Source organism: Cryobacterium psychrophilum, from assembly GCF_004365915.1.
GTDB classification, from domain to species: Bacteria; Actinomycetota; Actinomycetes; order Actinomycetales; family Microbacteriaceae; genus Cryobacterium; species Cryobacterium psychrophilum.
Genome location: NZ_SODI01000002.1, coordinates 57330 through 111858, shown reverse-complemented (window position 1 = coordinate 111858; position 54529 = coordinate 57330). Strand labels below are relative to the sequence as shown.

General features: G+C 63.5%; 47 protein-coding genes, 3 pseudogenes and 2 riboswitches. Of the genes and pseudogenes, 24 read left to right on the top strand and 26 right to left on the bottom strand.

All coding sequences use genetic code 11. The features are described 5' to 3' along the window. Nucleotides 1-32: 32 nt before the first annotated feature. The 8 genes from EDD25_RS17320 to EDD25_RS17285 all read right to left on the bottom strand — a co-directional run bounded on the left by EDD25_RS17320 (nucleotide 33) and on the right by EDD25_RS17285 (nucleotide 8139). Nucleotides 33-1406, bottom strand: a complete 1374-nt coding sequence (locus EDD25_RS17320; protein WP_134175824.1) for a type I glutamate--ammonia ligase — start codon at nucleotides 1404-1406, stop codon at nucleotides 33-35. 428 nt (nucleotides 1407-1834) lie between these two features. Continuing rightward, nucleotides 1835-3592 carry a hypothetical protein gene (locus EDD25_RS17315; protein ID WP_241986607.1) on the bottom strand — a complete coding sequence of 586 codons (1758 nt, stop codon included), beginning with the start codon at nucleotides 3590-3592 and terminating at the stop codon, nucleotides 1835-1837. Between the two features lie 370 nt (nucleotides 3593-3962). Further along, a complete protein-coding gene (locus tag EDD25_RS17310) occupies nucleotides 3963-4205 on the bottom strand; it encodes a hypothetical protein (protein WP_134175820.1) in 243 nt (80 codons plus the stop codon). 30 nt (nucleotides 4206-4235) lie between these two features. Next, on the bottom strand, nucleotides 4236-4859 hold the full coding sequence (locus EDD25_RS17305) for a helix-turn-helix domain-containing protein (protein WP_134175818.1): 624 nt from the start codon (nucleotides 4857-4859) through the stop codon (nucleotides 4236-4238). 67 nt (nucleotides 4860-4926) lie between these two features. Further along, nucleotides 4927-6048 carry a M23 family metallopeptidase gene (locus EDD25_RS17300; protein WP_134175816.1) on the bottom strand — a complete coding sequence of 374 codons (1122 nt, stop codon included), beginning with the start codon at nucleotides 6046-6048 and terminating at the stop codon, nucleotides 4927-4929. 2 nt (nucleotides 6049-6050) lie between these two features. Then, a complete protein-coding gene (locus tag EDD25_RS17295; RefSeq protein WP_134175814.1) occupies nucleotides 6051-6566 on the bottom strand; it encodes a hypothetical protein in 516 nt (171 codons plus the stop codon). Next, complete coding sequence (locus EDD25_RS17290) at nucleotides 6563-7852, bottom strand: MinD/ParA family ATP-binding protein (RefSeq protein ID WP_134175812.1); 1290 nt, start codon at nucleotides 7850-7852, stop codon at nucleotides 6563-6565. The genes EDD25_RS17295 and EDD25_RS17290 overlap by 4 nt, the downstream gene beginning before the upstream one ends. Then, nucleotides 7852-8139 (bottom strand): helix-turn-helix domain-containing protein, encoded by a 288-nt coding sequence (locus EDD25_RS17285; RefSeq protein WP_134175810.1) that lies wholly within the window; start codon nucleotides 8137-8139, stop codon nucleotides 7852-7854. Before EDD25_RS17285 ends, EDD25_RS17290 begins: the two co-directional genes overlap by 1 nt. A 177-nt stretch (nucleotides 8140-8316) precedes the next feature. Here EDD25_RS17285 and EDD25_RS17280 point away from each other — a divergent pair, with 177 nt between their 5' ends. The 8 genes from EDD25_RS17280 to EDD25_RS17245 are packed head-to-tail and all read left to right on the top strand — an operon-like array spanning nucleotide 8317 to nucleotide 16993. After that, the gene (locus tag EDD25_RS17280; RefSeq protein ID WP_134175808.1) at nucleotides 8317-8940 is read left to right on the top strand and encodes a DUF6668 family protein; all 624 of its coding nucleotides are present in this window, start codon (nucleotides 8317-8319) and stop codon (nucleotides 8938-8940) included. A 9-nt stretch (nucleotides 8941-8949) separates the two neighbouring features. Further along, nucleotides 8950-9252 carry a hypothetical protein gene (locus EDD25_RS17275; RefSeq protein WP_134175806.1) on the top strand — a complete coding sequence of 101 codons (303 nt, stop codon included), beginning with the start codon at nucleotides 8950-8952 and terminating at the stop codon, nucleotides 9250-9252. A 34-nt stretch (nucleotides 9253-9286) separates the two neighbouring features. Continuing rightward, on the top strand, nucleotides 9287-10003 hold the full coding sequence (locus EDD25_RS17270; RefSeq protein WP_134175804.1) for a DUF8175 domain-containg protein: 717 nt from the start codon (nucleotides 9287-9289) through the stop codon (nucleotides 10001-10003). Nucleotides 10004-10007: 4 nt separating this feature from the next. Continuing rightward, entirely contained in the window at nucleotides 10008-11615 is a 1608-nt protein-coding gene (locus EDD25_RS17265; protein WP_243834565.1) for a TrbL/VirB6 family protein, read from the top strand. A gap of 14 nt (nucleotides 11616-11629) precedes the next feature. Continuing rightward, on the top strand, nucleotides 11630-13135 hold the full coding sequence (locus EDD25_RS17260) for an SCO6880 family protein (protein ID WP_175183026.1): 1506 nt from the start codon (nucleotides 11630-11632) through the stop codon (nucleotides 13133-13135). Beyond that, nucleotides 13135-14763 (top strand): P-loop NTPase family protein, encoded by a 1629-nt coding sequence (locus EDD25_RS17255; RefSeq protein WP_134175802.1) that lies wholly within the window; start codon nucleotides 13135-13137, stop codon nucleotides 14761-14763. The genes EDD25_RS17260 and EDD25_RS17255 overlap by 1 nt, the downstream gene beginning before the upstream one ends. Continuing rightward, nucleotides 14760-16586: a type IV secretory system conjugative DNA transfer family protein gene (locus tag EDD25_RS17250; RefSeq protein WP_134175800.1), complete on the top strand. Its 1827-nt coding sequence runs from the start codon at nucleotides 14760-14762 to the stop codon at nucleotides 16584-16586. Before EDD25_RS17255 ends, EDD25_RS17250 begins: the two co-directional genes overlap by 4 nt. Then, entirely contained in the window at nucleotides 16583-16993 is a 411-nt protein-coding gene (locus EDD25_RS17245) for a DUF4913 domain-containing protein (protein WP_198418908.1), read from the top strand. Before EDD25_RS17250 ends, EDD25_RS17245 begins: the two co-directional genes overlap by 4 nt. Nucleotides 16994-17148: 155 nt before the next feature. Here EDD25_RS17245 and EDD25_RS17240 read toward each other — a convergent pair whose 3' ends face one another. Next, on the bottom strand, nucleotides 17149-17808 hold the full coding sequence (locus EDD25_RS17240; RefSeq protein ID WP_198418907.1) for an NAD(P)H-dependent oxidoreductase: 660 nt from the start codon (nucleotides 17806-17808) through the stop codon (nucleotides 17149-17151). Between EDD25_RS17240 and EDD25_RS17235 the strand changes: the two genes are divergently transcribed. Continuing rightward, complete coding sequence (locus EDD25_RS17235) at nucleotides 17802-18170, top strand: ArsR/SmtB family transcription factor (protein WP_134175798.1); 369 nt, start codon at nucleotides 17802-17804, stop codon at nucleotides 18168-18170. The two genes, EDD25_RS17240 and EDD25_RS17235, sit on opposite strands and share 7 nt — an antisense overlap. A gap of 12 nt (nucleotides 18171-18182) precedes the next feature. On the opposite strand, the gene EDD25_RS17230 is transcribed toward EDD25_RS17235, so the two are convergent. Continuing rightward, nucleotides 18183-19412, bottom strand: coding sequence for an MFS transporter (locus EDD25_RS17230; RefSeq protein ID WP_134175796.1), 1230 nt, complete (start codon nucleotides 19410-19412; stop codon nucleotides 18183-18185). Nucleotides 19413-19742: 330 nt separating this feature from the next. On the opposite strand from EDD25_RS17230, the gene EDD25_RS17225 reads away from it, so the two are divergent. Both EDD25_RS17225 and EDD25_RS17220 read left to right on the top strand, forming a co-directional pair. Further along, nucleotides 19743-22757: a Tn3 family transposase gene (locus tag EDD25_RS17225; protein ID WP_134175794.1), complete on the top strand. Its 3015-nt coding sequence runs from the start codon at nucleotides 19743-19745 to the stop codon at nucleotides 22755-22757. A 63-nt stretch (nucleotides 22758-22820) separates the two neighbouring features. Beyond that, entirely contained in the window at nucleotides 22821-23642 is an 822-nt protein-coding gene (locus tag EDD25_RS17220) for a transposase (RefSeq protein WP_134175792.1), read from the top strand. Between the two features lie 224 nt (nucleotides 23643-23866). Here the strand turns inward: EDD25_RS17220 and EDD25_RS17215 are convergent, their stop codons facing one another. Continuing rightward, on the bottom strand, nucleotides 23867-25153 hold the full coding sequence (locus EDD25_RS17215; protein WP_134175782.1) for an IS256 family transposase: 1287 nt from the start codon (nucleotides 25151-25153) through the stop codon (nucleotides 23867-23869). Nucleotides 25154-25353: 200 nt separating this feature from the next. Between EDD25_RS17215 and EDD25_RS17210 the strand changes: the two genes are divergently transcribed. Then, a complete protein-coding gene (locus EDD25_RS17210) occupies nucleotides 25354-26964 on the top strand; it encodes a hypothetical protein (protein ID WP_241986259.1) in 1611 nt (536 codons plus the stop codon). Between the two features lie 440 nt (nucleotides 26965-27404). On the opposite strand, the gene EDD25_RS17205 is transcribed toward EDD25_RS17210, so the two are convergent. The 4 genes and pseudogenes from EDD25_RS17205 to EDD25_RS17190 all read right to left on the bottom strand — a co-directional run bounded on the left by EDD25_RS17205 (nucleotide 27405) and on the right by EDD25_RS17190 (nucleotide 33266). Next, a complete protein-coding gene (locus tag EDD25_RS17205) occupies nucleotides 27405-28175 on the bottom strand; it encodes an ATP-binding protein (protein ID WP_134172691.1) in 771 nt (256 codons plus the stop codon). Further along, nucleotides 28172-29761 carry an IS21 family transposase gene (gene istA / locus EDD25_RS17200; protein ID WP_134172690.1) on the bottom strand — a complete coding sequence of 530 codons (1590 nt, stop codon included), beginning with the start codon at nucleotides 29759-29761 and terminating at the stop codon, nucleotides 28172-28174. The genes EDD25_RS17205 and istA overlap by 4 nt, the downstream gene beginning before the upstream one ends. A gap of 423 nt (nucleotides 29762-30184) precedes the next feature. After that, nucleotides 30185-30445, bottom strand: a pseudogene (locus tag EDD25_RS17195) (transposase); the annotation flags it as partial. A gap of 136 nt (nucleotides 30446-30581) precedes the next feature. Further along, a complete protein-coding gene (locus tag EDD25_RS17190) occupies nucleotides 30582-33266 on the bottom strand; it encodes a cation-translocating P-type ATPase (RefSeq protein WP_134175788.1) in 2685 nt (894 codons plus the stop codon). 482 nt (nucleotides 33267-33748) lie between these two features. Here EDD25_RS17190 and EDD25_RS17185 point away from each other — a divergent pair, with 482 nt between their 5' ends. Both EDD25_RS17185 and EDD25_RS17180 read left to right on the top strand, forming a co-directional pair. After that, complete coding sequence (locus tag EDD25_RS17185) at nucleotides 33749-34732, top strand: type IV toxin-antitoxin system AbiEi family antitoxin domain-containing protein (RefSeq protein WP_134175786.1); 984 nt, start codon at nucleotides 33749-33751, stop codon at nucleotides 34730-34732. Continuing rightward, the gene (locus EDD25_RS17180) at nucleotides 34729-35652 is read left to right on the top strand and encodes a nucleotidyl transferase AbiEii/AbiGii toxin family protein (protein WP_134175784.1); all 924 of its coding nucleotides are present in this window, start codon (nucleotides 34729-34731) and stop codon (nucleotides 35650-35652) included. The genes EDD25_RS17185 and EDD25_RS17180 overlap by 4 nt, the downstream gene beginning before the upstream one ends. Nucleotides 35653-35713: 61 nt before the next feature. On the opposite strand, the gene EDD25_RS17175 is transcribed toward EDD25_RS17180, so the two are convergent. Further along, nucleotides 35714-37000 carry an IS256 family transposase gene (locus EDD25_RS17175; RefSeq protein ID WP_134175782.1) on the bottom strand — a complete coding sequence of 429 codons (1287 nt, stop codon included), beginning with the start codon at nucleotides 36998-37000 and terminating at the stop codon, nucleotides 35714-35716. A gap of 335 nt (nucleotides 37001-37335) precedes the next feature. Then, nucleotides 37336-37438: riboswitch (TPP riboswitch) on the top strand. A gap of 56 nt (nucleotides 37439-37494) precedes the next feature. Here EDD25_RS17175 and EDD25_RS17170 point away from each other — a divergent pair. Together EDD25_RS17170 and EDD25_RS17165 are read left to right on the top strand one after the other, a co-directional pair. Next, the gene (locus EDD25_RS17170) at nucleotides 37495-38259 is read left to right on the top strand and encodes a 3-oxoacyl-ACP reductase (RefSeq protein WP_134175780.1); all 765 of its coding nucleotides are present in this window, start codon (nucleotides 37495-37497) and stop codon (nucleotides 38257-38259) included. Between the two features lie 11 nt (nucleotides 38260-38270). Beyond that, nucleotides 38271-39587, top strand: coding sequence for an LLM class flavin-dependent oxidoreductase (locus tag EDD25_RS17165; RefSeq protein WP_134175778.1), 1317 nt, complete (start codon nucleotides 38271-38273; stop codon nucleotides 39585-39587). Nucleotides 39588-39589: 2 nt separating this feature from the next. Here EDD25_RS17165 and EDD25_RS17160 read toward each other — a convergent pair whose 3' ends face one another. From EDD25_RS17160 to thiE, 6 genes are all read right to left on the bottom strand, one after another. Continuing rightward, nucleotides 39590-40384: an ABC transporter ATP-binding protein gene (locus EDD25_RS17160; protein WP_134175776.1), complete on the bottom strand. Its 795-nt coding sequence runs from the start codon at nucleotides 40382-40384 to the stop codon at nucleotides 39590-39592. Beyond that, nucleotides 40377-41186 (bottom strand): ABC transporter permease, encoded by an 810-nt coding sequence (locus EDD25_RS17155; protein ID WP_134175774.1) that lies wholly within the window; start codon nucleotides 41184-41186, stop codon nucleotides 40377-40379. The genes EDD25_RS17160 and EDD25_RS17155 overlap by 8 nt, the downstream gene beginning before the upstream one ends. A gap of 69 nt (nucleotides 41187-41255) precedes the next feature. Then, complete coding sequence (locus EDD25_RS17150) at nucleotides 41256-42275, bottom strand: ABC transporter substrate-binding protein (protein WP_134175772.1); 1020 nt, start codon at nucleotides 42273-42275, stop codon at nucleotides 41256-41258. A gap of 95 nt (nucleotides 42276-42370) precedes the next feature. Then, a riboswitch (TPP riboswitch) is annotated at nucleotides 42371-42480 on the bottom strand. A 64-nt stretch (nucleotides 42481-42544) separates the two neighbouring features. Further along, nucleotides 42545-43384 carry a bifunctional hydroxymethylpyrimidine kinase/phosphomethylpyrimidine kinase gene (thiD, locus tag EDD25_RS17145; protein ID WP_134175770.1) on the bottom strand — a complete coding sequence of 280 codons (840 nt, stop codon included), beginning with the start codon at nucleotides 43382-43384 and terminating at the stop codon, nucleotides 42545-42547. Nucleotides 43385-43397: 13 nt separating this feature from the next. Further along, the gene (locus EDD25_RS17140; RefSeq protein ID WP_134175768.1) at nucleotides 43398-43652 is read right to left on the bottom strand and encodes an EamA family transporter; all 255 of its coding nucleotides are present in this window, start codon (nucleotides 43650-43652) and stop codon (nucleotides 43398-43400) included. Nucleotides 43653-43852: 200 nt separating this feature from the next. Beyond that, on the bottom strand, nucleotides 43853-44497 hold the full coding sequence (gene thiE / locus EDD25_RS17135) for a thiamine phosphate synthase (protein WP_134175766.1): 645 nt from the start codon (nucleotides 44495-44497) through the stop codon (nucleotides 43853-43855). 149 nt (nucleotides 44498-44646) lie between these two features. Between thiE and thiO the strand changes: the two genes are divergently transcribed. The 4 genes from thiO to moeB are packed head-to-tail and all read left to right on the top strand — an operon-like array spanning nucleotide 44647 to nucleotide 48222. Further along, nucleotides 44647-45963 carry a glycine oxidase ThiO gene (gene thiO / locus EDD25_RS17130; RefSeq protein WP_134175764.1) on the top strand — a complete coding sequence of 439 codons (1317 nt, stop codon included), beginning with the start codon at nucleotides 44647-44649 and terminating at the stop codon, nucleotides 45961-45963. Next, nucleotides 45956-46228, top strand: coding sequence for a sulfur carrier protein ThiS (gene thiS, locus EDD25_RS17125; protein WP_134175762.1), 273 nt, complete (start codon nucleotides 45956-45958; stop codon nucleotides 46226-46228). The genes thiO and thiS overlap by 8 nt, the downstream gene beginning before the upstream one ends. A gap of 3 nt (nucleotides 46229-46231) precedes the next feature. Next, on the top strand, nucleotides 46232-47053 hold the full coding sequence (locus tag EDD25_RS17120; protein WP_134175760.1) for a thiazole synthase: 822 nt from the start codon (nucleotides 46232-46234) through the stop codon (nucleotides 47051-47053). Then, complete coding sequence (moeB, locus tag EDD25_RS17115; RefSeq protein WP_198418912.1) at nucleotides 47050-48222, top strand: molybdopterin-synthase adenylyltransferase MoeB; 1173 nt, start codon at nucleotides 47050-47052, stop codon at nucleotides 48220-48222. Before EDD25_RS17120 ends, moeB begins: the two co-directional genes overlap by 4 nt. A 268-nt stretch (nucleotides 48223-48490) precedes the next feature. Here moeB and EDD25_RS18405 read toward each other — a convergent pair. Together EDD25_RS18405 and EDD25_RS17105 are read right to left on the bottom strand one after the other, a co-directional pair. Beyond that, nucleotides 48491-49048, bottom strand: a pseudogene (locus EDD25_RS18405) (RES domain-containing protein); the annotation flags it as partial. A gap of 6 nt (nucleotides 49049-49054) precedes the next feature. Further along, nucleotides 49055-49444, bottom strand: a complete 390-nt coding sequence (locus tag EDD25_RS17105; RefSeq protein ID WP_134175756.1) for a hypothetical protein — start codon at nucleotides 49442-49444, stop codon at nucleotides 49055-49057. A 427-nt stretch (nucleotides 49445-49871) separates the two neighbouring features. Here EDD25_RS17105 and EDD25_RS17100 point away from each other — a divergent pair, with 427 nt between their 5' ends. The 3 genes and pseudogenes from EDD25_RS17100 to EDD25_RS17090 form a co-directional block, all read left to right on the top strand. After that, nucleotides 49872-51902, top strand: a complete 2031-nt coding sequence (locus tag EDD25_RS17100) for a fructose-specific PTS transporter subunit EIIC (protein WP_134175754.1) — start codon at nucleotides 49872-49874, stop codon at nucleotides 51900-51902. A gap of 241 nt (nucleotides 51903-52143) precedes the next feature. Further along, nucleotides 52144-52509, top strand: a complete 366-nt coding sequence (locus EDD25_RS17095) for a transposase (protein WP_134175752.1) — start codon at nucleotides 52144-52146, stop codon at nucleotides 52507-52509. A gap of 60 nt (nucleotides 52510-52569) precedes the next feature. After that, a pseudogene (locus tag EDD25_RS17090) lies at nucleotides 52570-52779 on the top strand (IS3 family transposase); the annotation flags it as partial. Nucleotides 52780-53038: 259 nt separating this feature from the next. Here EDD25_RS17090 and ligD read toward each other — a convergent pair. Further along, nucleotides 53039-53233: a non-homologous end-joining DNA ligase LigD gene (gene ligD / locus EDD25_RS18275; RefSeq protein WP_338419650.1), complete on the bottom strand. Its 195-nt coding sequence runs from the start codon at nucleotides 53231-53233 to the stop codon at nucleotides 53039-53041. Nucleotides 53234-53321: 88 nt separating this feature from the next. Next, complete coding sequence (locus EDD25_RS17085; RefSeq protein ID WP_166671356.1) at nucleotides 53322-53825, bottom strand: GNAT family N-acetyltransferase; 504 nt, start codon at nucleotides 53823-53825, stop codon at nucleotides 53322-53324. 207 nt (nucleotides 53826-54032) lie between these two features. Between EDD25_RS17085 and EDD25_RS17080 the strand changes: the two genes are divergently transcribed. Beyond that, a complete protein-coding gene (locus EDD25_RS17080) occupies nucleotides 54033-54281 on the top strand; it encodes a glycosyltransferase (protein ID WP_134175747.1) in 249 nt (82 codons plus the stop codon). Nucleotides 54282-54529 lie beyond the last annotated feature (248 nt).

The following is a 54529-nucleotide window of genomic DNA, read 5'->3' as shown; positions in this document are numbered from 1 at the left end:
CACAGAAGCCGAACCCTCCACCCCTTGTTTGATTAGATCGACCAGGCGAACCGGAACTTCTCTGGCAGTTGGTCGGCGTCGGACGACCCGTAATGATCGAGTTCCCAGCGTCGAACTGCGAGCACAACCTGGATGATCTGCGGTCCGAGAATGTGCGTAGCGAGTTCGGAAGCGGCGAGAGCGTCAAGCGTTGCCCCCAGATCGGAGGGAAGCAGCACCGTCGCCGAAGCGAGTTGCTGCTCTTCGGTCTGGTCGGCCGGATTCGTGGTGACCTCCGCGGGAAGCACCATCGATGACCGGATGCCCTCGAGCGCGGCGCCGAGGATGACTGCGGTCGTCAGGTACGGGTTCGACGACGGATCGACAATCTTGACTTCAACGTTGGCGCCTTTCGGATTGCCCCGGGTGGCTTCAAGGAAACGAACCGCCGCCCCGCGATTCTCCCTACCCCAGCAGATATACGCGCCCGAAAAGAGTCGAGGCCGCAACCGCGCCCCCGAGAGGATCGATCCGCCCAGAACACCCTGGATGCCGGGGAGCGCGGCGATCACCCCGGCGATAGAAGACGCTCCATCGGCAGTCATACCGTAGGGTCCGTCGCCACCCGAGAAAAGAGATTCCCCATCGCGGCTGAACGAGTAATGAACATGCGCCGCATTCCCGCCGCCCCCGCTGATCGGAAAGGGCGAGAAAGATACCCGCAAGTCATGTTTGCGCGCCACCCTCCCAGTGATCAGACGGGCCAAAACTACCCCGTCGGCCGCCTGAAGCGGTGTGGCCGGTGGCAGCGAGAACTCAACAGTGGAGGCAAAGAACTTAGCGTGTAGTTGCTCGAGCGGGATTCCGGCGGCGGCAGTGGCGGAGAGCAATTCGGCCAGGAAGGCCTCATGGTCCAGTACCGGACCAAGACCATACGGGGTCCAGCCCGCACGCGGGAGCGGGGTTCCATCCGAGGCAGTGATCGTGAACTCGACCTCATGCCCCACGAGTGCCTCAAGCCCGGCTTCTTCAATGTCGCGTTGGATGCGGCGAAGCCGCCCCCGCGGATCGATGGCCAGCGGTACGCCGTCCTGATCGAAAATCTCCGTAGGAGCCCACGCGAAACCTCCATCGAGGATTCGAAGAGCGTCCAGATCAAGTCTCAGCCTCATATCACCGACGACGCCAACATCGGGTGTGAATGCAATACCGCCGTCAATGCAGAAGACGTTCCACACCGGCGGAGCACCGAGACCAGATGACGCGAACGTCGCCAGTCGATCAACCGGGACGGTCTTGGCCAGGTAAATGCCGGCTGCGTTTGCCAGCGTTCCAGCGATGATGCCCACGCCAGCTTCGGAGAGCCGTTCGGCCACCTCGCCAATCCGGCTGTCACTGAACTCAGGGAGAATAGACTCTGTCACCATACCCACATGCTGGCAGCACTCAGCGGTGTTACGAAATTCACCCAAACACTCGGGCGCGAGTCGTTAACGGTGAGGACGCAGGTTCCTACTAAACCATGTCGAACACGTCCGATTGCGTGCGCGCCCTCGGCCACTAATGCACCTAACCAAGGCTAAAAGCGCTATTCATCTCGGTGCAGGAAACTGGCTCTCCTGACTCTTGCGTGAGATACATCCGGCCGGAGTGGCCGTGACCCCGCAAGGTGGACACCTCAACGAGAGAATGCTCGTCATACGAAGCACGCTCCGGGAATTCACAGCGGACCAGGGGCAAGAGTGACGAAATTTCCCCGCTCACGGAGGTGAAGACCTCTTTCGCGGCGAAGCCGTAGGCGATTCGCTCAGAGGCATAAGCGCTTGCCTCGGTGCACACCCGACAGGGCACACCGTCAGGCGACGCTCGACCACCACAACGAGTCCGGCGCAAGCATCCCATTACCAGCCCAGACGCGTGCTTCCCGGTGATTGGCCCGCCCCACACCGATCCGCGGGTACAACGGCCAACTCCGTTCCCCCGGTGTGCTGTCCGTGATAGCCAGAGTGCGACTGGTGACGTGAAGACGACGCGGTCGTTTACGCGGGACCGTGTGCATCCGGCCCAGCTCCGCCTGCCACCACGCCCACACCTCCCGCTCCAACCGATACCGCTCCGCCCGATCCACCAGGACGCCCGACACGCCCAGCACCCGCGCGGCATGATCCCGCAAATCCCGCTTAGACCGAGCCCACCCCTCAGCGTGCTTGATGATCAACCGGTGATGGCGCAGCCGGCTCAGGACAGTGGTGGTGTGCCGGGTGGTGACCCCCAGGAGGCGAGCAGCCGACACGATAGTGACAGAGGGGTGTGTGCGCAACAGCGCATAGAGGGTCCCCGCGAGGTGGCCGAGGCCGGCCCGCGAGAAGAGGTCATGGCGTTGGTCGACGAGCTGCTCCTCGAGCGCAGCAGCAAGAGCAGCACGCGCGCTAAAGAGTTCAGAGGGGGGGCGGGGGTTATTTAATGGTTGTGACCGGACCGTTCCGTGCCCTGTGGAAAACTCCGTCGTGAGGCGCCATTCGGCGGCATTGCCGTCGGCACTGACCGTCATTCGCCCGATGAGGCCGGCCGTGGCGAGGGCCTTGAGTGCGTCTGCTGCGGTGGTGCGGCCGAGGCCGCCCATCAGGGCCAGGTCACGGATGGACGCGGCCACAGTGCGCTTACCGGTCTGCAGGGTCAAGTACGCCAACGCGGTGAGGATGGTGCGTTGGGACAACGCCGCCTCCGTACGCCCCCACCGACCAGGCGAAGCCTGGAAACGGGTCAGGAGAGCATCGACGGAGCTGACAATGCCGTCCAGCTCGGTCAGGTCGACGGGTTCCCGGGACGCCGGGAGAGGGCGCTGCACGGCCGCGAACTGCTGCGCTTTCGCCCACTGACGCTCCAAGCGCTCCTGCGCCTCACGGGCGTTCCGGAGCCGGCGACCACCACGGCCGGTGTTCTTCGTGCGGTAGTGCTCCATCCCGGGTACGGTCTTCACCGCGTGCTCCACATCACGCAGCTGCCACCCGGCATTCGCCGCAGCCAACAAGCACATGAACCCTGTCCAGCTGGGGTTCGCGCCGCCATCGATGGTGGCCATGTGGGCGGTGCCCGCGGCACTGAGTGGACGATGCGCCTTGTGGCGCACGTCGACCGGGCCGGACGGGGCGGTGTCCTGAGCGCGCAGCGCCGGCGCGTTCTCGTCGAGTAACACGGTCAGGGCCGCGAGGTCGGCCGTGGTTGTGGAGGGCACTGTGAGGGCGTCCACGCTGCCGCGCAGCACAATAGAGCTGCTGCCATCCCGGTGCGGGGACAGCGGCGGCCGCGCGGCGCCCTGAGCGACGTTGAGCATCATGCCATGGTCCAAGGTGCGAAAGTTCGCCCGAGCGGCACGCGCCAGCGTCGCCACGCTTGCCGCTGACGCACCGCCCCGAATGGCCAACCAGATGTGGCGGCCACCGGTGCCGGAGGACTGACAGACCACGTGAGCAATAGCGAGCTGAGCGAGCATGCCGGAGAGCGCGTCACAGTCGTCGACAGCGCGTTCCATCAGGTCGGCGTCGACGCCGTGCTTGTCTTTGCCGTCGAAGTCGAAGCACAGGACACGGAAAACACCCGCGTCATCAGCCAAACGGATACACCACGGCGTCGTCGGCGAGGTCGGACCGACACTGTAAAAACTCGGGTAGCTGTTCTCATCCAGACGCCCATAGGCATCCCGTTTCATCACCCGCACCTGGCCCCGAGGACTCAGCCGGCGCGTCAATTCCCACGAGGTCCACGGATCGGGCGACACGCCGGAAAAAGGTTCCGAAGCAAAAACAGCGTCATAAACGTGCAAATCGGTTACTATGGGGTCACCTCCTCTTGTGAGTGGGTACACAAAAGCCCCGGCCTAAGAACCGGAACTTTTGAATAGCTCGAACCTCGTGCCGGGAAGCTAAGAGGGTTTGAGCTACGAAACTTAGATGGCCCGTCGCATACGCGGCGGGTTATTTCGTTTAAGCCACGTCTGCGATGGGCAGCTCCTGCGAGGCGTCGGGGGAGAGGCGCGGGAGAGCGCCGTTCTGCGCAGCTAGTCGGCTGAGTAGAAGTTCTACGTACAACGACTCTGAGAGCCCGGAGTCCTTGGCTGCGACCTGAGTCGCGGTCTTTAGCACCTTGGGGAGCCACCACCGCGCCATGCCAAGGTCGTCGCGGTCCGCGATGCGCGGCCGCCTCTGAACACCCCTAGTCGTTGCCATGTGCCAATGGTGGCAGTCAAGTGTGCACATTTAACGCTTTTGCTCCGGTGTGTCGGGCGAATTGCTCTCGTCGACGTTCTGATTGCTCGTCTCTCGGAGTAGTTGGCGCAGCTGGGTTTTGTGAATGATCCAGCGATTGCCGGCGTTGTAAGCGGGTATCTCGCCACTGCGGAGCCAAATGTAGATGGTCTGCTTCGCCTTCCCGAACAGGACCATGAGGTCTTGGTAGCTCAACTCGTCCGGGTAGGCGGCGAGCACGTCAACGGCGGCCGGCGGGCCGGGAGGTGCCTGGTTGCTGGTGGATTCAAGCCACGCGCGGACCTCATCTTTGAAGATGATCCAGGACCCTACGACGAGGTGACCCGGAATGAGGCCACTGGTGAGGCGTCGGAACATGGCGGGTTTGCCCACCCGCAGGATTTTCGCCAGGTCAGCGGTCGTCAATGTGGCCGGGTACAAGTCCCAATATTCATCGTCCATCATGGATGGTGTCGTTTCATGCGTATTCCGGTTCAGATCAGCGGGAAAAAGGTCAACCGGCCAAGTGGGGTCGTCCATGGTGGCGTTACCAGTAACGTTCGGGCCGTGTTCAGCATTATCCCAGCCTGACAGTCCCGGCTGGCGCGAATCGCTGTTCGGCGGGCGAGTCGTCATCGGATCCCCACGTGCGGGGAGTCTCCGGCACGGTCGGTGACCGTCCCACAGGGACGCTGTGCGGCACTCACTCGTATTGCCTTGCGCAGCTCTCGGCGGCGCACAACTCCATGCCGAACAGGGCGAAGTAGTCCTCCGGGTTCACGAACCCGGCCGCCGATGCGGGAGCATCCAAGGCCTCGGCACGGGGCAAACCGTTCACGGCCGCATTCACACTGCCCGCGGTGTTGATCCGCAGGTCAAGGTGGCATCCGGTCGAGGGCCCTTCACTGCCGACGAGGGCGATCGGTTGCCCGGCCGTGATCGTGTCTCCGACGCTGACCGACACGTCGGAGAGCTTCATGTGCAAGTAGGAGACGGTGTAGCCATCGGATGATTTGATGGAGACCTGATACCCGGCAATAAGCGTCACGGTGCCGCCCGTGATCGCGTAGATCTGGTCGCCGCACGGGTTCGGGTAGTGCTGCAGGTCGACGGCGGGGTGCCACGTGCTCGCACCCGCTATGGGCTGGACACGGGGACCGAAGTTGCCGGTCATGTTGAAGCCCGGGCTGAGCGGGAATGCGGCACCCCCGCTGGCACAGCCACCTCCGGTGGCGCTGTCGCCGGCGAGGGTGGTGACGATCTGGTCGGCGGGTCCGAAGAAGCCTGCGTAGTGGAAGGGGTCAGCGTTGCCTTGAACGCGGTGGATAGCGATCGTCGGTTCCAACTCCTGCCAGCCGTCAACGCCGACCAAGCGTTCGTAGAACGCTGTCGAGGCGTGGGTGGGGTCCATGACTTCTGCCTGTGTTCCCCAGGTCCCGAGGCACCATTGTTGCTGGAACAGTCCTTGGGAGCAGGTGGGGGTGCCGTCCGGGTTGGTGACGCCGCGGATATCGTCGCCGTAGCCCATGTTTACCAGCGAGCTTTCCCCCATCGCCGTCATCACACCCAGGACCTGCGCGGAACGATCAAGGCCCAAAGCACTGGCCGCATTCATGATTTCGGCAGCGTTTTTCAGCTGCTCGCCGGAATACCCCGCCACCGGTCCAGCCGGAACGTCGTCAGGATTGATCGTGCCGGCCGCCCCCGCACACGCGGCGGCCGCCGTGCCCGAAAAGAGCAGGATGATGGCCAGGAATGTCCCGGTAACCAGTGCGACCGGCACACCAATAAGAATCAGTGCGCCCGTGCCTTTCTTCTCCGCCACCGTCACCCCTGAGCGGGTCGGATTTGTTCGGCCAGCCACACGGCCGACGCGTCGGTGCGGCTAAGACTCACGTTGTAAATTCCGGCATCGGTGGGTACTTGCACGATCAGGGCGACGTCGGTGGAGCCGTCCACGACCCGGCCGGGGCCGGTGACACGACGCACGGGAATCTGCGCGGGGTCGGTGCCCTCATAGGCGCGTGCACCCCGTTGGGTGAGGAGCGGATACATGTTGTTGATCCACGTCGACGCATCGAGGGTGGGCTGCGCGAACGTTGTAACCGTTTTCTCCGCGGCGGTGATGGCCGCCGCCTGGCCGTCCGGGCCGGCTTCGGGGATCGGCGCGACCGTTGCCTCATCGGTCAGGCTGCCAGCCTCGCTGGTGTGCGACGGCGAGGGCGCGGACGTGCGTGTTGTTGCCGGGTTGCTGGTCGGTGCGGCGGGCGCCGTTTGGGCGGTGCACCCCGTCAGGGCGAGCACCACGGCGAGGTGCACCACGGCGAATGCTCTGCGGTTCATAAGCCCTGCGCCACGGCCGCCGCCGCAGCGAGCCACGCGCGACGCGTGGCCGGTGCGAGTGCGTCGTGGCGGAGCTTGCCGCCGTGCATGGCCGCGTCGAACGGGATCGACACGGCGCTGCGGGCCAACGGACCAAAACCGTCGGCGATCTGCTGGGCCGCGGCGAGACTGCCCGTTTTCTCCGACTGGGAGACGATGACGACGGCGCCCTGGGCGAGAGCGGCTGAGCGTTCGTCGCGCTGGGCCAGCGCCTCGAGCAGCAGCGCCCCGGCCTCGGCATGCTCGCCCAGCGCCGTGGTGGCGATGACGAGCTGGTCGGTGTGATCGATCATGCGCAGCCACCGTTCCGCCGACTCGTCGTTGCCGCTGTCGATGAAGATCAGCCGGAAGTACTTCGCCGCCACGGAATGCAGCGCGTCAAAATCTGCCGTGGTGAGGCGCTGCGCGGCGGCGAGGACAGTCGGGTTGGACCGCAGCACATCATATTTGTCGCCGGTCTGGTGGTGCACGTAGCGGGCGAGGTCTGACGATTGAGCTCCCGGCGACAACAAATGCTCGGTGCGAGGCAGGAGAGTTTGCGCGACCGCGTCGTGCGGGCCTTGCTCTGTTCTCCACCCGAGCGTTCCCCGCGTCTCGTTGTTGTCCCACGCCAGCACGCCCGCCCCGCCGTTGCGGGCGAAAATCGCCGACAGCATCGCCGTGGTCGGGGTCTTGTTGGCGCCGCCTTTGCCATTGACAATCGCGATAGTGCGCGGGCCCGGCCAATGCTGGCTCACCGCCTGAACATCGGCGCGCTCAGCGAGTTCTTCGGCAGAGGCCGCGACCTGGATGCCGACCTTGGCCAGAAATCCGCGCCACCCTGTCGTTGCAGCGAGCGGGCCGGCGTCCGGAGCCAGGAACGACGCACGCACCTCGCGGCGCGTCAGGGGTTCCACCGCCCCGGACTGCGCGGGCACAACGCCTACGAATGCCGGTGCCGGAACATCGGTCACCGTGGCGGCCGGTGTCGGGTGCACCGACGCCGCGGTGAGATCCGAGAGGATCTCGATCTGACCGTCCGGATATACCGCGAGCAGCTGTTCTCCGCGCGAATCCTGCGTGCTCAGGCGAACCGGCCGCCCCATTTCGGTGGCCGTCGCACGGACAATCGCCAAGACTTCCGTGCGGACGCCCTGTTCGTCGTCTCCGGTCACGGATTGGACGAGGCCATTGATCACGACGGTGCCCGTCGCGTCGGCAGCGACAGTGGCCTCAATCTTCGGAAACGCCGGAACAGTGTCGATCATCAAGAATCTCTTTCATCGTGCAGGGAACTGAACGTCGAGTCGTCGTCGCAGTGAATGGCGTTGTGGTGGATGACCAGGTAGCGGTGTAGCTGATCGCGGGCGATACGCCAGCTCTTCCCGATCTTCACGCCCGGAAGCCGGGTACTCACATCCACCGTGGTGAGTAGGCCGCGAACGTTTCGCGGCTCCATGTTCAAGACCCGTGAAACGTCGCTGACGCTGAGCATGTCCCCATACCGGCGCAGCATGGAAGCCGGCCACGGCGGCATAACGGTTATCTCGTCCATCACTTGATCGTAACTGACACCACCGTCACAAAAGCGCACAAAAGTATCCTTAGGCTCTTTATAGGTAAGATGTATACGAACGAGGTTGGACCCTCCTCTGGGGGATGGACAGCCCAGTTAGGGGATGACGCCTGCCCAGCAAAGAATGGCTAGGCACGTCAGTAAGGGGACAACCATTTGAGCAGCACTGCAAACCCGTGGCTTATCAGCCCGGACTTACCAACGAACACAGAAATAAATTCAGCACCCACAGGGACGAAGCAGGGCCGCAGAATCGGCGCCACCGCCCCACAACCCGGAATTGCCCTGCCCGACACCATCGACCGTCTACCCCAACGTCACACATCAGCCACAGCGACACTCTGGTGGCTGGGCGTCCACGGCGGCGCTGGCGAATCCTCCCTCGCGGCCATTGCCGCCGGAACCCGCGCGGCAAGTCACGCCTGGCCTATCCCCGACAGCATCGGCACGACACACCGCGTCGTCCTGGTCGCGCGGACGAACTATTCCGGCCTGATCGCCGCGCAGCGTGCGGCCACAGAATGGGCCGCGAACACCCTCGCAGACGGCATCGAGCTTCACGGTCTTGCCCTGATCGCCGACGCGCCCGGCCGCCGTCCCAAAGAATTACGTCACATCGAGCAGGTCATCGCCGGCGGCGTACCGCAGGTGTGGAACCTGCCCTGGGTCAACGCGTGGCGCCTCGGCCCCGCCACAGCCAACGCCCCGCTTCCCAAAGAGTTCCAGCAACTTTTCACTGACCTCTCCCTGCCGCTTCCACACCTCCCTCACCACAACTGAAAGCCGAATATGTCTCTCTCCCTCGCCACCGCCCACCTGTTCACCGCCGCCGGACAGGTGCTTGCCGAACTCCCCGACCCGGAACCACTGGCACCTCCCGGGTTCGAGGCCGTGAGCACGATCCTGGCGTGGGCCAAATGGGTTGGCCTGATCGCCGCGATCCTGTCCCTGATCGCCGTGGCCGTCATGTTCATGTTCAACTCCCGCCGCGGCGAAGGCGGCGAACACGTCAAAACCTTCGTCGGGATCCTCGCCGGAGTCATGATCATCGGCGCCGCCACCGCGCTCGTCGGCTTCATCTCCGGCTCCTAGGCCTCCAACACCTCCGCTGACGAAGGAATGACGCATGACCAACACTGAGCCACGAAACCCGTTCACGAAACGGGGATTCATCGCCGCCGCAATCGTCGTCGGCGTCATCCTCCTCGCCGCACTCATCGTCCTCGTAACATCACTCACCCGCCCCTCAACCAACGACGCGACCCCGACCGGGACACCGTCACCAACGGCAGCACCCACAGAGAATGCTGACGACGCGAGTGTGTGCGGCCTGCCAGGGTTTGATATCGAAAACACCCTGACCGCAACCCTCGACACGAAGTGGGAACTGGTCGGAACGATTGCAGCCCCCACGGACTCCACGGGCGCCGGCCCCGGGACGATCGATAACGAGTTCCGCAGCTGCTACGCACACACCGCGAAGGGTGCACTCTATATGGCGGCAAACTTCATCGCGATGGGTACCGACTCAACGTTTGGACCACGTATGACAGAACTCGTCGCGCCCGGTCCTGGCCGGGATGCGGCCGCCGAAAAATCCAACACGTCTACGTCGTCGCCTCGAGCACAGCTGGCCGGGTTCAAGATTGGTTCCTATTCAGCCGAAGAATCGATGGTCGATCTGGTGCTCAACTACTCGGATGGCAGCCTGGTGAGCATCCCGCTGAAGCTCGTGTGGACGGAGGGTGATTGGAAGGTTCAGCTGACAGACGCGGGCGAACCTCCGCTCGCCCCGGCTCAGCTTGAAAACCTCGGCGGCTACACGCCCTGGTCGGGGGCGTGATCGTGTGGCTGGTCCGCTGATCACCGCCGCAGAGGACTGCGGTTGGAACTTCGTTTGCCAAGGCCAAGCCGCAGTCGGCGACGTCGTTTCGAAGGCGTCGAATGATGCGGTTCAACAGCTGACGAACGACGTCATGGAAGGCTTTGGCAAGGTCGTCGCGAGTATGGGCACGATGTGGGTGTCCGTCCCCACACCCGTCTTATCGGCTGGCACGGGCACCACCGAGGAGATCTCGACCCCTCCGGGGGCTGACGCGTTCTCCACGATCCTGGGCTACGTAACCTTCATCGGACTCACCCTCGCTGTTCTTTCGATCATCGCCCTTGGTGCGTTGATCGCCCTGCGAAGCCGGCGCGGTGAAGGATTTCGCCATGTGGGCACGCTCGGGATCATTTTCATAGCTGTCCTGCTGATCTCCGGAGCGTCCGCTCTTGTCGGTGGGCTCCTAAGGGCGGCAGCTCCCGACGGGTCGTCATCGACGGTCGGTTTCTTACAGAACTCACTCTGGTACTACGTGGGCGGCCTGGCCATCCTCTCCGTGATCATCGGCGGTATTCGTATGGCGTGGGAGCAACGCGCGCAGCCAGGGAAAGATTTGATTCAGTCCCTCATCACGCTCATCGTGGTGTCCGGGACGGGCCTTGCCGTGATCACACTCGCCGTCACGGCCGCCGATGCGTTCTCGGTGTGGATTCTCGAGCACGCGACGGACTGCGACGTCTCGGCGGCCGGAGACTCGTCGTGCTTCGGGACGAACCTAGGCAGCATGCTCGCACTCACGACCACGGTGTCTCCGGGTGTCGGAGTGATCGGCACTCTCATTCTGGGCTTGATCGCTCTCCTCATGTCCTACGTGCAGATCGCTCTCATGGTCGTGCGCGGCGGGCTACTGGTGATCCTGGCCGGTGTGTTGCCGTTGACGGCGAGCTTCACGAACACGGGCATGGGTAAGCAGTGGTTTGGGAAGGTGATCGGATGGACGATTGCGTTCATTCTCTACAAGCCCGCGGCTGCGCTGATCTACGCGGCCGCGTTCAGCCTCATCGGCACCGACGCGTTCAACGGTGATGGCGGCGGTATCTGGTCGATCATGACCGGCCTGGCCTTGATGCTCATGGCGTTGATCGCGCTGCCCGCGTTGTTGCGTTTCGTGGCACCGATGACCGGCCAAGTGTCGGGCGGCGGAGCGGCGGGAATGGCTCTCGCAGGCGCTGCGGGCGGCGCGGCGGGTGATATGGCGAGTGGCGCGGTGAAGCGTCTGAGCAGTTCCGGCTCATCGCCGTCGGGTGGTGGGGGTGGGGGCGGTAGCGCGTCGACCGCCGCGCCCAGCGGCGCGGCGTCGACGGGGGGCCCGGGAACTCAGAAGGCCGGCAAAGCGGCGACAGCAAGCGCACCCTCCGGAGCTACGGCCGCCGGTGGCAGCGCAGCCTCAGGCAGCGCCGCAGCCGGTAGTGCCACAGCTGGTGGTGCAGCGGCAGCCGGTGGTGCCGCATCGGCTGGTCCTGCTGCGCCGATTGCCATGGGCGTAAAGGTGGCTGGCGATGCCGCGAAAGCGGCGAAAGGCGCGGCGCAGGCCGCCGTCGACGATTCAACCGGGCCTAGCGGTTCCTAAGTAGGAGGTTTCTCATGACCACAACAACAGAGAGCGTCCCGCGCAGCTACGGGAACTGGACCAAACCCAAAACAGCCGGCCTCCTCGGCCTCAGCGCCATCGGAACCGCCGTCTTATTCGTCGGTGCCGGATTCAGCGTCATCATCACCATGACCTCGAACATTCTCAACGGCATCGTGACCGCTGCCGTATTCGGCGTGTTCCTCCTGGCGGTCGCCGTCAAAGACAAGCACGGCCAGAGCGTTCTCCTGCGCGGCGCCACCCGGCTGGGATGGATGAGCACGAAAGCGAAGGGCACACACATTTACCGGTCGGGGCCGCTCGGCCGTGCCGAGTGGGGAACCGCTCAATTGCCCGGCCTCGCCGCCGCCTCACGCCTCACCGAATGGCGCGACAGCTACAACCGCCCCTTTGCGCTCTTGCAGATCCCCTACACATCCGACTACACCGTCGTCATCGCCACAGAACCCGACGGCGCGGCGCTCGTCGACCGGGAACAAGTCGACGCGTGGGTCGCAGAGTGGGGCATGTGGCTGGCCGGCCTGGGCGATGAGCCCGGCATCACCGCGGTATCGGTGACGATTGAAACAGCGCCGGACACGGGCACGCGGCTGCGCCGCGAAGTCACCAGCCGCATCGACCCGGACGCCCCCGAATTTGCCAAGAACCTGTTGCACGAAATCATCGCGCAATACCCGGCCGGGTCCGCAACGATCAAGGCCTACGTCGCCATCACGTTCAACGCCGCCGCCCGCCCGGGCGGGAAGAAGCGCACCCCGGACGAGATGGGCCGGGAATTGGCGGCGCGTCTGCCGGGCCTGACCCAGAGCCTGTCCGCGACCGGCGCCGGGGCCACACGCCCCCTGAGCGCGCAAGAGTTGTGCGAGGTGATCCGTGTTGCCTACGACCCGGCTGCCGCACGCCTCATCGACGAAGCGAACGCGGCAGGCGAACCGCCGGAACTGTATTGGCCGGAGGTCGGCCCGACCGCGCACCAGGGGAACTGGGACAGCTACCGCCACGACTCGGCCGTCTCCGTGACGTGGATGATGAGTGGTGCCCCGCGCGGCAATATCCCCTCGAACGTGTTGGCACGCCTGCTCGCCCCCCACCCGGACATTGCCCGCAAGCGCATCACCTTGCTATATCGGCCGATTGACGCGGCGAAAGCGGCCGCGATCGTCGAAGCCGACGTCCGCGCGGCAAGTTTCAACCTGTCCGCCTCCGACAAGCCCACGGCACGCAACATGACCGCCACCCGGGCCGCGTTCGCCACCGCCCAGGAAGAAGCCTCCGGCGCGGGCCTGGTGAACTTCGGCATGCTGGTCACCGCCACGGTCATCGACGCCGACCATGAAGCCGACGCCACCGCCGCCATCGACAACCTCTCCGCGACGGCCCGGTTGCGCCTACGGATTGTCCACGGGTCCCAGGACTCCGCGTTCGCGGCGGCGCTCCCGCTGGGCCTGGTACTGCCCAAGCACCTGCGCGTTCCGGCTGAAGTTCGGGAGCAGCTGTAATGCCCGCCCTCGATCCCGGCCAGAATCGTGCCGCCAAAGCGCAGCGCCGCGAGCTGCCCAAGCCGGCAGGGAAGAAACGTCCAGAGCAGGAACGAACCGGCGGCCGCCCGGCGGTCCGCCGTCCGGGGCCTCGGGGCTGGTTGGGTCGTAGTCGCGGCGAGGCGAGCGTCATCCAGCCCGCCGATGAATGGCGTGGCACCACCGTTCAGGTGTGCGGGTTGCACCCGTTCTCCGTCGGGACGGGAACCCCGATGATCGGTGTCCCCCTCGGATTGCAGCTGTTCACCGGCGCCACCGTCTGCGCGGACCCCATTTCGTGGTTCCAGGACGCCGGACTCATCTCCAACCCGTCGGTGTTCGTGCTCGGCCTGCCGGGCCTAGGAAAATCCACGCTGATCCGGCGCATGGCGGCCGGCGGCGCCGGGATGGGGAATCTACCCCTGATCCTCGGGGACCTCAAGCCCGACTATGTCGACATGATCCGTGCCCTCGGCGGACAAGTCATCACCCTCGGCCGTGGCCGCGGCCACCTGAACATCCTCGACCCCGGAGAAGCCACCGCCGCCGCCGAACGGCTCCGCCTCGCCGGCAAAGAAAAGGAACGCCAGCACGTTCTCGCTGACGCTCACGGACGCCGCCACACGATGGTCGCAGCCCTCCTCACCATCCTCCGCAAGGAACCACCCACCGACCGGGAAGAATCCATCATCGACCGGGCCCTGACCGTCCTCGACGAACGCAGCGAGGGTGTCCCCGTCCTCGGCGACCTGCTGCGCATCATCCAGGAAGCACCCGACGAAGTCCGCGCGGTAGCCCTCGACCGGGGCGACGACACCCGCTACAAGCAGATCACCGAGAACTTGGAAGCATCCTTGATCAGCCTCACCTCCGGCGGTCGCCTGGGCGAGACGTTCGCCCACCCCACCGACGTGCCGATGATGCGCGACCGCCCCGTGGTCTATGACGTGTCCTCCATCGACGACTCCGACACCGACATGCAAGCCGCGATCCTGCTCGCGTGCTGGTCGGCGGGCTTTGGCATGGTCAACATCAACAACGCCCTCGCCGACGCCGGGCTCGAGCCACGCCGGCACTACCTCGTCGTCCTCGACGAACTCTGGCGGGCCCTCCGCGCCGGACGCGGCATGGTCGACCGCGTCGACGCCCTCACCCGCCTGAACCGGCAACGCGGCGTCGGACTCGCCATGATTTCCCACACCATGAGCGACCTCCTCGCCCTCCCCACCGAATCAGAACGCATGAAAGCGCGCGGCTTCGTCGAACGCAGCGGAATGGTCATCGCCGGCGGCCTCCCGGCGGCCGAAATGCCCATGCTCACCAGCGCCGTCCCCCTCTCCCGCGCCGAACAAGACCTCCTCACCTCCTGGCAAGACCCCGGCGCCTGGGACACCGGTGCGGGGCATGAGGCAGAGCCTCCCGGCCGCGGCAAATTCCTCATCAAAGTCGGCGGCCACCCGGGCATCCCCGTCAAGGTCGAGCTGATTGAATCGGAACGACCCATCAACGACACCAACAAACTCTGGCACCAAGCCGATGCCTCCCCAGATTCGGACACGGTAACCCCGCTCAATGGTCTCGACGATGTCGACGTGGAGGGTGCAGCGTGAGTGCATCGAACAGACGCAACCAGAACAGCCTCGACGGGCAGACCGTCCTGCTCATCGTCACCGTCGCGCTCGTCGCTGTGGCGCTCGGCACGGTGTGGCTGGCCGTGACATGGGGCTCACATCTGGACGAAGTAAACCCTGACCTGACCGGAGACTCCTTCGGGCTCTTCTTCGGCGTACTGAAAGGGACCGTGATCTGGCCGGAATCCGCGACGTGGATCCTCGTAGCCACACTCGCCATCGTGGTCCTGTCGGGCGTCCTCGTGGCCGTAGCGGTAGCGCGGGCCAGGCGCCGCCGCAGCAACGTCGACGGCGCTGCCATACACATGGGCAAGGGCCGGGACCTCCGCGCCCTGTCCGTCACCGGGGCCAAGGCAACCGCCCAACGCCTCGGCGTGACCAACTGGCTCGGCGTCCCGATCGGGATCACCGTCGCCGGCCGCCAGAAGCTCTACGGTTCCCCCGAAGATATGCACGTCGACATCTGGGGACCCCGCACCGGAAAGAGCACCAGCCGGGCCATCCCAGCCATTCTCTCTGCCCCGGGCGCCGTCCTCACCACCTCGAACAAGCGTGACGTCCTCGACGCCACACGCGACGTGCGCGCTGCCAATGGCGGCCGCGTGTGGGCTTTCGACCCGCAACGCATCGCCCTGGAAGAACCCACCTGGTGGTGGAACCCCTTGAGTTACGTCACCGACGATGTGAAGGCCGCCAAGCTCGCCGAACACTTCGCCACCGGCTCTCGCGCCGGCGACGCTCGCGCCGACCCGTATTTCGACAACGCCGGCCAAGACCTCTTGGCCGGCTTCCTCCTGGCCGCCGCGGTCGCCGGACTGCCGATCACGAAGGTCTTCACCTGGACGACCACGCCCGGCGATGAGGCTCCCGTCGACATTCTGCGCGCGCACGGCTACGACCAGATGGCCGACGCCGTCGACGGCCAAGTCAACGGCGAACCACGCCGCCGCGACAGCGTCTACGGCACAGCCGCACAGATGGCATCCTGCTTGAAAGTACGCGCCATCGGACAGTGGGTGACGCCCCTCGGCGGCAACGCCCACATGGATCCCCGCCCTCAGTTCGATCCACACGCGTTCGTGCGCAGCACCGACACCCTCTACAGCCTCTCCAAAGAAGGCAAGGGAACCGCCGGGCCCCTGGTCACCGCACTTACAGCGGCGACCGTCGAAGCGGCCGAAGACCTCGCCACCACGCAGCCCGGCGGGCGCCTGGCCGTTCCACTGTTGGGTGTTCTCGACGAAGCCGCGAACGTGTGCCGCTGGCACGGCCTCCCCGACCTCTACTCGCACTACGGATCACGAGGAATCGTGCTCATGACCATCCTGCAATCCTGGTCACAGGGCGTTGAAGTCTGGGGCCGCGACGGGATGCGCAAACTCTGGTCCGCGTCCAACATCGCCGTGTACGGCGGCGGTGTCAAAGAACCCGAGTTCCTGAACGAGCTGTCCCAGATGGTCGGCGACTACGACAAACACACCACCTCCACCAGCGTGGGTCGGGGCAACCGGTCCACCTCTCACCAAGTGCAACGCGAGCGCACCCTGGACGTCGCCGACCTCGGCGCGCTACCCCGCGGCCGCGCCGTCGTATTCGCCTCCGGAGCCCCCGCCACCCTCATCGAAACCATTCCGTGGATGCGAGGCCCCCACGCCGACGCAGTACGCGCGTCCATCGCAGCCCACGACCCGGCCAGCACGCCGGCCTTGAGGCCCGTACCGAGTGCCCCGGCCGAAACCTCACCAATGGGCGGAGCCCAACCGTGGCTGAACGCCGCACCACGAACGAAGGACCAGCTGTGACCGAATTCGACGACCTACGCGAAGAGGACAACGAGGAAACGGAAGAAACCGAGACACCGCAGCTGTTCTACGGCTCGTCCGACGAGTTCGTGCGCGACCGGTTGCGGCACATGTACTCGCGCCGTGTCGGACCCGGCAACGCCAGTTTCCGGTGGTCGGCGACGTGGTGGCAGAACCCGGAAGCCCTCGCCCGTATTGACGCCTTATGGCGTGCGTGGGAACACCTCAGACTCGACGGAGCCACCGGGTCAAGCACCTGGTGGATCGAACACGCCGACCACCACATGCCCATCCTGCTCAGCACAGAAGGCCCCTTCGCCAAATCTGAGGACTCGAACAAGCCTGGTGAACCGTTGCCCTACATGGCTCCACCGGAAGGGCTATTTTCCGATATGAGAGTTACCTGAACTGAGACCTGATGGTCGATCAGCCGCTGTTCCAGCAATGGGCAGTGGACCAAAATCCGGAGGCCAGACAACCTGAATTTCTAAGATTTCTTGCGACACGAACGAGGCTGCCAGGGGAGGGGGCCAGAGCCCTCGAGCACACTCCGGTAGAAGCGCTACATCCGAGCCGCATCGACTCGCGCGGCAGCCCCGACCTCGACGCGGGCCAAATCGGACCCAAACAATCTCGACGCAACGTGTTCTAGGTACCGTGCGCAATTTCCCGCGAGGTTCTCGGCGGTGACATGGCCGACCCCGTTGAGAAAGAACCCCGGCAGGTAAGCCATGCCGAGGCGCCGGGCAGTCACTTCGAACGGGCTGGTCAGTTCGTCCATCGTGCGGCCATACGGGCCAAGCGACTGATAGTCGGCCTCGGCGGACCAGGTCGACACGGCGATGCCGAGTTCTTTGTGCGCCAGTGCCGTGCCGCCGGGGCCATACGCCCAGCCACGCTCGAGCACGTCGTCAAGCCACTGTTTGAGCAGCGGCGGGCAGTTATACCACTGAAATGGAAACTGCAAAATGATGCGATCGTGCTCGAGCAGTAAACGCTGTTCCCGTGCCACGTCGATACGGCCATCGGGGTAGGCGTCGTAGAGCAAGTGCACCGTGACCGCGGCCTGTTTGCGCAGTACCGCGGTCCAGGCCGCGTTGATCCGGGACGTTGCGAGGTTAGGGTGAGCCACAATGACGAGAACGCGCATCGAGAATCCTCTCATTAGATCAACTGATAGTTCGAGTTTTATCGAACTGATGGTAAACTGCGGCCATGTCACTTGTGTCACCCACATTCCCTGCAGATGCCTTCCGCGAGCCCGATTTTCTGCCCGAGCCCCTCCCCGAGCCGGCGGCCGCGTCGATCCGGTTGGAGTCTGTCTTTGGCGCCCTCGCCGAACCGCTTCGATTGACGATCATTCAGCGTCTACTGCTGGAGTCTGAGTCCTTTGATCACGCCTGTGGTTGGTTTGGTTTCGATCGGCCCAAGTCCTCGCTCACCCACCACTTCAAGGCGCTGCGCGCCGCTGGACTCATTCGCCAGCGCCAATACGGGCTCGAGCGTCGCAGCCGCGTTCGCACCGACGATCTCAACGCCCGGTTTCCCGGTCTGCTCGAGCTCGTGGCCACCTGGACTCTCTGAACCACTCGCACGTTAGTCGCGCTCGAGCCGGCGGTGGACGAAGACCAGAGCGGTCGCACCGGCCGCGACCAGAACGATCGCGAAAACGGATGCCCCGCGGGCGAGACCGATGGCATCCACGAGAAAGCCGGTCGCGACCGGGATCACCCCGGCCGGAATGTACCCGCCGATGTTGAGCACGGAGTTCGCCTCGGCCCGCAAATGTCCTGGAACGTGCGCGCCGATCAGGGTGAGTCCGCCGAGTTGGCCGAGCCCCTGCCCGGCGCCCGCCAGCAACGCGGCAGCGATCAGAAACCCCGACAGTGAGGCGTTCACGGCCACGGCCAGTGAAAACATCGAGGCGATAGTGGCGACGCTGCCCAGGATGAAGATTGTGCGCACCTGCAGTCGACCGACGGCAAACTGAACACCGGTCGCGGCCAGGAACATGGCACAGGCCATGCCCCCAGCAATCAGCGGGCTCGTGAGGTGCAGCAACGTTGACAGCAGCGAGGGACCGAGCGAGAGGACGAACGACGTTGCGGTGATTCCCGGGGCGAACACGGCGATGCCGAGGGCCACATGCATCCGGTATTCGCGCGGAACCCCCGGGAGCCGCCAGGTGCGCCGCCCCGGGGCCGCTTCGCTGGCTCGCACGTGGTGCTGCTTGAGGGGCAGCACAATGGCCACACCAAGGGCGGCAGCCAAAATGACCAGCTCGGTCAGAAAGAGCGGCACGATCGGTGCAGCCAGAACCTGCGCAAACAGCCCGCCGAGCAGCGGACCGAGACCGGCGCCGAGCACCATGGCCACCGAGGCGGCCAGCGATGCCTGACGCCTGCGCGTGGACCCACCCACGTCGACCACAGCGGCGATTCCGGCAGAGACGATGACGCCGACCGAAATCCCAGTCAGAAACCGCGCAATGACCAGGATCGTGACGGAGTCGGCGACAGCGAACAGCACGGACGCCACAATCGCTAGGGCGAGGCCGGGGATGATGACCGGTTTGCGTCCGAACCGATCGGCCAGTTGGCCAGCTACCAGCAGGGTCAACAGCAATCCGGCAATGTACGCGGCGAAGATCAGCGTCAGGATACCGTCTGAGAATCCGAGCTGAGCCTGCCACCGCACGTAAAGGGGCGTCGGTGAATTCGACAGCGCAAAGACCGCGGTGACGAGGGATGCGGACAACAGCATCTGCAGGTGCGGCCGGTTGCCTGCGCGCGCGGGAGCAGGTGATTCTTTCTGGATGATGCTCATGAGGGCCTCAGATCCGTAGTACGAGTTTTATCGAACTTAGCATACTGCGATAAAAGTCGAACTTGTACGATCGAATACGTACTAATGCTACGTTTGTCTCCATGAGCCCTCGACCTGGACCACCCAAAGCGGCACTTTGTCGCGAGTTCATACCGGATGGCTATCTTGAAGCCCTGTCCCACCGAGCAGGTCTCTCACCATCACCGATCTCACGAAAGCCCGCATCATCACGACCCACCAGATCGTCATCGCCAACGGCCGCTCCCGGGGTCTGAGGAGGATCGGCACGGGAATTCACGCTAAGAGGCTGGTGACTGTTGAATTGGTGGCATGGCGGTTGATTTTCTAAGTGATGAGCAGGCCGCCGGGTTCGGCCGATTCCCTGATGAGGTATCGCGGGAGGACCTGGAGCGCTCTTGTTGGTTGGACGATGCCGATCTGTTGGTGGCCCGCCGCCGCCGAGGGATGCACAACCGTCTTGGATTCGCTGTTCAGCTGGCCACGGTACGTGTAGTAGGCCGGTTCCTGACGGATCCGCTGGTTGTCCCTTGGCCAGTGGTGGAATCCCTGGCCGGGCAGCTGGGCATTGCGGATGCTTCCGCTTTCAAGCTTTACGCGCAGCGGGGCCAGACCGGTTACGAACATGCTGCGGAGATCTCTGCCGTTTACGGGTACGTCGACCTCGCTGATCCGGTCATGTACGAGGAGCTGAGGCTGTTCCTGTCGGCCCGGGCGTGGTCGTCGTCGGAGGGGCCGGTGCGCTTGTTTGAACGGGCGGCTCTCTGGCTGCGTGAGCGGAAGGTCCTTCTTCCTGGCGTATCCACGTTGACGCGTTTGGTTGCAGAGGTTCGTGCTGGCGAGAATGACCGGCTCTATTCTGTGCTGATTGACGCGGCCGGGCCCGCCTTGATCCAGGAGTTGGAGGCGTTGCTTCGTGTCGAGGACGGTTCCAGGCTGACGGCGTGGGAAAGACTGCGGACAGGGCCCTCGCGGGTCTCGGTGCCGGAGCTGCTGCGGCAGTTGGACCGGCTGACACGCCTACAGGCCTTGGGTGCGGGGACCATCGATGTGGAGACGGTACCCGCGGGCCGGATGAATGCCCTGGCTCGCTACGGGTTGGCGGGGAAGGCATCAGCGCTGCAGGGGTTGTCGGGTCAACGCCGGGGTGCGACGCTGCTGTGTGCGGTGCGGGCATTGACGTCCGAGGTCGCTGATGATTTGTGTGATGCCCTCGATGCCATCGTCACTGAACGCGTGGTCCGTAAGGCGGCTAGGGAATCCACGGCGGCCCGGTTGAAGTCTCTGCCCCGTTTGTCGAAGGCGTCGCTGCAGCTGGCACAGGCTGCGAAAACACTGGTTGAGGTCCTGGGCAATACGGAATATTCCAGCGCAGGGGCCGCCTCGGTGCTTGCCGAACAGGTTTCGTTTCCCGAGTTGCGTGCTGCGATCGACGTGGTCACTGAATTGGTGAATCCGGACGGCAGTGAGGGTGATACCGCGGCCGAGATGATGCGCCGGTTCACCACAGTGCGGTCCTTCCTGCCGGCGTTGGCATCGGCGAAACTCTTTGGGGCCACCGCAGGCGGGGACCCAACATCGGCCGCCCTGGGCGCGTTGCCGGACGTTTTGGACGGCCGTAAAACCGATCCAAGCCAGGTTGATCTGTCCGTACTGTCACCGGCCTGGCAACGCCTGATCGAGGCTGCAGGAGAGATCGATCGCAGGGCTTACACGGTGGCGGTGATGGACGCTGTTCATAAGGCACTGCGGCGCAGGGACATTTTCGTTGTGGGCGGGCGCCGTTGGGGAGACCCCCGAGCACGGTTGCTGACCGACCCGGCGTGGCAGGAGACCAAGAACGAGACCTTGACGTCACTCCAACTGTCTGAAGAGCCCGCGGCCCACCTTGAGGGTGTCCGCCACAGCCTGGACGCCCGCTACCGGGCGGCGGCCGATCAGCTCGCCAATAACACTGCGGTAAGGATTGACGATGCCGGCAAGGTTCATCTTTCGCCCCTGGAGGCCAAAACAATACCCGAGTCCTTGACGCAGCTGCGGGGGCTGGTGTCGGCGATGCTGCCGCAAGTAGATCTGCCCGATGTGCTGTTGGAAGTTCATTCCTGGACGGGGTTCCTGTCAGAATTCAGCCACGTGTCTGAGGCCTCTGCACGGATGGACCAGCTCGCCGTTTCTGTCGCGGCCATCCTGGTGGCCGAGGCGTGCAACGTCGGCCTAACACCGGTGGTCAAAGACGGCCACCCCGCACTGACCCGTGGACGCCTGGCACACGTTGATCAACACTATGTGCGCGCCGACACGCTTCGCGCGGCCAACTCCCAGCTGGTTCAGGCCCAGTCCGCGCTTGGCCTTGCCCAGCGCTGGGGTACCGGCCTGCTGGCGTCCGTTGATGGGATGCGGTTCGTGGTGCCCGTTGCCACCGTCAACGCCGGGGCGAATCCGCGCTACTTCGGCCACGGCCGCGGCCTGACCTGGCTGAACTATCTCAACGACCAAGTGGCCGGCCTTGGTGCCGTTGTCGTCCCCGGAACGGTCCGCGATTCCCTCCACATTTTGGATGGGCTGCTCGATCTTGACGTCGGCCAACGCCCCGAGATGGTCGCCACCGATACGGCCTCCTACTCAGACCAGATCTTTGGGCTCTTCACCCTGCTCGGATACCGATTCTCACCGCGCCTGGCCGGGCTTCCCGACCAACGGTTCTGGCGCATCGGCACCACAGCAGACTACGGACAGCTGAACGCGGTAGCCGGCCGCAACCGAATCAACCTGGACCTCATCACGGCAAACTGGCCAGACATGCTCCGCCTTGCCGGATCCTTGACTGCCGGTACCGTGCGCGCCTCGGAAATTCTGCGAGTCACCCAGGGCGGCGGTGCACCAACCCTGCTCGGAAAAGCGTTGGCGGAGTACGGCAGAATAGCCAAAACCGAGCACCTGCTGGACTTCATCGATGTTGACGAGGGCTACCGCCAGCAAATTCATACCCAGTTGACACTGCAAGAATCCCGCCACGCCCTGGCCAGACTCGTTTTCCACGGCAGGAGAGGCCAGATACGGCAGTCCTACCGGGAAGGCCAAGAAGATCAGCTCGGAGCCCTTGGCCTGGTCCTGAACGCCGTCATCCTGTGGAATACCCGCTACCTGGACGCCGCACTCACCGAGCTCCGCGGCCGTGGTGCCAGTGTTGCCGATGAAGACGTGCGACGTCTTTCTCCGCTGGTCTCAGAACACATCAACATGCTGGGTCGCTACACCTTCACGGCAGACTCTACTGGAACGCAACTTCGGCCCTTCCCGAACGTCGAAGAGGACCGGGAGACCTGAACGAAGCGACATTGCTCTGAACGTAACCCTTCCCGTTGGGGGAAGGACAAACGCGACGACGAGTTGCCCCCGGAACTGGCCCGGCGGGAATCCCGCCTGGTCAAACTCGCCGAAGCGCGGGCCGCGTTAGAAGCTGACGCGGCCGCACGGGCCAAGAAAGACGCGGAAAAGAAGACCCGAGAGAAGGGCGATGACGACGAGGTGGTCGCGAAGAAAGGTGAGGATGCGGCGACGAACGCGGTCGTCGCTCCGAAGGCGCAACGCAACTTCACCGATCCGGACGCCCGCATCATGAAGACCGCCGACGGATCGTTTCACTACGCCTATAACGCGCAGGCCATCGTTGATCAGGATCACCAAGTCATCGTCGCCACAACGTTGACGAACATCGCCGTGGATGTTGAACAGGTCGTGCCGCTGATGAAGAAACTCCACGACACGGTCGGGGTTCTGCCCCGGCAGGTCCTGGCTGATGCGGGGTATTGTTCAGCAACGAACCTGGACTACGCGAAGGCCCTGCACACGGACACTGGTGGCGCGACGGAGTTTTTCATCGCGACCGGACGGGTGAAGCACGGTGAACGTGTTCCCGAGGTTCCGCGGGGTCGGATCCCCGGGAATGCGACGCTGCGAGAACGCATGGCCCGCAAACTCAAAACGAAGAGAGGGCGCACGGTTTATGCGCGGCGCAAAGCGATCGTGGAGCCCGTGTTCGGTCAGATTCACACCCGGCAAGGCAAATTCGTTCTGCTACGCGGCCTGGACCAAGCCGCCCACGAGTGGGACCTCCTCGCCGCCTGCCACAACCTGATGAAGCTACACAGCATGCAAACCCGAGCCCTCCTGGCCGCAAACACCCCGCTGACGCCCCGGCTGGGAACCTAAAGCACCGACCCCGCCCCGGCGGGCAGCCTCGCCCGACGGCGTCCGGCGCCCCTGGCCCTCTTTTCAGTCGGCCGCAAGCCCGCGATCCCTGGACCCCATCAACTCACACGATGACGTTCAGGCCGCCGCGCTGCCGGCACAGCCATCACGAACTGGGCCCCAACGCCGATTATGCGGCTACTGGCCCGGGTGTGTCTCGTTAACGGTGTTTCCGGCGTTTTTCATTAGTAGGATTCTGCGTTCGGCCAGCGGTCGTGGAAGGTGATGGCGAAGGCGTTGAGAGCTGGCTTCCAACGCATCGTCCAACGAGCTCGGCCCTCACCGGTGGGATCGAGACTTCGCGTGACCAGATACAAGCATTTTAGAGCGGCCTGCTCGGTGGGGAAATGCCCTCGAGCACGCACCGCCCGCCGGTACCGGGCATTGAGTGACTCGATCGCATTCGTGGAGCAGATCACTTGGCGGATCTCGGGGTCGTAGGACAGGAAAGGGGTGAATTCTTCCCATGCCGACTCCCATAACCGGATGATCGCACCGTATTTCTTCCCCCAGATCTCGGTCAGATCGTCCAATGCTGCCCGCGCGGCGTCGACGGTCGGAGCGGTGTAGATCGGTTTCACCGCTCGTTTCATCGCATCCCAATCCTTCTTCGAGGACAGCTTGAACGTGTTCCGAATGAGGTGAATGATGCACGTCTGCACCGTCGTCAACGGCCACACGTTCCCGACAACGTCCGGGAGCCCTTTTAACCCGTCACAGACCAGGAAGAACGTGTCGGTGACACCACGGTTCTTGATGTCGGTCAGGACAGACATCCAGAATTTGGCGCCTTCACCGCCGGTGCCGGCCCACAATCCCAGAATGTCTTTATCGCCGTCCAGGGTCACGCCGATGGCCGCGTAGATGGGCCGGTTGGCGACCTGCCCGTCCCGAATCTTCACCACGATCGCGTCGATGAAGATCGCCGCGTAGACGCCGTTCAAGGGGCGGGACTGCCACGTTTGCATCTCCTCGATCACCTTGTCCGTGATGCGAGAGATCGTCTCTTTGGAGACCTGCGCACCGTAGATCTGGTTGAAGTGCGCGCTGATCTCCCCGGTCGTGAGGCCGCGGGCATACAACGACAGCACAATCTCATCGACCCCGGTCAAGCGGCGTTGTCGTTTCGGCACGATCACCGGAGTGAACGTGCCGTCCCGGTCACGAGGCACCTGGATGGTCACCGGCCCCGTCGAGGGGCTGATCACCGTTTTGGGCCGGGTCCCGTTGCGCACGTTGGATTCGTCACGCTCGTCCGGGGCACGGTTCTTCTCATGACCGAGATGCTCAGTCATTTCCTCGTTCAGCGCCGTCTCCAGGAACGTTTTCGTGAACTGGCCCAGCAGCCCTTCAGGACCGTCCAGGGTCAGGCCCTGCTCCTTGGCCAGGCGCACCCATTCCTTCGCCGCCACCGCCTCACGGGTGGGCTCATTTTTCGTCTTCTTCGTCACAGCATCAAGTGTCGTCATCACGGCACCTTTCCCGCCAGACCCACGTCCAGCGCGTCAGGCCGGAAACACCGTTTAAGAGACAGTCCCACTGGCCCACGCTCCCAATGAGGTTGCTCCTCTGACCGCCGAGCGAGGTGGTGCCGTATCTGGGGTGGCGTGCGGTTCTGACGTGGAGGAGAGTTACTTGTCTAGCGCGTTCTTATCGTGAGGCGGTGGGTTCGATGGTCAATATCAACGAGGTCCTCGAGGGGCATGTGGCACTGGATATTGAGTGTCTTGATCGCATCTATTTGAACGGTTACGTTCCAATTCTCCAGGTCGGCGGGCAAGTGATCCGGTTCATGAAAGATCACTTAGGGAAGAATATTCCGTCGCCGGCGATCTTAGAGAAGATCGGAACCTCGTTTCGTCAGTCCGTCCGAGAATATGCGGAGCAGAACAATATTCCTGTGGTGCAGTTCAAGAGAGACGATCGAAAGATTGACGTTATGCGCCGCTACCTGACCGCGCAGGAGAGAACGGGCACCTCGGGTGTTGTCGCTATTGGGGTGGCGCAGGAGTACCAGAACGTGTTCGCCGCCTATGACAAGGGCGGCTCGCACGGCTTCCCGTGGTACTCATTCACGAAGGCTGATCGGAGGGTGACGTGTTACTACTTTTACCTGTGGGATAGAGATTTTGGTGGGTCCTTCATCAAGATCTGCTCCTACTTCCCGTATCCGATCAAAGTGTGGGTCAATGGTCACGAGTGGGCCAAGCGTCAGGCGATGCAGGCTGGTATCAGCTTCACCGCGCTGTCGAACGGGTTCGCGTCCTGTGATGATGCGCCTGCGTTGCAAGCTATCTGCGACCGACTCACCTCCACGGTCATCCAAGAATTCTTCGACCGGTGGATGAATATTCTTCCCGTGCCGTTGACGGAGTACGACCGAGAATTTGGTTACTGGTGGGAGTTATCGATGCGGCAGATTGAGACGTCCCGCACGATCGTCTTCGACGCGCCTCGCCACGCCCGAGGTTTCTTCGAATCCCTGGTCACCGACAATCTTGATCTGGGCCGGCCGGAGACCGTGGAATTACTATTCAAGGGTTACCCTCCCTGCTCCGGACACGGACGTCCCATCGTTAATCACGCTCCGTGCAGCACGAAAGTGGTCACGACCGACACGCAAGTCAGCATGAACGTGTTCTTCAAGCATTCTCGTATCAAGCAATACCTCAAGGACGGTCGAGCGCTCCGTATCGAGACCGTCATCAATTCTCCCAAGGATCTGAACTGCCTTCGGCGTTTGGAGCATCTGGAGGAATTACAACCGAAAGCGCGTGACATCAACAGTCGATTGCTTGATACTGAACGTGTCGGGCAGGGTTGTGTCCTTGCGAGCCCAGCCTTTGAGCGGGTCGCGTCCTCTTCGCTTACTGCGGACGGGAGAAGGACTCCAGCCATGAGATTCGGCGACCCTCGGGTCATGGCCCTGTTCGGCGCACTTTGTGTCAGCCTCACCGTCCTCGGATTCACCCATCGGAGCCTCCGTGCCCGAGTAATCCAACTCCTGGACACCGACTACACAACGCACCAGATGAGCTACGACCTCCACCGTCTGCGGACCAACGGTCTCATCCAACGCCGAGAACACAGCAACAGCTACAACCTCACGCCAGACGGTCTGCGCGTCGCCCTGTTTTACACCAAAGTTCATCGCCGTCTCTTACGACCCCTGCTCGCTGCGGATACCCCGCCCGCCCCGATCGAATTACGCCAGGCCTTGAAATCCATCGACCGAATCGTCAACGGATACATCATCGACGCACGCCTCGGAACCGCGGCCTAACTGACAAAACTCAGGCCGCTCGGAGAACTGGTCGTCTGAAAAACTAAAGACAAACGTCTAAGTTCTGGCCCCCAAGAAAGCTAGAGGGAACATCTAATGCCGCAGATTCGGGTCGAGACCGAATCTGTATCGGCCGTCCACGAGGGAACTCCAACGCGAGATACCGGGTGCTTCCGCTCGCTTCGAATGCTGCGTCTGACGGTCGCCCGTGACCTTCGAGATCGTCGCGTATCCGGGCGCATACCTCGATCTCACCCCCTGATAAGGTCCGGTAATGATCAAAGATCGGGCGCGCGAAAATATCACGAGAATGAGGACATTCGCCGTGGTACTTCCACTCTGACGAGTAGCCCCTGGCGGTAGCGCACGTCCGAGCACGTGGTAGCGCTGTTCTGACGAGGGGGTAGCGGCCCGAGCTTGGCGCCCGAGCCGCTCCGGTGTTACTCCCAGTAGCTCTTCTCGGCGCGGGCTTGGTCGTTTCGGTGCTGACGCATGTCGATCTGGCCGAGGTTGATGATGCGGGCGTTGTTGGCGAGGCGGTTCACGATTGAGTCCGCCGCGACGCGGTCGGGCAGCTCGGCGACCCAATGCGCGGGTCCGGTCTGCGAGGCGATCATCGTCGGCAGTCGGTGCTCCCGGTTCGCGAGGATCGCGAACAAGTCGCTGGCTGCGTCGCTGTCAACACCGACGGTCAGGAAATCATCAATGATCAGCAAATCGATGTTGGAGAGCTCGTTCAACAGTTTCTGATGCGCGATGCCGTCGCCGCGAGCGATGACGAGTCTCCGGGCGAGGTCGTCCATCCGGGAGTAGAGAACGGAGTGCTCACTGTGGCAAGCGCCGATGGCCAGCGCGCAGGCGAGGTAGGTTTTCCCGCCACCGGTAGGCGAGATGATGAGCAGGTTGGTCGCATCCAAGCGCCAGTCATGGGCGGCATAGCGCCGCATTCTGACGGCGGTGATGCCGCGTCCCTCGCGGTAGTCGACCTCAGCGACGGTGGCGCCAGGGATGGGGAGGGCTGCCTGGCGGATGAGTTTGTCGACCCGGCTGACGCGTCGGGATTCCAACGCGTCATCGACCGCAGTGAGGAACAGCTGCTCTGGCGTGAGGGTGTCGTTGGCTTCGTCTTGGATGAGTTCCTCCAGCCGGGTCGCGACGTGGGTTACGCGCAGTGCGCGGAACTTGTCATAGTCAACGCTGGTGAACGTCACTTTCCGTCCTCGTTTCGGGCGTAGTGGGAGGCGTCACGGACATAGACGTCCGTGACGGTGTCGCGGAACACGACAGTGCTGCTGCGTTTGCGTGTCGAGGCCGCCGGGGTCACCGGTCGGGGCTTTTTCACGTCACTATCAATGGCCGCCATCAACCGTTTCAGAGTGGAATACGTCGGATGGGCTTTGCGGTTGACGAGGTCTTGGCAGGCGGCCTCCAAGCGTTCTCGGTTGTTCTTGCCGAGGCCGTCGAGGATGTTCTGGCAGGACAGGTATCCTTGCGCTTCGATTGCTTGGCTGTCGAGGATCTGCTCGATCACCGTGACGGTCGCCGGCCCGGCGCTGCGCGCCCGGTCAATGAACCAGCGCCTAGACCACAACCCGTCGATATCGCGGTGCTGCGGCGGAACATGCTCGGGAAGAGTCGAGTACTGGCCCTTCCGACCTGTCAGCCTTGGGTGTTCGCAGATGCTGTCGTTGCCGTCGAAGATCGTCACCCGAGACGATGTCACCCGGACCCGCAGCAGCTTGCCCGCTAGGGCAAAGGGCACGGAATAGCGTTGCGTGTCCGCGGTGACGTGGTAGTTCCGGGCAGCTTTCAACTCTTTCCACTCGACGTCCTCGAACCCGATATCAGGCAGCGAGCCCAAAAGCTCGCGCTCTTCGGTGTCGAAGCGTTCCCACCGGGTGGTGTCGTCGGCGCGGCGAATGTCGTGGTTGATCTCTCGCACCCGTTCCTCGATTGCGGTGTTCAATTCGCTCAGGGTCGTGAAGACATCGTCTTCGAGATAGCCGATGACGCGTTTGTTGACGACGTTCACCGCATTCTCGGCTGATGCCTTGTCGCGCGGCTTTTTCGGTCTGGCCGGGACAATTGCTGTCTGATAGTGGTCAGCGAGTTGCTGATATCGGGCGTTCACGACCCGCTCCGCATCGCCTTGGTGGGTTCGGTGGGTCGACGTCGTCGGGTTGTCCGGCACGATGATCTGCGTGACGCCTCCAAAGAACGCGAATGCGTGAACGTGGGCGTCGAGCCAGGCGGGGGATTTCATATCCGCGTAGGCGCGGCAAAACATCAGCCCCGAAAACGGAAGCACCGCAACGAACAAGATGGCCCGGACCACTTCACCGGTGATGGTGTCGACGATGTCCATCGTGTCGCCGGCCCAGTCCACCAACATCGCCCGTCCCGGCTCGTGGCGGAGCACCGCGACGAGATCGTGGGTGCGAAGATAACCGGTGAACAGGGCGCAGAACTGCGAGTACCCGTACTTCTTGCCCGCATCTGTGGTGTCGACGTAGCGGCGCCAGGCCAGCAGCAACGTGAAGTGCCGGTTTGCTTTCATCGCCGCCAGCACCCGTGCCAGGTCGGGTTGGTCGTACTCGTCTGAGACTTTCCGACGCCCGTCGGGGAACCATTCCGCCAACTCGGTATCACTCACCGTAACGGTCGCGGTCAGGCCCCGAGCCTCGACCTCCTGCCGCACCCGAGCCACGTCGCGATGCGAGCACCCCACGATCTCGACGACGTCGCGGTAGCTGCGCCCCTCGAGCAGCAACCCCAATATTTTCCGATAATCCGCCATGACCCGCCCTTAACAATGGAAGGACAACGCCTTGCGCGTTGTCCTTCCACAGCAGAGCAGATTGGCAGCATCAGCGCTACCGTGTTCCCGGAATCTTGCTACCGTGTCGTCGGACTAGTGCTACCTTCAAGGGCTACTCGCCACACTCATCGCTGCTCTTCTGGGTGCGGCAATAGGAGCAGGGGGCGCGGTCGGAGGCGCGTACGTATCAGCCGGCCTTCAAGCAGACAACGCACGGAACGATCAGCTGCTGAATCAGCGTGAAGCGGTCTACAAGACGTTCTTGATCAACAGCAATGCTTTCGCAAATGCGTCCGGAGCCCTCACCAAGTACCAAGAGGCGGGCCATAGCGCGGCCGACATTGAAGCAAATTTCATACTGATTAATGACTTTAGAAATGGCTCTCCTGACATAACCTTGGGTTAATTCCTGCCTGGGAGCCCCGGCCGGTGCCCGCCGAGGCTGAGCATGGCGAGGGCGATGCGGGCGTCGGGTGATTTAAAACCAAACGCGATGCGGGTGATGAGTCTGATCTTGGTGTTCATGGATTCGATGCGTCCGTTGGAGAGTCCGTGTTCGATGGAGGCGAGGATCGCGGCGCGGTGTTTGACGATGCTGCGTTGGAGTTTCACGAACGCGGGGATCCGGCAGCGCCTCGCCCAGGCGACCCATTTGTCGAGGGCTATCGTGGTGTCGCGGGTTCAATTCCCGCTCCCGCTACAGAAGGCCCGGAATGTCTCAGGCTTCCGGGCCTTTTCCTTAAACGCGGCTCAGGCCAGTGGCTGAGGGGCCGTGCTTGCCAGGGTCAGCGGTGCAGGATTACGCCCGGGCCTCGTGGCGGTGCGACCAACGGCGCACGGCCTTCTCCGCCTCAACGATGATCAACACGGTTGACCCGACGCCGATGCACAGCAGCCAGTCCCACACCGTCAATGGCGTGAGCCCCAGGATATCCGCCGAGACAGGCCAGGTCATCACGGCCCAGTGTGCGACCAGAGCGCCCAAAGACGTGTAGAGCAGTGGTTTATTAGCGAACAACCGGAGCTGGAAAAGGGACTTGTGTTCCGCGCGGGAGCTGAACACCTGAAAGAAGCTGAGCATCACGAAGATGGTGAGTGCGAGGGTACGGGCATGGACCTCCGGGTATCCCGCGTGCAGCTCCAGGATAAAGCTCAGGAGCACGGCCAGCGCCATCCACGCTCCCGTGATCCCCGCTCGAAACCAGAGCGTGCGGGAGAGGAGTCCCTCGGAACGAGGCCGGGGAGGGCGGGTGAGTTCGTCTCCTTCCGCCGGTTCGAAAGCCAGAGCGATGTCCTGGACGCCGTTGGTCACCACGTTCATCCACAGCATCTGCACCGGAAGGAACAACAGTGGAGTTCCGGCGAACACGCTGAGGGTGACGGCCACGAGGGCGGCAGCGCCGGTGGAGAGCAGGAAGAAGGTGGTTTTTCGGATGGCGGCGAAGGTGACCCTGCCTTCTTCGACGGCATGCACGATGGTGACGAAGTTGTCGTCGGTCAGCACCAGGTCCGCGGCCTCGCGGGCGACGTCGGTCCCCGACCGGCCCATGGCCACTCCGATCGCCGCTGCCTTCAGCGCCGGGGCATCGTTGACACCGTCACCCGTGACGGCCACGATCTGACCGGTGCTTTGCAGGACCCTGACGATCCGGAGCTTGTCCTCGGGGGACACCCGGGCCGCCACGTTGGTTTCCGCCAGGCGTGCGGACAGCATATGGTCGTCCAGGCCGGCCATTTCGGCCCCGGTCAGTGCCTGTTTTCCGGATGCCAGGCCCAACCGCTCGGCGATGGCCGTCGCGGTCACCGGGTGGTCCCCGGTGATCATCTTGACCGTGATTCCGGCCTGCTGGCATTGACGGATGGCCTCGGCCACGCCGTCCCGCGGCGGGTCGGTCATGCCTTGCATCCCCAGGAAGGTGAGTCCGGACGGCGGCGGCAAGGGCTGGTCCAATTCCTCGTCATCTCCAAGGACCCGGGAGCCGGTGGCAATGACACGCAGGCCTTCCGCCCCCATCTCCACATTGGCGGCGTGGATCAGAGACTCGTCGAGAGGCCCGGCGCCTTCCGCTTGCGCCATGGCTATGGACGCGTCCATGATGGCCTCCGGGGAGCCCTTGACGTAGAGGATCCGGCGACCGTCGCCGTTGAGGTGGATAGTCTGGGAGTACCGCAGCTGGGGCTCATAGGGTTGGTGTGCAACCGCCGGGGTGGTGCGTTCGTGTACGCTGACGGCCCCTCGGTCGACGGCGACCCTGGCCATGGCGGCATCGACGGCGTCGCCCGAGTACTCGGTGCTTCCGTCCTCCGCAGAGAGTGTTGCCTCATTGGTCAGGGCGCCTGCTCGAAGTACGGCGCGGACAGCTGCCGGGTCGGCCGTTCCGCCATCGTCCTCCTCAGAAACGATGTTGAGCTGACCATAGGTGGTCCAGACCCGCTCCACAGTCAGTTGGTTTTCGGTCAAGGTCCCAGTCTTGTCTGAGCCGATCACATTGGTTGATCCGAGGGTCTCGACGGCGGGGAGGATGCGGATGATCGCGTTACGTTTCGCCATGCGGGAGACACCGACACTGAGGGCTACCGTCAGAACGATGGGCAGCGACTCGGGAATCGTGGCGACGGCCAGGGCGACGGCCGTGCGGAACATTGTCGCCGCGTCGTTGCCGAGAGCGAGGCCCGCAACGAAGATGAAAACGACGGCGGCCAGCACGGCCGCGCCGATGCGCCGCTCCAGACTGTGGATCAGGAGCTGCAGCGGCGTCTGTGACGACGGCACCTGGACGAGTGTGTTGATTTCACCCAGCGCGGTGTCGGCACCTGTGGCGATGACGACCCCTCGTCCTCGACCGCTGCCCACGAACGTGCCGCTGAATGCAACATTGGTTTTGTCCGCGTCGATGACGTCCGCGGCAAGCCGATCGGTGTTCTTGGTCGCCGCGAATGATTCGCCGGTGAGCATGGACTCGTCCACCTGCAGCGCGTTGGCGGCGACGAGGCGGAGATCGGCGGGAATGCGTTCACCGCTCTCGAGTAGAACGACGTCACCGGGAACGAGGTCGCGTCCCGGGATCACCCGTTCCGCGCCGTCGCGCATGACTCGACAGTAGGGCGCGGAGAAGGATTGCAGAGCTCTCACGTCTCGCTCTGCCTTGCTTTCCTGCATGAAACCCAGTGAGGCATTGAGGGTCAGGATCAGCATGATGGCGATGGCGTCTACCCGATGCGACTGGAGGAGGCTGACGATGGCAGCAACCAACAGGATTGTGATCAGCGGGCTGATGAACTGGCGCAGCAATACTCGCCACCAGGGGGTGGGCGGGGTGACGGCCAACTCGTTCGCTCCGACGTCCGCCAGCCGACGTTCGGCCTCGGCGCTGCTCAACCCGATCGGGTCGGACGAGAGGGTCGCAAACACGGCGTCCGGGGTAAGGCTGTGCCACAGTGGTGGCGTCTCCGGCGTCCTGGATGGTGTGCGCGGGGTTTTCACAATCCCAGTCTCGATTCTTTCCGGCCGCTTCTCAAGGGCCTTTTTCCATGACTAGGCCTGATTGACGGCCATTCAGCTTTAGCCTCAATACCGTTCAGTTAAGCATTTTGATGGTAATGTGCGCTTCGTGCTGAGGTTGTGGCCATCGGCTGTGGTGTTCTCGTTTAGCCTTAGAAATGCTCGATACGACTTCAGAGGTGCGCTCAACGACGTTTTCGTCTACGGAACCGACCGTTCGTGGGCGGCCGGGGAACTACTCATAGACACGCTTCCCGACACCATGGGGCAAGAGACTGACTTTGACTACCGCCCTGAGGCTTACAACGCGGCCTACAAGGAGTTTCAGACCGTCTTCTGTTCGGAGGCACAGCCGGATCGAAAGGACTGTCCTCCTGGAAGCTAACCCTCAAGGAATCCGCACTCAGGGCACTCTATCGCACCCATATTGCTTGGAAAGCATACGCAAACTATACTTTTCAAGTATGAGCATTGTTGTTGAACCGATCCTTGAGGAACTGGCGGCTGGTCAGTGGGGTCTATTCACGACGGCTCAGGCGAAGGCTCGGGGCGTGACTCGCGCCAATCTCTCGCATCGGGAACGAGACGGGCGTCTTGAGCGTCTCGCTCACGGCGTGTACCGGCTCGGGGGAGTGCCGGTCACTTCTCTGGACGATCTGCGCGCCGCCTGGATGTCAACCGAACCAAACATGCTGGCGTGGGAGCGGGTCAGCACCCCGCAGGTCGTGGTGGGCGGGGCCGCCGCGGCAGCCGTGCATGAATGCGGCGACATCAAGCCGGTCCCGTACCGTCTGATCACCCGTGAGCGACGCCAAACTCAACGAACTGACATTAGCTACAGCCGGCGCAAGCTGGATTCCAGCGACGTTGTGGTTCTCGGGGGGCTCCCGGTGACGAGCATCGAGCGCACGGTCGCTGACCTCGTCGACGAGGTCGGCGACCTGTCTCTGGTCGGCGACGTACTGGCCGACGCGACCCGGGGGGAACGAGCGGTCGATCTCGAACGCCTCGGCCTTCTGCTGGCCCCGTCCGCGGCACGATACGGCCACCCTCGAGGCGACGGCGCGGCACTACTGGAACAACTCCGCCGGAGCGCGGGAATCGACGATGTCGCCGCAGCCCGTGCGCTCGTGCAGCGGCCGGCTATTGGCGCCGCCCTGGAGGCAATCGTCAGCCGGGAAGTCGCGGAACAGCTGAGAACCATCGTCGCCCGCCTCCAGCCCCAACTGCTCGGGAGCGCCGAGCTGCGCGAGCACATCGAGCGGATGTTCACACCGGCGCTCACGGAGCAGAGTCATCTGGTCTCCGAAATCGCGGACACCGTGCTCGCGCCCGTCCTGCACCGTCATCGCGAGCAGATGGACCAGCTCGCGAAAACCATTGCAGCGCAGCTATCGACGCCCACGCGCCGCCGGAGAACCGGCCAGCGAGAAGGGAAAGAACAATGATCGCTAACGAGCCCTACCCGGATGGGCGTGCAGTGCTGTCCGCGATCACGGAGCAGGCCCGCGCAGCGCACCGGAGCGGCGTCGGTTCCTCGGTCCAGAGCCTCGTCGAACTGGCTATTTTCGATCGCTTTCTCTGCCGGGTGTTCTCTCAGGACGGTTGCCCCTTTGCGCTGAAGGGAGGCACGAGCATGCTCGCCCGGCTTCCCCTATCGCGAAGCACGACCGACGTGGACCTCGAGACGGCAGAGATGAGTATCGACGCCGCCATCGCGCAGCTGACCTGGGCAGCCAGCATCGACCTCGGCGATCATTTCGAGTTCCGATATGTCAGTCACCGCGACACCGGCGGCCCCACACAGCCTGAACTCCACGCAGCGGCCATCACGTTCAGCGTCACCGTTCGAGGCGCAGGCACCCGGAACCCCCTCAGAGTCGACCTGACCATCCACAATCGCACACCCGCCGCACCACTGGACATCATCACTCCCGCATTCAGGCTCGGCATGTCACGTCTGGGACCGACCGTGGCATATCAGGCGATCGCGGTCGAGGACCAGATCGCCGACAAGGTGTGCGCGACCCTGTCCATCTACGGTGGCCAGGCCTCGACCCGATCCAAAGACCTCGTCGATCTGGCCATCATCACTACAACGATGCGAATCGACGCACGCCAACTCCGCATCAGTGTCCACACCGAAGCGCACCACCGACACCTGGCCCCATTCACAACAATCTCAGTGCCACGCGCCATGACCGACGGATACCGCAAAGTCGCCAAGACCGTCCCCTTGCTGAGTGACTTCCTCGACCCGGAAGATGCCATCTCCCTGATCAACACGATGCTGCAGCCAGCCCTCAGCGCCGACATCGAGGACGGCCATTGGGAACCAGCGCAACAACAATGGGTCCGCCCGAGCTAACCGGTTCAAGACCCGCGACGGAGCGGGTGTGTCTCGTTAACGGTGTTTCCGGCGTTTTTCATTAGTAGGATTCTGCGTTCGGCCAGCGGTCGTGGAAGGTGATGGCGAAGGCGTTGAGAGCTGGCTTCCAACGCATCGTCCAACGAGCTCGGCCCTCACCGGTGGGATCGAGACTTCGCGTGACCAGATACAAGCATTTTAGAGCGGCCTGCTCGGTGGGGAAATGCCCTCGAGCACGCACCGCCCGCCGGTACCGGGCATTGAGTGACTCGATCGCATTCGTGGAGCAGATCACTTGGCGGATCTCGGGGTCGTAGGACAGGAAAGGGGTGAATTCTTCCCATGCCGACTCCCATAACCGGATGATCGCACCGTATTTCTTCCCCCAGATCTCGGTCAGATCGTCCAATGCTGCCCGCGCGGCGTCGACGGTCGGAGCGGTGTAGATCGGTTTCACCGCTCGTTTCATCGCATCCCAATCCTTCTTCGAGGACAGCTTGAACGTGTTCCGAATGAGGTGAATGATGCACGTCTGCACCGTCGTCAACGGCCACACGTTCCCGACAACGTCCGGGAGCCCTTTTAACCCGTCACAGACCAGGAAGAACGTGTCGGTGACACCACGGTTCTTGATGTCGGTCAGGACAGACATCCAGAATTTGGCGCCTTCACCGCCGGTGCCGGCCCACAATCCCAGAATGTCTTTATCGCCGTCCAGGGTCACGCCGATGGCCGCGTAGATGGGCCGGTTGGCGACCTGCCCGTCCCGAATCTTCACCACGATCGCGTCGATGAAGATCGCCGCGTAGACGCCGTTCAAGGGGCGGGACTGCCACGTTTGCATCTCCTCGATCACCTTGTCCGTGATGCGAGAGATCGTCTCTTTGGAGACCTGCGCACCGTAGATCTGGTTGAAGTGCGCGCTGATCTCCCCGGTCGTGAGGCCGCGGGCATACAACGACAGCACAATCTCATCGACCCCGGTCAAGCGGCGTTGTCGTTTCGGCACGATCACCGGAGTGAACGTGCCGTCCCGGTCACGAGGCACCTGGATGGTCACCGGCCCCGTCGAGGGGCTGATCACCGTTTTGGGCCGGGTCCCGTTGCGCACGTTGGATTCGTCACGCTCGTCCGGGGCACGGTTCTTCTCATGACCGAGATGCTCAGTCATTTCCTCGTTCAGCGCCGTCTCCAGGAACGTTTTCGTGAACTGGCCCAGCAGCCCTTCAGGACCGTCCAGGGTCAGGCCCTGCTCCTTGGCCAGGCGCACCCATTCCTTCGCCGCCACCGCCTCACGGGTGGGCTCATTTTTCGTCTTCTTCGTCACAGCATCAAGTGTCGTCATCACGGCACCTTTCCCGCCAGACCCACGTCCAGCGCGTCAGGCCGGAAACACCGTTTAAGAGACAGTCCCGACGGAGCAACACAGGGCGCGAAGCATGGTCAGTTGCGGGGCTGACTTTCCTTCACCAGGCGCGCCGGAGTCATCAGTCGGCGACGGGCGTGTACCGTTAGGCATCGGAGTCCCCCCACTCCAACGATTAGCCCCGGTTCTCATGTTCGTCTTCCTCAGGCGATACATGCCGGGGTTTTTTCGTTCGTTCCGGGGTCTGGCCCGTTGCGGAACAGTGGTGGCGCTAAGCGTTGGTCCGGAGTCGAAGAAGCCGGGGATCGGTATACGCTGTGAGTGACACGGGGTGCCCAGGCTGTATGACGCTGGGCTGAGATGACACCCGTTGAACCTGATCTAGTTCGAACTAGCGAAGGGATGTCAGTGGAGGCTTGCGCACCGTACTGGGGCTGAACCACATCCTTTTGCCTATTTTAAGGTGAAGAAACTCCATGAAATTAGCAGAACAGATTGTCTTGGTCACCGGTGGCGGGCGGGGCCTGGGGCACAGCATCGTGGCGGCCTTCGCCGCGCAGGGCGCCAGAGTGGTCATTAATTATCGCACCAGCGCGGCCAGCGCGCAGGCTCTCGCTGCAGATTATGGCAGTAAGCAGGCGGTTGCTGTGCAGGCCGACGTCACGGACGCCGCTCAGGTTGCGGAACTGCTCGCGGAGGCTGCGGCACATTTCGGTTCCCCCGTCACCACAGTGGTCAATAACGCGCTGGCGGATTTCTCGTTCAACGGTGACGCCCGCTCCGACGCCGTAGGAATCACCTGGGAGGAGTTCGACGCCCAGTTCTCCGGGAGCGTGCGCAGCGCCCTGAACACCACTCAGCAGGCACTGCCCGGCATGCGCGAACTCGGGTTCGGCCGAATTATCAATATTGGCACCAACCTGTTCCAGAACCCGGTGGTCCCGTACCACGACTACACTTCTGCCAAAGCGGCCCTGCTGGCCTTGACTCGTACCCTGGCAGCAGATCTCGGCCAGCACAATATCGCGGTCAATATGGTCTCTGGCGGGCTTTTGCGCACAACGGATGCGAGCGCTGCCACCCCCGAGGAAGTGTTCGATTTCATCGCCGCGGCCACCCCGCTTGGGAAGGTCACCACCCCGGCGGAATTCGCCGACGCCGTTCTGTTCTTCGCTTCCCCCTGGGCGCGGTCCGTCACGGGCCAGAATCTGGTGGTCGACGGCGGCCTGGTGATGAACTGAAAGGGTTCGTAATGTCGAACCCACGCCAGCTCCATTTTAACGCGTTCCTCATGGGCTGCGGCCACCACAGCGCTGCTTGGCGTCGCCCCGGGTCATCACTGGAGCAGCTCGGGGATATTGGTTATTACGAGAGTCTTGCTCAAAACGCGGAACGCGGCCTTTTTGACGCTGTGTTCTTCGCCGATGGGCAGTCCGTTGGCGATGTCGCTGCCGGCCCCCGGTGGTTCTTCGAGCCGTTAACAGCGTTGGCGGCGATGGCGCGGGTCACGAACAGGATCGGTCTGGTCAGCACTGTTTCTGCCACCTTCTATACTCCCTTCCACGCAGCGCGTATGCTCGCCTCCCTCGACCACATCAGTAATGGACGGGTCGGCTGGAACGTGGTCACCTCCATGTTCGATGCCGAGGCCCGCAACCACGGGCTGGAGGCGATGCCCTCCCACGAAGACCGGTACAGCCGGGCGGCCGAGTTCATCGCGGTTGCGCTGCGCCTGTGGGACTCGTGGGCCGATGACGCCCTCATCCTGGATCGGGCCGGACTCTTCGCTGACCCGGCACGAGTGCAACCGATCGATCATGCCGGTGAACACTTCCGCGTGGACGGCCCGTTGACCGTTCCGCGGTCGCCGCAGGGCCGACCGGTGCTGTTCCAAGCCGGCGCGTCCGAGCAGGGTCGGGATCTGGCCGCCCGGTACGCGGAAGGAATCTACGCGGTCGCCTATGATTTGCAGAGCGCCCAGGATTATTACGCGGATGTGAAGCGGCGGATCGCCGCGGCGGGGCGCAACCCGGAGACCGTATCCATCATGCCGGGACTGGTCACCTATGTGGGCTCCACGGAGGCCGAAGCCCGCGCCAAACAGGCCGAGGTCGACGCGCTGCTCCCGGCGGAGCAGTCGTTGGCCCAGTTGAGTGTGTTCGTGCAGGAGGACTGCAGCGGCTGGGAACTGGATGCCCCGGTGCCGCCGTTGGCACCGCTTGGCGACTTCAGCGGCCCGCAGGGCCGGTACGCCACGATTCTGCGCATCATTGAGGCGGAGCAACCCACGGTGCGGCAATTGCTCGGCCGACTCGCCGCCGGGGGCGGCCATTGCACCATGCTCGGCACCCCGGAGCAGATTGCGGACCAGATTGAGCTCTGGTTCCACTCCGGCGCCGCAGACGGATTCAATCTCATGCCACCCCTCCTGCCGGAATCGCTCGATGACTTCATAGACGAGGTCATCCCGGTGCTGCAGAGACGCGGACTCTTCCGCACCGCCTACACCGCGGGTACGTTGCGCGGGAATCTGGGACTGGAGCGGCCTCTGGTGTCACTTCGGCGCTGAAATTAGAGTGACGTGCGGGATTGCTTGTGAAGAGTTGTGAGGAGTTCGAGTTCATGATCCTTGAACACTGCCGAGGTCATCATCGACAGCTGGCGTGGCCTCGGCAGGTCGATGGTGAGGTTCAGTCGCACAGACGTTGGCCGTGCGCTCAAGACGACTACCCGGTCGGCCAAGTAGATCGCTTCGCGAATGTCGTGGGTGATGAGCACTGCGGTCCACGAGTTCCTGGACCACATGTCCTGCAACCAGGATTGCATTTCCGTGCGGGTCAGCGAATCCAGCGCACCGAACGGCTCGTCCAACAAGAGAATGTCTCGGCCCTGAACCACGGTGCGCAGTAGGGCGGCCCTCTGGCGCATACCGCCGGAGAGCTCGAACGGGTGCGATTTCTCGAAACCGGAGAGGCCAAAGGCCGGGAAAAGCGCCTGAGCGGCCAAACGGGCGTTCTGTTTACTCTCGCCGGAAGCTTCGAGGCCGAGAGCGGTGTTCTCAAGGATGGTACGCCAAGGGAAAAGTAGGTCCTTCTGTGGCATGTAGGCACAATGCTCGCGTTCCCCCGTGGCGGCTACGCCATCGACGAGGACGTCGCCTGTGCTGGGCTTTTCCAGTCCGGCCATGATGTTGAACAGGGTGCTCTTGCCGCATCCACTCGGGCCGATGACCGCAACGAATTCTCCCGGCTGTGCGGAGAAAGAGACGTTGTCGATGACCTGCCGTGATTGCCCCTTCCCGAGTTGAAAAGATTTTCCAATGCCGCGCACTTCGACCTTGGGCGTTTTCGGCGGGGCGTTAGACATTCCGGCTCCGGCGTTCTTTCGAGTGCCACGGGATGATCAGCCGCTCGGCGACGTAGGTCAGGAGAAAGAGGGAGATACTCAGCGTCGCGGTGACCACGACGGCGGCGAGGACGAGGTCTGTGCGGAACGAGTTTTTCATCAGGGCCATGTAGATTCCGAGTCCTTGTTGGGCTCCGACGTACTCGGCAAAAATAGCTCCGGTGACCGCGTAGGTGATGCCGATGCGAAGCGCCGTGAAGAAAGACGGGAGGGCGGAGGGAAGTCGGACGTAGATGAACTGTTTCCACCGGTTGGCACCCATGCTCCGCAGCAGATTAGTGGCTTCACGATCGGTTCGGTTGAAACCGTCGATCAGTCCAACCGTGACTGGGAAGAATGTCACCAGTGCGATGACGATGACTTTGGGCAGCACCCCGAAACCGAACCAGATGATCATCAGCGGTGCAATGGCGATGATGGGTATTGTCTGAGATGCCACCAGCAGCGGCATCAGCGCCTGCCGAAGCCACGGCGAGAAGTCGATCACGATGGCCAAGGCCCAGGCGACCGTCAGGGAAACAGCGAAGCCGAGAAGGGTTGCTTGCAGCGTGGGTATGGTGTTCGCCCAGATGGTGTCCCGGGCGTTCCACCCCTGTTCCAGAATGCGCCAAGGGGAGGGGAGGATTGCCGGCTGCACTTGGCCCGCGGTCACGGCAATCTGCCACGCTGCCAGAAGAGCGATGACGATCACCAGAGAGGGAACCAGCGTAGTGAGTGCTGTTTTGACGCCCCGAATTGTTCGGCGGGGAACAGTTTTCGGCATGCTTTCGCCTCGAGTGCTCGTCGGTGCGGTCACAGTGTTCACCTGGTTCGAGTTGCGCGACCGGGAGCGTTACTTCTCGCTGAGGTACTGGTCGGAAAATAGCGTGGAGGTGTCCAAGGGCGCGGTAAGCGGGTCGCCGTTTCCGTCCACCAAAAGGTCGGCCTGGTAGAGGAAATCGGCCAGTTGCTGCCACTGGGCGCTCGTTTGGGTGCCGACCTGGCCGGTGGCGTCTTTGAGGTAGTTAGCGCTCAATTCCTTCTGGCTGCGGTAGACGAGTTCAGTATTTTCGAAGACACCGGGGTTCGCATCGATCAGGATCCTGGCCGCAGCATCCGGGTTGTCAGCGGCGTACTGATACCCCTTCTGGAGGGCCTGAACGAACTCCTTGGTAGCACTGGCGTGTTCCTTGATCCAGCCCTTGTTCCCTTCGACGATCACCGAGTATTGGTCGGGGACGCCGTAGTCAGAGAGGTTGAAGAACTTCATCGGAGTGCCGCGCAGGGACGCATCAATTCCTTCCCAGGTTGTGAAGGCCGACGTGAAGTCGACTTTGCCGGCGTAGAGCGCCTCATAAGCGGAGGTACCAAGCGTGACTTGGGTGAACTTGCCGGTGCCGCCCGCATTCTTGATGGCATGGGACGCTTCCGTGGAGAAGGTGGCGCTCGGACCAGCCGTTCCGAAGATCTTCCCGTCGAGGTCTTTCGGGCTAGTTATGTCCTCGCGGGACGCCAAAACACCGATCGCTGTGGCATCGTGCTGGAGCACCGACATGACCGAAACATTCCCCACCCCCGTTGCCGCCGCAAAAGTGGCGGTGTTCTGAAAGCTGATGCCGAAGTCGGCGGCGCCCGCGTTGATGAGGGCGTCGGTCGACGACTGGCTATAGGGGAGCACCTGAACGTCCAAGCTTGCCTCGGTGAAAAAGCCCTTGTCGATGGCTACATACAGTCCCGTGTGGTTTGTGTTCGGCGTCCAGTCGAGCGCGAAACTAATCGGCGTGGTCTCGTTGCCGGAAGCGGAGCCTAGCGGTGACGCCGACGCGCAGCCGGTCAGCGCTGCCATGGCCGCAAGTGCCAGGGCGCCGATCATCCCCCCTGCACAGCGTCGTCGATTGCGGACGGAATTATTCGAATGTGGTGCGTCCATTGTCGTGCCCTCCTTGAATACTGGGATTTGGGCACGGGATGTGAGATTGATGGCCTCCCTGCGCTGGCATGATCCAGATCAGGTTCAACGGTCGAAGCTTGAAGAGCTCCCTCTCAGCCCGGCTCACCGGACTCCCGTGTACAAAGGCGAGCATAACCGAGAATGGACCCGTTGTGCTTCCGGCCGCCGCATCCCACGGCGGCGGCGATCTGTTAGGCCTTCCCCGCGGCCCAGAGCTGGTGAAAGTGGTGAATGGGGCCGCGCCCAGAGCCGACATGGAGATCGTCGGCATGCCTCAAACTGTCCTGCAGCCAGGCCTTGGTCACAGTCAACGCCTCGTTCCAATCATTGTGCCGCGCTTGGAGAGTTGCCATTGCCGAGGACATTGAGCATCCTGTCCCGTGCGTGTTGGAGGTGGCCACTCGCGGGGCGCTCACCTGGATGATCTGGCGGTGGCCGGCTAGCTCGCCCTGGGCATCAACCAAGGCGTCCGGACACTGGGCCCCCTCCAGATGGCCGCCCTTGACCAGCACGATGACGTTGTGGGCGGCTGAAAGTCGGTGTCCCTGCTCAAGCGCTTGCGACCAGGCGAGGGCTGTCGGCTCTCGAAGCAGCACCCCCAGTTCCGCCAGATTCGGAGTGACAAGGTCGGCACGATTGAGCAGTCGGATCACGGCCTCTTCGGCCGCCGGTTCCAACAGCCGATCCCCGCTGGTGGCGACCATCACCGGGTCCACGACCACTACCGGGGGGTTCACTTCTTTGAGCCAGAGATCTACCACGTCGACGATTTGCGCATTGCCCAGCATGCCGATTTTGACCGCGTCGATGGTGACGTCGTCGCTGACGGCCCTCAGCTGCTCGCGCAGGAACTGCGCGGGCGGGATGTGCACGGAGCGGACCCCGTGGGTGTTCTGAGCGACGAGCGCGGTCACGACGGCCATGCCGTAGCCGCCGTGCGCGGAGATGCTCTTCAAGTCCGCTTGGATCCCTGCACCGCCGGTGGGGTCTGTGCCGGCAATGCTGAGTACGCGGGGGATGGGCTGGGTCATCGAATGTATTCCTCTACGAAACGTTTGGGGGCTGACGGCACCGGATCGGCCAGGTGGCGAGGACGGCGAGCGGGGCGCAACGAACTGAGAGCGACACCGGCGAAGACGAGCACCCCGGCCGTTCACGCACGAGGATCGCCGCAAGCACCACCATCATCACGGCCGGATTGGCCGCATTGATGAGCGACGCAGGCTGCGGCGTCGTGTACTGCAGCGCCGTGTACAGCAGCAGGTTGTACCCGGCGATACCAAGCAAGGCGAGCAGCAAGAGCCGAGGTCACGAGTCTGCCACCACGCGTCAGTCTGGCTTCTCCACGATCTGGGCGAGGAGGAGCAGCGGGATGCACGCGAGCAGTCAGCGTAACCAAGTGAGTTCCACGGGCGACATAGTCTGCACCGCGATATGCCCGACAATGTAGCTGCCGGCCCACATTAGTGTGGCCAGAACGAGCGCGATCGATGCCTTCACTACGCGAGCGAGGGTAGGCAGGCGCGCAGCTGTCGGGCGGCCTCCGTGGGGTCGTCGGCCTCGGTGATTGCGCGCACGACCACGACGCGGCTCGCGCCGGCGGCCACGACCTGCTGGACATTGCCGAGGTCGATGCCACCAATGGCGAACCAGGGAAGACTGCTCTTGGAGTGCCGTACTTGTTCGGCCGCGTAGCGCACGAGCTCCGCGCCTACCGCACTCCGCCCCGGTTTCGTCGGCGTCGCCCACACCGGACCGACGCAGAAGTAGTCCAGTCGAGGGTCTACCAACGCGGCGCTCACCTGCTGTGGGGTGTGGCTGGAACGGCCGATCACGGTCGCTTTGCCCACCAGCTGACGGGCATCGGGCACCGACAGATCCTTCTGCCCAACATGTAACACCGGGGCCTCGCTCAGAACGGCGATATCGGCCCGGTCGTTCACTGCCCACAGCTTGCCGTGGCGCTCGGCAACCGCCCTCAGGACGCTCAGAAGTTCCAGTTCTTCGGCGGCCTCGATCGATTTGTCCCTCAGCTGGATCACGTCCACGCCGCCGGCGAAAGCGGCATCCAGGAACGATGGGAAGTCATTCTCCGTTTTACGGGCGTTGGTGCAAAGGTACAGCTGGACATGGTCGAGGTACATAAGAACTAGACTAAAGGCGATCTACGGGAGCCTGCACCACCAGGGGAGACAGGCTGAGAGGGCATCGGTTATTCACTTACCGGCCGACCGTGTTGCTCGCGCAACGAGACCTGATCCGGCTAATACCGGCGTAGGGAAGGAACAGCTTCATGGTCGAACCAGCCGTGCTGTGCACCGTGGATGTCGCCGTCATCGGCGCTGGCATTGTGGGCCTCGGAATCGCCTGGGCGGTGGCAGAGTCGGGTCGCACCGTGGCCATAATCGACCCGGCGCCAGCCTCGGGTGCAACCTATGCCGCGGCCGGAATGCTCGCGGCCGTCAGTGAATTGCACTATAAGGAGGAGGACCTCCTCGAGCTGACGCTGGCGTCGGCAGCCCTATACCCCGACTTCGTGCGCCCACTCTCGAGTGACACCGGCGACACCGGTTACCGTATGACACGCACCCTCGTGGTGGGCGCCGACGCGGCAGACCGGCAGGCGCTGGCCGATTTGCGCGGCGCGCAACTGGCGCAGGGGCTCTCGGTGACGCCGCTGCGCATCCGTGAAGCGCGCGCCCTCGAACCGATGCTCTCGTCCCAGCTGTCGGGCGCGTTTAGCGTCGACGACGACCACCAAGTTGACCCCCGGCGGTTGGCCGCGCAGCTGCTGGCCGCGATCAAGGCCCGGGCGACGCTGGATGCCTGGGCGCACGATCACCTGATTCGGCAGAACGCCATCGGGCTGCTGCACAGCACGCAGACGGATGCTGCCTCCCGGGTCACCGGCGTCAGCCTTGTCGATGGGAGCACGGTTCGGTGTGACGAGGTCATCGTCGCGAACGGACTCGGTGCGGCCAATCTCGACAGGCTGCCCGCCGGGCTGAAACTTCCGCTGCGCCCGGTATACGGGGACATCCTGCGCCTGCGCGTTCCCGAGCACCTCCGGCCGCTGCTCACCGCCACGATCCGTGGCGTCGTGCGCGGGTTACCGGTGTATCTGGTGCCGCGCTCCGACGGAACGATCGTGCTCGGCGCGACATCGAGGGAAGACGGGTCTTCCGCGGTATCGGCCGGCGGCGTGCACCGACTGCTGCGTGACGCGCAGGTGCTCGTGCCCGCTGTCGCCGAGCTCGAACTCGTTGAGTGCACCGCCCGTGCGCGCCCCGGAACGCCTGACAATGCGCCGCTGCTCGGCCGTGTTTCCCGCCGCCCGGTATCGCCGGACTCTGGTCCTGCGCCCGAAGGCCGTGACGACGAGCCAGGCGAGGTCATCCCCGGCCTTATCGTCGCCACGGGATTCTTTCGCCACGGTGTGCTGCTCACTCCGATCGCGGCGCAGGTGTGTGTGCAGCTGCTGGACGGCTTCGTCGACGCCCGGTGGCTAAGATTTCGTCCTGACCGCTATTCTGTGCCTAGCGAATCCGCCGCACCGATCGAATCCGCCGTGCCGGCCACTCCCGCCGCGCAGGAAGCAGCCCATGTCTGACACCAGAGCAGTCCACACGCCGCCCCCCGCCAGTATTACTCTCAACGGAGCCCCGCGTTCGCTCGCGGTCGGCGAGACCGTCACCGATCTTGTCGCCGGCGCGACCGGCCGGCAGATCGCGGCCGACGGGCAGGCCGTTGACGGCGGCCGGCTCGGCGTTGCCGTGGCCCGCAATTCCGAAGTGGTGCCACGCAGCCGCTGGGCCACCACGGTTCTCGAAGCCGGCGACGACGTCGAAGTCGTCACCGCAGTACAGGGCGGCTGAACGATGTCCACGAGCGTCGCAACACCCACGGTCGGGCCGGGCCCAGAGGAGTCCAACGAGGACCTGTTGGTGATCGACGGGGTGCCGTTCACGTCTCGCCTCATCATGGGCACGGGCGGTTCCCCCAGCCTGCTTGGGTTGGGCGGGGCACTGCTCGCCTCGGGTACCCAGCTCACCACCGTCGCCATGCGCCGTTATAGCCCCGACGTGGCCGGGTCACTGTTCGACCTGCTGGACCTGCACAACATTCGGGTATTGCCCAACACGGCCGGCTGCTTCACGGCGCGCGAAGCGGTGCTCACGGCCGAGCTTGCCAGGGAGGCGCTCGACACCAACTGGGTGAAGCTTGAGGTCATCGCTGACGAGCACACTCTACTGCCCGACGCCGTTGAGCTCGTCGACGCGACGGAACAACTGGTCAGCCGCGGTTTCGCGGTCTTCGCGTATACGAACGACGATCCGGTTCTTGCACTGCGGCTCGAGAACCTCGGAGCCGCCGCTGTCATGCCCCTCGGTGCCCCAATCGGCACGGGGCTCGGCATTCTCAACCCGCATAACATCGAGCTCATTGTGGCCAGGGCCAAGATTCCGGTAGTGCTGGATGCCGGCATCGGAACCGCCTCGGACGCCGCGCTGGCCATGGAGCTGGGCTGCGATGCAGTGCTCCTGGCCACCGCCGTGACTCGCGCGCAGAATCCCGGGATGATGGCTGCTGCCTTCAAGCATGCCGTCATCGCCGGGCGCCTCGCGGCTCGCGCTGGACGTATTCCCAAACGAGAACATGCCCAGGCTTCGTCGTCCATGGGGGGACGGCCCGACCTGTGAACACGCTTCCGCCCCTCGTAGAACCGGCCGATGGGCTCACCCGCGAGGAACTGGAACGCTATTCGCGGCACGTGATGATCCCCGAGATTGGCACGCTCGGTCAGCGTCGGCTGAAGAATGCCCGAGTGCTCGTGGTCGGTGCCGGGGGTCTCGGATCCCCGGTTCTGCTCTATCTTGCTGCCGCCGGTGTCGGCACGCTAGGGATCGTCGACGACGACGTGGTCGACCTCAGCAACCTGCAACGCCAGGTCATTCATGGCATGAACGACGTGGGGCGCACCAAACTAGAGTCCGCGCACGACGCCGTTGCCCGGCTCAACCCGCTCGTCACCGTGCAGCTGCACGATGCCCGGCTGACCGCACAGAATGCCCTCGACGTGATGGCCGGCTACGACCTCATCGTGGACGGAACCGACAATTTCGCCAGCCGCTACCTAATCAGCGATACCGCGGCCCTGCTCGGCGTGCCCTGCGTGTGGGGCGCGATCTACCGATTCGACGGGCAGGTGAGCGTCTTCTGGGAAAAGCACGGTCCCACCTACCGCGACCTGTACCCAGAAGCCCCGCCGGCCGGCTCGATGCCGTCGTGCGCTGAGGGCGGCGTCTTCGGCATGCTGTGCGCAGCAGTGGGATCGATGATGGTGACGGATGCCGTCAAGCTCATCACCGGCGTTGGCCGCACGCTGCTCGGCCGCGTTCTACTGTTCGACGCACTGGCCTCATCATGGCGGGAGATCGGGCTATCGCAAGACCCAGACCGCGCGCCGGTCACCGCTCTGGCCGACTACGAACTGTCCTGCGGGTTGGCGCCGACACCGATGACGGATTCCGACGCGACGATCACCGTTCGCGAGCTGGCCACCATGCTTGAACGCCGCGATGCGGGACTGATCGACTTCGACCTGATCGACGTGAGGGAGCCCAGCGAACGCGAGATCGAGAGCATCCCGGGCTCACGGCTGGTGTCCCAGGGCCGGATCTTCGCCGGCGATGCCGAGCACGAACTGCCGCGCGACCGGGATCTGGTGCTGCACTGCACGGCCGGGTCGCGCTCGGCCGCAGTACTCGCCGAACTGCAGCGGCGCGGCTACTCGCGGGTGAAGCACCTGCACGGAGGAATGCGCGCCTGGGTTACTACGGTTCAGACCCCTAATCGAGAAATCCGTTGATGCCCGAGTACGAACGTCGGTGAACTGCACTCCCACAGCCAAGGAGGAGCTTGGTGAGTTATTAGTGATTTCGCGGGCAAGCAGAAACGTTCACTTCAGACCCCGATAAGGTCAGTCGGACCAGGCCAGTCCGAGGATGGCGAACGCCTCGACTAGCTCGGCGGTTTCTGGAGTGAGTACCACCGAGACGATGCCTGCAAGAATGAGGAGACACATCAGCATCAGCCGACGGCCGCTCAAAGATCGCCCACAGGGGAAGGTCATCGCCGTGGCGGGATCTGAATTGGATGCCATCAACAGTGGGATCAGTCAGCTGGTAGAGCCAGCTGGCGACCGAGCGAGTGAGGTCGCGTGGGCCTGAATCCTTCAGCGCGGCCGCGTCAAAGTCAGTCGCGCCCAACTCGTGAGCCAGCAAGGCGAATCGTGGCCGTAACGCCGAGATGGTTCCAGTGGCTGTCACCATACAGAAAGATCCATGCACACGGGCGCTGGATGCACACCGGTCCTCGAGCCAGCGATAGCTCACGAAAGCCGGTGGCCGGGCGGGATATTCTTCTGTGTCCGCCGGATCCTCAAAGATTTGATCCAAAGCATCGGCGAGAGGGGCGTCTACCCGGTACTTCGCGAGAACTTCGATCAGGCACGCGAGAAGTGAATCGCCGGCATAGACCGTCCGAAACTGCCCATGAACGTCATCCCAGCGACCGTTGAAACGCCCGCCTTCGGCGGCGTACTTCCAGTCGCTGCACGCCCACGGTTCGGGACGGAATCCGACCCGCCACAGCTGTTGGTCGACAGTGACAATGGCCAGGTCTGTGTCACTCACGCCCGCTCAGCCGAACGCCACGAAGGAACGAGCCGCCGCGAGCACAGCGGGGCCCGCAGTCTCGAGCTCTTGCTCCCGCAGGACTCGCGCTGGCGAGACGTCGTTCAGTTCCGGGTTCATTCCCTGGAACCAACTTGCGACGGTCGACGCCGATTCGCGGTCCCTCAGCATCGCCATGACATAGAACGACGTACGCAACCGGAGCACAACGTCGCTCGACGGCGTCCTTGTTCCTTCCGCCCACTCTCGCACGGCGCGGGTCTCACGAACGCCTCCCAAATACGCCACGAGCTTCGCGCCCAATGTCTCCCGCAGCCCTCCAACGATTTCAGCCGTCGAAAGCCGAAGGGAATCTTCGTAGCCCCGACGTCCCGGACGTGCCGTTGTAGTACTCATACACTCATCCCACACCACCTACACGGAAAAGGCAAGTAGATCACTGTCGTAAAAGCATTTTGATCACACTCGCAATCCCACCCCAAATGACCGATAATAACTATTATGTCAATACGTAATGCATCTATTGCAACAGATGCACGATTGCTCTCCCCTCTCGTTGAAACCGCCGCAAGGCCGGATATATGTTGCAGTTGGGGCAGCAGACCGGGATTTTAATCGGACGAGTCTTACGGGATATGTCAGAACGAACGGGTTCACGTTTCCCGCAGGAGCCACGGGTGTACGCAGTCCTTCCTTCGGCCGCCAAGCAGCCTCGTGGCCCCGTTCATTCGGGGAGTAACCTAAATTCATCGGCTCTTGGGCTCATCTGCTCCGCCTCCGGTACACGCTCGATTCCGGTCAGTCATTCAGGAAGGACCACATCATGCCCACAAACCACGCTGATCCCACGCAGGCGTCCGGCCAACCGTCGTCCCACAGCACATTAATCCTCGCCATCACGGCCTGTCCCACCGGGATTGCCCATACGTACATGGCGGCGGAGAAGCTGGAGAGCGCGGCCGCGATCCTCGGCTACAGGCTGAGGGTCGAGACCCACGGCTCGGTCGGCATCGAGGGCACCTTCAGCCAGGACGAGATCGACCGGGCGGATGCGATCGTCATCGCCGCCGACACCCAGGTCGACCTGTCCCGCTTCGCGGGCAAACGCCTTGTTTCGGCGCGGGTCGCCGATGGTATCCACCGCCCGCAGGAGCTCATCGCCGACGCCCTTGCCGCGACGCCCCGAGCACCGGACAACGCCGGTTCCGCGCCCGCCGCGGGCGCCGGGTCGACGACCGGCGCATCCGACTTCGGTGGCCTGCTCTACCAGGCGCTGATGAACGGCGTGTCGTACATGATCCCGTTTGTAGTGGTCGGCGGGCTGCTCATCGCGATCTCCCTTTCGCTCGGCGGTGCGGCAACTCCACAGGGCCTCGTCATTCCCGAGGGCAGCTTCTGGCTCACGATCAATAAGATCGGCGCCCTCGGGTTCACCCTGATGGTGCCCATCCTCTCGGGCTACATTGCCTTCGCGATCGCCGACCGGCCGGGCCTCGCCCCCGGCATGATCTGCGGCTGGATCGCCACGACCGGATCGTTCTACAACTCCGAGTCGGGCGCCGGCTTCATCGGCGGCATCGTCACCGGCTTCCTCGTTGGCTTCGTCGCCCTCGGGATCAAGAAGATCCCGGTGCACCGCTTCATCAAACCGATCATGCCGATCCTCGTGATCCCCGTGCTCACCACGGTCATCGTCGGTGGCGCCTTCGTGCTCGCCCTCGGCCAGCCGATCAGCTGGGTGTTCTCGACGATGAGCACCTTCCTCACCGGACTCCAGGGCGGCAGCGTCATCGTCCTCGGCCTCATCCTCGGCGCCATGATCGCCTTCGACATGGGCGGCCCCGTCAACAAGACGGCGTTCCTGTTCGGTGCCGCGCTGATCGCATCCGGCAACCCGGCCCCGATGGGCATGGTCGCCGCCGCGATCGCGGTGCCGCCGCTCGGCATGGGCCTGGCCACGCTCATCCGCGGCCGATACTTCTCCAAGCCCGAACGTGAGGCCGGAATCGCCGCGCTCTTCATTGGCTTCTTCGGCATCACCGAAGGCGCGATCCCGCTCGCCGCGGCCAAGCCGCTCCAGGTCATCCCCGCGAACATGATCGGCGGCGCCATTGCCGGCGGCATCGCGGCTCTGTCCGGCGTGACGGACTCCGTACCGCACGGCGGACCCATCGTCGCCGTCTTCGGCGCCGTCTCCGGAGTGCCGATGTACTTCGCAGCCCTCATCGCCGGCGCCCTCGTGACAGCCCTCGTCTCGCTGTTACTACTCAGTATTTCCGCGCGCCGCACCGCACGCCACACCACCACAGCGAGCGCGGACGCCGTTCTTCCCGCCCCTACAGACGCACCCGCCGCGCCTGAGAAAAAGACCGTGCTCGACTACATTGACGAACGTACGATCGTGCTCGATGTCGATGAAACCGACCGCGACGGGATGATCCGCACCCTCACCGGGCTGATGAGCGCCACTGGCCGGGTCACGGACCAAACGGCGGTCGCCCAGGCCGCCTTCGACCGCGAGCAGACTGCCACGACAGGCATCGGTGACGGGATCGCCATTCCGCACGCGAAGTCCGACGGCGTCAGCTCCCCGGTGATCGCTTTCGCCCGCAGTCGGGGCGGCATCGACTGGAACTCGCCAGATGGCACCAAGGCCACCCTGATCTTCATGATCGCCGTTCCCGACGCCGCGGCCGGCACTGAGCACCTCACCGTGCTCGCGCAGTTGTCCCGCTGCCTGATGAAGCCCGCATTCCGCGCCGCCATCCAGGCTGCCATGACCCCTGCCGAGGTACTCCAGGCCATCGCGGTCGGCGTCGGTCCACGCTCGGCCGAGCCCACGGGCGTCAGCTAGTTTGCCGATTGCTCTATGTCTGGGCCCCCCACTAAGCGTTGGGTCTCACAGCCACGCCTGAAGAGATTGGTGACGGCGCCCGTTGCAGCGCGCCGGTTCCGTGTCTCGTCGAAGGTCGTCATCGATCACAAGCGGTACTTGTCAGCGGCGATGGTGACCCTCAATGCGATGCTCGTGCATGCACCTGAATTGATGCGCAAAGAGACCGCCCGGAAGACCCAAATCATGCTCGCCCGCCACCATGATCGAGGACCTCGTCACGCAGACCGCACCCCAGCTGATCGAACCCTTCGGCATCGGCGCTGACACCGCCGCAGAAATCCTCATCGTCGCCGGCGATAACCCCGAACGGATCAAATCCGAGGCAGCGTTCGCGAAACTCGCCGGAATCAGCCCGATCCCAACCAGCTCGGGCATGACCTCCGGGAAGCACCGCACCGACCATGGCGGCCACCGACAACTCAACGCCACGATCTACCGCGTCGTGATCGGCCGAATGCGCTTCCACGAGCCCACGATCGCCTACGTGACCCGCCGCACAGCACAAAGCAAATCCAAGCGCGACATCATCCGCTGCCTCAAGCGCTACGTCATCCGAGAGGTCTAGCACCTCATCACCGCCAACCCGAAAACCGCCGAAATCGCAGCTTGACACCCTGTGAGCATCAACGCTGTCGCCGAGTCGTTCTTCTCGCATATGAAGACCGAGATGTTCTACCAGCAGCACTTCGACAATCACCTCGCCGCGCGCACCGCGGTGATGGAATACATCGAGTCCTGGTACAACCGGCGTCGGCCCCACGCCAACAACGGAGGACTACAACCGGCCGCAGCTCTCGCCGCTTACCAAGACCGCCGCCAGCTGGCTGCGGCATAGAAGAAAAACACATCGAACTGTCTCAAGAACTTGACGGGCACACCATCGCACGATGGCTCACCACGTCGACAATCCGACGCTCAACGCCACTAGGCAACAAAAAGACCTCACGGCTGCTTGACACAGATAGGAGCATCCACCACGCGGGACGTGACCTTCCTATTAGCGATCACCTGATACCAATCCGGCCCGGTGACAACACCCCGGATCATGAACGACTGGAGGCAAGAATCATGCCGGACCCGACGGGCCAACGCCCTCAGATACTCACACCATCCGAGGATGCGAACAAGGTAGCGGGGGTCTTCGAGAAGTACTGCTCGCCGTCGATCCCGGCGGGAACCCGCTGCAGCGACACAGATCGGTCCTCGTTTGCTCGTACAAATGGCTCCCCCACCGCCATCAGATAGTGGGCCAGATCCAGCTTCGTGAGACCCCGTCCCGGCCAGAGCACCCGGCTCGGGCTCTACAGTCGTTCCTAGCATTGCCCATGTGGTCCCTCGAGCAGAATCTAGAACCGGGCACGGCCAGGCCACAAAGAGCTACGAAACGGATGCCGCGAGCAGCGCGACGGCGACCGTTTCGCCCTTGTTGGACTGCTCGCCGATCGTCGTGAAACCGAGACGTGAGTGGAAGGCCAGCGACCGCGGATTGGGCGGAAAGGTATTCACTTCGCAAACCACTTCGGCGACGTGGGCCTCGCGGGCAGCCTGAAAGACCGAGGCGTAGAGCACTTCGCCGAGGCCCTGGCTTCGTACGTTCGGCGCCACGACGATGCGGTCCACGTAGAGGAAGTCGCTCGATCGGGCCTCAAACCAGCGATAGCTTTCGCTGGCGTACTCGGCGAATGGGGCAAAGCCGATCACGAAACCAACCACGGTTCGCACATCCCCCACCGTCGTGACCACGACCGAATGAGCAGCAGTTGCCACGAGGGCTGCAAGCGAATCAGCGTCAAGAGCATTGACGGCGGGAACTGCCTCGTTGTTGAGCGTGAGCACCTGGGGAAGATCGAGAGAGTCGAGGGAGCGAAGCGCATGCGTCATGAGTTCCACGATACCCAGCAGAGCTGAACGAAGTGACAAAGAGGCGGCCTCGGGAGCGGCGCAGCCTCGGGCGAGCAGCATCGGCTTGCGCGAGCCAGCGTGCGTTGAGATTTCAGGGTGCCTCCTGTATCGACTTCCCTCCGCATCTCGCTCGTTTCCCTGCACACGTCCCCGGGCGCTGAACCAGGCTCGGGCGATGCACGCGAAATGAACGTTGTCGTGCGCAACCAAGCGGAGGCCCTCGCAGCTGCCGGCCACACCGTCGAAATTCTCACCCGGCGTTCGTCCCCTGCGATCGCACGTAAGGTGCAGCTGCACCCCCGAGTCACCCTGCGTTTTCTCGATGCAGGCCCGGCAGCCCTCGTACCCAAGGGCGACCACGAAGACTTCATCGACGCCTCTCGTCAGCGGATGTCTGCCCTCGGCCTCTACGACATCATCCACTCCCACCAGTGATTCTCCGACATGGCCGCCCTACCGCTGGCCCGTGATCTCTCGACGTCGCACGCGCAAAGTTTTCACAGTATCGCTGCGGAGGAGCCCACGCCGCTCTCGGAGAGCGAGCGACCGGAATCCGTCGGAAGAATCGCCGGCGAGGCCTGGCTGGCACGGGAATCGGATACGATCCTAGCGATCAGCGAGACGGAAGCCGACACCGGGCTGCCGCGGGGATTTCGGACAGCGGAATTAGCGGATTCTTCTAC

Coding starts and splice junctions, on each gene's coding strand:
- thiE (WP_134175766.1), bottom strand. CDS start 44,497: ATGTACCTCGACCATGTCCAGCTGTACCTTTGCACCAACGCCCGTAAA.
- EDD25_RS17165 (WP_134175778.1), top strand. CDS start 38,271: ATGTCGAACCCACGCCAGCTCCATTTTAACGCGTTCCTCATGGGCTGC.
- istA (WP_134172690.1), bottom strand. CDS start 29,761: ATGGCGGATTATCGGAAAATATTGGGGTTGCTGCTCGAGGGGCGCAGC.
- EDD25_RS17310 (WP_134175820.1), bottom strand. CDS start 4,205: ATGGCAACGACTAGGGGTGTTCAGAGGCGGCCGCGCATCGCGGACCGC.
- thiO (WP_134175764.1), top strand. CDS start 44,647: ATGGTCGAACCAGCCGTGCTGTGCACCGTGGATGTCGCCGTCATCGGC.
- thiS (WP_134175762.1), top strand. CDS start 45,956: ATGTCTGACACCAGAGCAGTCCACACGCCGCCCCCCGCCAGTATTACT.
- EDD25_RS17260 (WP_175183026.1), top strand. CDS start 11,630: ATGACCACAACAACAGAGAGCGTCCCGCGCAGCTACGGGAACTGGACC.
- thiD (WP_134175770.1), bottom strand. CDS start 43,384: ATGACCCAGCCCATCCCCCGCGTACTCAGCATTGCCGGCACAGACCCC.
- EDD25_RS17085 (WP_166671356.1), bottom strand. CDS start 53,825: ATGACGCATGCGCTTCGCTCCCTCGACTCTCTCGATCTTCCCCAGGTG.
- EDD25_RS17210 (WP_241986259.1), top strand. CDS start 25,354: ATGGTCAATATCAACGAGGTCCTCGAGGGGCATGTGGCACTGGATATT.
- EDD25_RS17225 (WP_134175794.1), top strand. CDS start 19,743: ATGGCGGTTGATTTTCTAAGTGATGAGCAGGCCGCCGGGTTCGGCCGA.
- EDD25_RS17170 (WP_134175780.1), top strand. CDS start 37,495: ATGAAATTAGCAGAACAGATTGTCTTGGTCACCGGTGGCGGGCGGGGC.
- EDD25_RS17320 (WP_134175824.1), bottom strand. CDS start 1,406: ATGGTGACAGAGTCTATTCTCCCTGAGTTCAGTGACAGCCGGATTGGC.
- EDD25_RS17290 (WP_134175812.1), bottom strand. CDS start 7,852: ATGATCGACACTGTTCCGGCGTTTCCGAAGATTGAGGCCACTGTCGCT.
- EDD25_RS17285 (WP_134175810.1), bottom strand. CDS start 8,139: ATGGACGAGATAACCGTTATGCCGCCGTGGCCGGCTTCCATGCTGCGC.
- EDD25_RS17080 (WP_134175747.1), top strand. CDS start 54,033: ATGAACGTTGTCGTGCGCAACCAAGCGGAGGCCCTCGCAGCTGCCGGC.
- EDD25_RS17295 (WP_134175814.1), bottom strand. CDS start 6,566: ATGAACCGCAGAGCATTCGCCGTGGTGCACCTCGCCGTGGTGCTCGCC.
- EDD25_RS17275 (WP_134175806.1), top strand. CDS start 8,950: ATGTCTCTCTCCCTCGCCACCGCCCACCTGTTCACCGCCGCCGGACAG.
- EDD25_RS17185 (WP_134175786.1), top strand. CDS start 33,749: ATGAGCATTGTTGTTGAACCGATCCTTGAGGAACTGGCGGCTGGTCAG.
- EDD25_RS17255 (WP_134175802.1), top strand. CDS start 13,135: ATGCCCGCCCTCGATCCCGGCCAGAATCGTGCCGCCAAAGCGCAGCGC.
- EDD25_RS17235 (WP_134175798.1), top strand. CDS start 17,802: ATGTCACTTGTGTCACCCACATTCCCTGCAGATGCCTTCCGCGAGCCC.
- EDD25_RS17160 (WP_134175776.1), bottom strand. CDS start 40,384: ATGTCTAACGCCCCGCCGAAAACGCCCAAGGTCGAAGTGCGCGGCATT.
- EDD25_RS17270 (WP_134175804.1), top strand. CDS start 9,287: ATGACCAACACTGAGCCACGAAACCCGTTCACGAAACGGGGATTCATC.
- EDD25_RS17095 (WP_134175752.1), top strand. CDS start 52,144: ATGATCGAGGACCTCGTCACGCAGACCGCACCCCAGCTGATCGAACCC.
- EDD25_RS17100 (WP_134175754.1), top strand. CDS start 49,872: ATGCCCACAAACCACGCTGATCCCACGCAGGCGTCCGGCCAACCGTCG.
- EDD25_RS17105 (WP_134175756.1), bottom strand. CDS start 49,444: ATGAGTACTACAACGGCACGTCCGGGACGTCGGGGCTACGAAGATTCC.
- EDD25_RS17230 (WP_134175796.1), bottom strand. CDS start 19,412: ATGAGCATCATCCAGAAAGAATCACCTGCTCCCGCGCGCGCAGGCAAC.
- EDD25_RS17155 (WP_134175774.1), bottom strand. CDS start 41,186: ATGCCGAAAACTGTTCCCCGCCGAACAATTCGGGGCGTCAAAACAGCA.
- EDD25_RS17120 (WP_134175760.1), top strand. CDS start 46,232: ATGTCCACGAGCGTCGCAACACCCACGGTCGGGCCGGGCCCAGAGGAG.
- EDD25_RS17150 (WP_134175772.1), bottom strand. CDS start 42,275: ATGATCGGCGCCCTGGCACTTGCGGCCATGGCAGCGCTGACCGGCTGC.
- EDD25_RS17305 (WP_134175818.1), bottom strand. CDS start 4,859: ATGACGACTCGCCCGCCGAACAGCGATTCGCGCCAGCCGGGACTGTCA.
- EDD25_RS17180 (WP_134175784.1), top strand. CDS start 34,729: ATGATCGCTAACGAGCCCTACCCGGATGGGCGTGCAGTGCTGTCCGCG.